General features: G+C 36.1%; 42 protein-coding genes and 4 tRNA genes (1 of these 46 only partly in view). 9 read left to right on the top strand and 37 right to left on the bottom strand.

Annotated elements, in window-relative coordinates; genetic code table 11:
• Positions 1-104: 104 nt before the first annotated feature.
• The 7 genes from DS745_RS11770 to DS745_RS11740 all read right to left on the bottom strand — a co-directional run bounded on the left by DS745_RS11770 (position 105) and on the right by DS745_RS11740 (position 4,666).
• Positions 105-190: transfer RNA gene (locus DS745_RS11770), tRNA-Leu, on the bottom strand.
• Positions 191-227: 37 nt separating this feature from the next.
• A tRNA-Phe gene (locus DS745_RS11765) sits at positions 228-303 on the bottom strand.
• Positions 304-470: 167 nt separating this feature from the next.
• A tRNA-Asp gene (locus DS745_RS11760) sits at positions 471-546 on the bottom strand.
• Between the two features lie 7 nt (positions 547-553).
• Positions 554-644: transfer RNA gene (locus DS745_RS11755), tRNA-Ser, on the bottom strand.
• 107 nt (positions 645-751) lie between these two features.
• Positions 752-943 carry an aspartyl-phosphate phosphatase Spo0E family protein gene (locus DS745_RS11750; RefSeq protein WP_241657798.1) on the bottom strand — a complete coding sequence of 64 codons (192 nt, stop codon included), beginning with the start codon at positions 941-943 and terminating at the stop codon, positions 752-754.
• Positions 944-1,033: 90 nt separating this feature from the next.
• Entirely contained in the window at positions 1,034-2,761 is a 1,728-nt protein-coding gene (locus DS745_RS11745; protein ID WP_129078429.1) for a phospho-sugar mutase, read from the bottom strand.
• Positions 2,762-2,881: 120 nt separating this feature from the next.
• The gene (locus DS745_RS11740) at positions 2,882-4,666 is read right to left on the bottom strand and encodes an ABC transporter substrate-binding protein (protein ID WP_129078428.1); all 1,785 of its coding nucleotides are present in this window, start codon (positions 4,664-4,666) and stop codon (positions 2,882-2,884) included.
• Positions 4,667-4,767: 101 nt separating this feature from the next.
• Between DS745_RS11740 and DS745_RS11735 the strand changes: the two genes are divergently transcribed.
• A complete protein-coding gene (locus DS745_RS11735; protein WP_129078427.1) occupies positions 4,768-6,027 on the top strand; it encodes an MDR family MFS transporter in 1,260 nt (419 codons plus the stop codon).
• A 20-nt stretch (positions 6,028-6,047) separates the two neighbouring features.
• Here the strand turns inward: DS745_RS11735 and DS745_RS11730 are convergent, their stop codons facing one another.
• The 10 genes from DS745_RS11730 to DS745_RS11685 all read right to left on the bottom strand — a co-directional run bounded on the left by DS745_RS11730 (position 6,048) and on the right by DS745_RS11685 (position 18,321).
• Positions 6,048-7,730: a glycerol-3-phosphate dehydrogenase/oxidase gene (locus DS745_RS11730; protein ID WP_129078426.1), complete on the bottom strand. Its 1,683-nt coding sequence runs from the start codon at positions 7,728-7,730 to the stop codon at positions 6,048-6,050.
• A gap of 349 nt (positions 7,731-8,079) precedes the next feature.
• Positions 8,080-9,579: a glycerol kinase GlpK gene (gene glpK / locus DS745_RS11725; protein WP_129078425.1), complete on the bottom strand. Its 1,500-nt coding sequence runs from the start codon at positions 9,577-9,579 to the stop codon at positions 8,080-8,082.
• A gap of 265 nt (positions 9,580-9,844) precedes the next feature.
• The gene (locus DS745_RS11720; RefSeq protein WP_129078424.1) at positions 9,845-10,390 is read right to left on the bottom strand and encodes a glycerol-3-phosphate responsive antiterminator; all 546 of its coding nucleotides are present in this window, start codon (positions 10,388-10,390) and stop codon (positions 9,845-9,847) included.
• A gap of 60 nt (positions 10,391-10,450) precedes the next feature.
• On the bottom strand, positions 10,451-10,867 hold the full coding sequence (locus DS745_RS11715) for a FixH family protein (RefSeq protein WP_161568245.1): 417 nt from the start codon (positions 10,865-10,867) through the stop codon (positions 10,451-10,453).
• A 93-nt stretch (positions 10,868-10,960) separates the two neighbouring features.
• On the bottom strand, positions 10,961-12,499 hold the full coding sequence (locus DS745_RS11710) for a bifunctional GNAT family N-acetyltransferase/carbon-nitrogen hydrolase family protein (protein ID WP_129078422.1): 1,539 nt from the start codon (positions 12,497-12,499) through the stop codon (positions 10,961-10,963).
• 193 nt (positions 12,500-12,692) lie between these two features.
• The gene (locus DS745_RS11705) at positions 12,693-13,157 is read right to left on the bottom strand and encodes a chemotaxis protein CheX (protein ID WP_129078421.1); all 465 of its coding nucleotides are present in this window, start codon (positions 13,155-13,157) and stop codon (positions 12,693-12,695) included.
• Positions 13,158-13,579: 422 nt separating this feature from the next.
• On the bottom strand, positions 13,580-14,542 hold the full coding sequence (locus DS745_RS11700; protein ID WP_129078420.1) for an ABC transporter permease: 963 nt from the start codon (positions 14,540-14,542) through the stop codon (positions 13,580-13,582).
• A complete protein-coding gene (locus DS745_RS11695) occupies positions 14,543-15,604 on the bottom strand; it encodes an ABC transporter permease (RefSeq protein WP_129078419.1) in 1,062 nt (353 codons plus the stop codon).
• Positions 15,601-17,130, bottom strand: a complete 1,530-nt coding sequence (locus DS745_RS11690) for an ABC transporter ATP-binding protein (RefSeq protein ID WP_129078418.1) — start codon at positions 17,128-17,130, stop codon at positions 15,601-15,603. Before DS745_RS11690 ends, DS745_RS11695 begins: the two co-directional genes overlap by 4 nt.
• 84 nt (positions 17,131-17,214) lie before the next feature.
• Positions 17,215-18,321 (bottom strand): BMP family lipoprotein, encoded by a 1,107-nt coding sequence (locus DS745_RS11685; RefSeq protein WP_129078417.1) that lies wholly within the window; start codon positions 18,319-18,321, stop codon positions 17,215-17,217.
• A 347-nt stretch (positions 18,322-18,668) separates the two neighbouring features.
• Here DS745_RS11685 and DS745_RS11680 point away from each other — a divergent pair, with 347 nt between their 5' ends.
• Complete coding sequence (locus DS745_RS11680; RefSeq protein ID WP_129078416.1) at positions 18,669-21,098, top strand: glycogen/starch/alpha-glucan phosphorylase; 2,430 nt, start codon at positions 18,669-18,671, stop codon at positions 21,096-21,098.
• Between the two features lie 215 nt (positions 21,099-21,313).
• On the opposite strand, the gene DS745_RS11675 is transcribed toward DS745_RS11680, so the two are convergent.
• The 3 genes from DS745_RS11675 to DS745_RS11665 all read right to left on the bottom strand — a co-directional run bounded on the left by DS745_RS11675 (position 21,314) and on the right by DS745_RS11665 (position 23,129).
• Entirely contained in the window at positions 21,314-21,571 is a 258-nt protein-coding gene (locus DS745_RS11675) for a hypothetical protein (protein ID WP_129078415.1), read from the bottom strand.
• A 485-nt stretch (positions 21,572-22,056) separates the two neighbouring features.
• On the bottom strand, positions 22,057-22,242 hold the full coding sequence (locus tag DS745_RS11670; RefSeq protein WP_129078414.1) for a hypothetical protein: 186 nt from the start codon (positions 22,240-22,242) through the stop codon (positions 22,057-22,059).
• Between the two features lie 116 nt (positions 22,243-22,358).
• A complete protein-coding gene (locus tag DS745_RS11665; protein WP_129078413.1) occupies positions 22,359-23,129 on the bottom strand; it encodes an inositol monophosphatase family protein in 771 nt (256 codons plus the stop codon).
• 144 nt (positions 23,130-23,273) lie between these two features.
• On the opposite strand from DS745_RS11665, the gene DS745_RS11660 reads away from it, so the two are divergent.
• Positions 23,274-24,275 (top strand): phosphotransferase enzyme family protein, encoded by a 1,002-nt coding sequence (locus tag DS745_RS11660; protein ID WP_161568244.1) that lies wholly within the window; start codon positions 23,274-23,276, stop codon positions 24,273-24,275.
• 28 nt (positions 24,276-24,303) lie between these two features.
• Here the strand turns inward: DS745_RS11660 and DS745_RS11655 are convergent, their stop codons facing one another.
• From DS745_RS11655 to DS745_RS11635, 5 genes are all read right to left on the bottom strand, one after another.
• On the bottom strand, positions 24,304-25,152 hold the full coding sequence (locus DS745_RS11655) for a DMT family transporter (RefSeq protein WP_206662930.1): 849 nt from the start codon (positions 25,150-25,152) through the stop codon (positions 24,304-24,306).
• Between the two features lie 66 nt (positions 25,153-25,218).
• A complete protein-coding gene (locus DS745_RS11650; RefSeq protein ID WP_129078410.1) occupies positions 25,219-25,761 on the bottom strand; it encodes a DUF3189 family protein in 543 nt (180 codons plus the stop codon).
• Between the two features lie 75 nt (positions 25,762-25,836).
• Entirely contained in the window at positions 25,837-26,319 is a 483-nt protein-coding gene (locus DS745_RS11645; protein WP_129078409.1) for a YqeG family HAD IIIA-type phosphatase, read from the bottom strand.
• 304 nt (positions 26,320-26,623) lie between these two features.
• Positions 26,624-27,613 carry an HD-GYP domain-containing protein gene (locus DS745_RS11640; RefSeq protein ID WP_241657802.1) on the bottom strand — a complete coding sequence of 330 codons (990 nt, stop codon included), beginning with the start codon at positions 27,611-27,613 and terminating at the stop codon, positions 26,624-26,626.
• A 54-nt stretch (positions 27,614-27,667) separates the two neighbouring features.
• The gene (locus tag DS745_RS11635) at positions 27,668-28,030 is read right to left on the bottom strand and encodes a response regulator (protein WP_277750919.1); all 363 of its coding nucleotides are present in this window, start codon (positions 28,028-28,030) and stop codon (positions 27,668-27,670) included.
• A 284-nt stretch (positions 28,031-28,314) separates the two neighbouring features.
• On the opposite strand from DS745_RS11635, the gene DS745_RS11630 reads away from it, so the two are divergent.
• The 3 genes from DS745_RS11630 to DS745_RS24580 all read left to right on the top strand — a co-directional run bounded on the left by DS745_RS11630 (position 28,315) and on the right by DS745_RS24580 (position 31,765).
• Positions 28,315-29,451, top strand: a complete 1,137-nt coding sequence (locus tag DS745_RS11630; protein WP_129078406.1) for an amidohydrolase — start codon at positions 28,315-28,317, stop codon at positions 29,449-29,451.
• A 419-nt stretch (positions 29,452-29,870) separates the two neighbouring features.
• On the top strand, positions 29,871-31,523 hold the full coding sequence (locus DS745_RS11625) for a M20/M25/M40 family metallo-hydrolase (RefSeq protein WP_129078405.1): 1,653 nt from the start codon (positions 29,871-29,873) through the stop codon (positions 31,521-31,523).
• A gap of 74 nt (positions 31,524-31,597) precedes the next feature.
• Positions 31,598-31,765, top strand: a complete 168-nt coding sequence (locus DS745_RS24580) for a hypothetical protein (protein ID WP_161568243.1) — start codon at positions 31,598-31,600, stop codon at positions 31,763-31,765.
• Positions 31,766-31,809: 44 nt separating this feature from the next.
• On the opposite strand, the gene DS745_RS11620 is transcribed toward DS745_RS24580, so the two are convergent.
• Together DS745_RS11620 and DS745_RS11615 are read right to left on the bottom strand one after the other, a co-directional pair.
• On the bottom strand, positions 31,810-33,066 hold the full coding sequence (locus tag DS745_RS11620) for an ATP-binding protein (RefSeq protein ID WP_161568242.1): 1,257 nt from the start codon (positions 33,064-33,066) through the stop codon (positions 31,810-31,812).
• Between the two features lie 161 nt (positions 33,067-33,227).
• Complete coding sequence (locus DS745_RS11615) at positions 33,228-34,916, bottom strand: methyl-accepting chemotaxis protein (protein ID WP_129078403.1); 1,689 nt, start codon at positions 34,914-34,916, stop codon at positions 33,228-33,230.
• Between the two features lie 398 nt (positions 34,917-35,314).
• On the opposite strand from DS745_RS11615, the gene DS745_RS11610 reads away from it, so the two are divergent.
• Complete coding sequence (locus DS745_RS11610; RefSeq protein ID WP_129078402.1) at positions 35,315-36,664, top strand: glycoside hydrolase family 18 protein; 1,350 nt, start codon at positions 35,315-35,317, stop codon at positions 36,662-36,664.
• 41 nt (positions 36,665-36,705) lie between these two features.
• On the opposite strand, the gene DS745_RS11605 is transcribed toward DS745_RS11610, so the two are convergent.
• Genes DS745_RS11605 through nikC form a run of 4 tightly spaced genes read right to left on the bottom strand, consistent with a single transcriptional unit; the run spans position 36,706 to position 40,588 of the window.
• Positions 36,706-37,719 (bottom strand): ABC transporter ATP-binding protein, encoded by a 1,014-nt coding sequence (locus DS745_RS11605; RefSeq protein WP_129078401.1) that lies wholly within the window; start codon positions 37,717-37,719, stop codon positions 36,706-36,708.
• Positions 37,712-38,734 carry an ABC transporter ATP-binding protein gene (locus tag DS745_RS11600; protein ID WP_129078400.1) on the bottom strand — a complete coding sequence of 341 codons (1,023 nt, stop codon included), beginning with the start codon at positions 38,732-38,734 and terminating at the stop codon, positions 37,712-37,714. Before DS745_RS11600 ends, DS745_RS11605 begins: the two co-directional genes overlap by 8 nt.
• Positions 38,735-38,749: 15 nt before the next feature.
• Positions 38,750-39,673 (bottom strand): ABC transporter permease, encoded by a 924-nt coding sequence (locus tag DS745_RS11595; RefSeq protein ID WP_129078399.1) that lies wholly within the window; start codon positions 39,671-39,673, stop codon positions 38,750-38,752.
• Between the two features lie 18 nt (positions 39,674-39,691).
• A complete protein-coding gene (gene nikC, locus DS745_RS11590) occupies positions 39,692-40,588 on the bottom strand; it encodes a nickel transporter permease (protein ID WP_129078398.1) in 897 nt (298 codons plus the stop codon).
• Between the two features lie 489 nt (positions 40,589-41,077).
• Between nikC and DS745_RS11585 the strand changes: the two genes are divergently transcribed.
• The gene (locus DS745_RS11585; RefSeq protein ID WP_129078397.1) at positions 41,078-42,673 is read left to right on the top strand and encodes a glutathione ABC transporter substrate-binding protein; all 1,596 of its coding nucleotides are present in this window, start codon (positions 41,078-41,080) and stop codon (positions 42,671-42,673) included.
• A 45-nt stretch (positions 42,674-42,718) separates the two neighbouring features.
• On the opposite strand, the gene DS745_RS11580 is transcribed toward DS745_RS11585, so the two are convergent.
• From DS745_RS11580 to DS745_RS11565, 4 genes are all read right to left on the bottom strand, one after another.
• Positions 42,719-43,921, bottom strand: coding sequence for a serine hydrolase domain-containing protein (locus DS745_RS11580; protein ID WP_161568241.1), 1,203 nt, complete (start codon positions 43,919-43,921; stop codon positions 42,719-42,721).
• A gap of 104 nt (positions 43,922-44,025) precedes the next feature.
• A complete protein-coding gene (locus tag DS745_RS11575) occupies positions 44,026-45,102 on the bottom strand; it encodes a cytochrome-c peroxidase (protein WP_241657797.1) in 1,077 nt (358 codons plus the stop codon).
• 126 nt (positions 45,103-45,228) lie between these two features.
• Complete coding sequence (locus tag DS745_RS11570; protein WP_129078395.1) at positions 45,229-45,552, bottom strand: hypothetical protein; 324 nt, start codon at positions 45,550-45,552, stop codon at positions 45,229-45,231.
• A 93-nt stretch (positions 45,553-45,645) separates the two neighbouring features.
• On the bottom strand, positions 45,646-47,430 hold the full coding sequence (locus DS745_RS11565) for a PAS domain S-box protein (protein WP_129078394.1): 1,785 nt from the start codon (positions 47,428-47,430) through the stop codon (positions 45,646-45,648).
• 210 nt (positions 47,431-47,640) lie between these two features.
• Between DS745_RS11565 and DS745_RS11560 the strand changes: the two genes are divergently transcribed.
• Positions 47,641-48,759, top strand: coding sequence for a histidine kinase N-terminal domain-containing protein (locus DS745_RS11560; protein ID WP_129078393.1), 1,119 nt, complete (start codon positions 47,641-47,643; stop codon positions 48,757-48,759).
• 52 nt (positions 48,760-48,811) lie between these two features.
• On the opposite strand, the gene DS745_RS11555 is transcribed toward DS745_RS11560, so the two are convergent.
• Positions 48,812-49,780 carry a peptidylprolyl isomerase gene (locus tag DS745_RS11555; RefSeq protein WP_129078392.1) on the bottom strand — a complete coding sequence of 323 codons (969 nt, stop codon included), beginning with the start codon at positions 49,778-49,780 and terminating at the stop codon, positions 48,812-48,814.
• Positions 49,781-49,931: 151 nt separating this feature from the next.
• Positions 49,932-50,429, bottom strand: partial view of a HAMP domain-containing sensor histidine kinase gene (locus DS745_RS11550; RefSeq protein ID WP_129078391.1) — the 3' portion only. 957 nt of this gene lie beyond the right edge of the window; only the last 498 of its 1,455 coding nucleotides appear in the window; its start codon lies beyond the right edge, outside the window — the gene reads right to left on this strand; it ends in the stop codon at positions 49,932-49,934.

Raw genomic sequence — 50,429 nt, 5'->3', positions numbered from 1 at the left:
AACTCGTAGTTATTCGAAGATGAGTTGCTCGTAGCTGAGCTAAGAGCGCATGTTTTTTATACTTAGAGGTTACAAAAACTTGGCTGCTGCCAAGTTAATTAGAGTACCGAGGGCCGGACTTGAACCGGCACGATAGTCACCTACCGCAGGATTTTAAGTCCTGTGTGTCTGCCAATTCCACCACCCCGGCATAATCAAAAACGGACTTCTAAGTATAATGTTAAAAATGGTGGCTCGGGACGGAATCGAACCGCCGACACGAGGATTTTCAGTCCTCTGCTCTACCGACTGAGCTACCGAGCCATTTTATCAGATTATCTTTATTTCATTATTACATATGAATCTGTGTCTCTTCCTCTACTAGTTATGCTCCGAAGCATGCTTCGTCGAGACAACTCGATGCTAATTCAAGGAAGTAATGCTCGTCGCTACCGAGCCATAATTCATAATTCGTAATTCATAATTGAAAATGGCGGACCCGACCGGGATCGAACCGGCGATCTCCTGCGTGACAGGCAGGCATGTTAACCGCTACACCACGGGTCCAAAAATATGGAGGAGGAAGAGGGATTCGAACCCCCGCGCCGCTTTCACGACCTATCGGTTTTCAAGACCGAACTCTTCAGCCACTTGAGTATTCCTCCGTGTTACTTAAAATATTTGTTTTTTAAAAATGTCAGTCACAAGAATATATACTACCAGCCTTCATGAAATTTGTCAACAAATGTTGAAAAAATAATTTAGATTTTTTTTATTTACTAGTTTCAACATACATTTCTTTGGGTTGTGTCATCATTCTGTAGTATTGGTTTAAAAGCTCGTCCAACTCTTGACTAATTTTAATTGTCACATTGGCACACAAGCCATAGCGATTGCTAGCTTCAATCATTTCCCTTCTTTTACTCTCTATATTACACCCTAACATCTGCCCTGTTGTAACCATCTCAGCTCACCTCTATTGTAGTGTCCAGGTTTTTTTAAGGGCGAGCACATAAATAAAATAATTTATGCGCTCGCAAAATTACAACTCAATCTAATTAATTTTCTCCATCACAGATGCTTTTAATTGATCTAAATGAGTTTCACTAGCTTCTAAAGAGTCACTAGTTGTTCCAAAGTAAAACTTAATCTTTGGTTCTGTTCCTGATGGTCGAACGCAGATCCATGATTGATCATCAAGAAGATATTTCAGAACATTTGACTTTGGAAGCGTAATTTCTTCTTTACTACCTGTTTCAATAAATATACGTTCCTGCAACAAATAATCCTCTACCGCAACTACTCGAGAACCAGCAAAATCGCTAGGCGGATTTTCTCTAAAAGAGGTAATGATTTCGTTCATTTTTTCGATGCCTGTTTTCCCTTTTAGTGTAATTGATTGTAGGCCTTCTAAGTAATAACCGTACTTTTCAAAAAGTTCCATTAATCCCTGATAAAGAGTTTTACCTTGAGATTTATAATAAGCAGTAAGTTCTGCCGCTAACAGAACGGCTTGTATAGCATCTTTGTCTCGCGCAAAGTCCTTTACTAGGTATCCATAGCTCTCTTCATAACCAAATAAGAAAGTCTTCTCACCTGACGTTTCGTATTCCCTAATTTTCTCACCGATAAACTTAAATCCTGTTAAGGTATCTAATGCTGATAAACCATATGCTTCAGCAATAATTCTACCAAGCTCCGAAGTTACAATTGTTTTAATTACAATACCATTGGCCGGAAGAGTCCCTGCCTTTTGCTGCTGCGAAAGCAAATATTCAACCATTAAGGCGCCTGTTTGATTTCCTGTAAGAACCACATATTCACCTTTGTCATCCTTTACTGCAACACCAACTCGGTCAGCATCTGGGTCTGTGGCAATAAGTACATCTGCATCAAACTCTAATCCGTATTTAATGGCCATTTCAAAAGCAGAATGCTCTTCGGGGTTAGGCGATGCAACTGTTGTAAATTTCGGGTCAGGAATAGCTTGTTCTTCAATAATTTGATAATTTGTAAAGCCAACAGCCTCAAATCCTCGTTGAACAGGTAATGTTGCTGTTCCGTGAAGTGGGGTAAAGACAATCTTCACCTCTTGACCAAACGTACTCACTAATTCTTTATTTACAATTACAGTCTTTAACTGTTCGACATAAGCGTCATCTATCTCTTCTTCAATCATCACAAGCAAACCGTTTTCTAGTAGTGCTTCTTTCTCAGCAACTTCTATTAACAACTCATTTTCAACCTCATTTACCTTGTCTACTAGTAACTCAGCTGCATCCGGAGTTAATTGAGCACCATCATCTCCGTAAACCTTAAAGCCATTATATTCTGGTGGATTGTGACTTGCAGTGATCACGATACCAGAAAACGCGTTTAAATAGCGAACCGCAAATGAAAGTTCTGGTGTAGGGCGTAATCTTTTAAAAAGGTAAGTTTTGATCCCAAGTTTCCCTAAAGTCAACGCCGATTCTAACGCGAATTCCTGCGATTTAAAACGGTTGTCATATGCTATGGCAACACCTCTTTGAATCGCGTCATCACCATGAGCAAGAATGAATTGAGCCAATCCTAGGGCTGCCTTACGAATAGTATATACGTTCATTCGATTTGTCCCAGGACCAATTTCACCTCTCATTCCACCCGTACCGAACTCTAAATTTTTATAGAAACAGTCTTCTAGCAACTGTTCATTTTCATTTATTTTTTGTAACTGTTCATGTAATTCCTGGTCAAGTTTTTCATAATTGACCCATGTTTCATATGTATTCTTCCAATCCATTTATGCACTCCCTCACTTCTATGTACTTTTTGCTACATCCTATATTTTATCAATAAAGTCCCTACAAGATGAAATAATTCCTTCGACAATAATGTTGGTTATTCAACATCTCCGCTCGAATTAAGGGATATATATGGAACATTTGAATACATCATTTTGGTCTTCTTTTTCCCGCTTAATCCATAGTTGTCGAAAATCGGGCATTCCAAACCCTGATAATTCAACTCCTTTTAACGACTTATGATACCTTTGTTCCTCTACTGTATGGTACGTTAAAATAACAATAGCCTCTCTTAAAAGCCACTCCTCAATGTTTAGCAGGTTATTTAGTCGTTCATTTGGTTCTATTGTTGACTGAACTTCTTTTAATAGTGCATCTATTCTATTACGAAGTTTTTGATTCAACCCAAACCGAAGCAGACTATTCTCACTCTTGAATAATAGATATAAACTCAACAGTTGATTTTCATCAAAGGTTTCTCCACAATAAAATGCGTCATACTTGCTCATTTCACTAGGGTTGTAAATAGTTTCTAATGGGATCTGGTGAATAGTAAGAGAAATCCCTATCCTCTCACAATTGGACTTTAGCCAATTCATGTCCTCAATAGCTTCCTTACTTTCAAATGTAGCTACTTCAATAGTCTCACCGTTGTAATTACTTAATTTTAGATTATCTAAAGCTTTCTCATTACTAGAAATAATGTCAGCGTCAAGTTCACTTTTATTTACAAGAAAGCTCTTTGCTACCATACCCCTCGGATAGCCTAACTGCTCAACAAGTTCAGATTGATTGAGAACCAGTTCAATAGCCTTCCGAAAATAAAGATTATGATGAATTCCAACCTTATTAAAGTTAAAGATCAGAAAATAGCTACCTAACTCGTTAAAAACTTTCGTTTCGTTATTTTCCTGATCTTTTGTAAGGAAGCTATCCGAAATTGTTTCTGGAACATAACAAATTTCTATTTGATCTAAAAATGGCCTGCCTAAAAAGTGATTGTGATTTGCCTCTAACACTAAAAAACAGTCATCACGTTTTGCAATACTGAACGGACCAGTACCTATTGATTTAAGCTCGATGTTTACGTCGTATGGAATAATCGAAGAATAAAAACAACTGAGTAAATCAAGGAATAGATGATTTTCGTACTTCAAGATAAATTGAATAGTTATTTCGTCAATAATCTCAACTTTTTCTATTACATCAAAAAGACCTGATGTTGGTATAGTTTTATCTGTCATTAAGCGATGAAATGTAAACTGAACATCTTCTGCAGTTAGCTTTCGTCCATGGTGAAAAAGGATACCCTTTCTCAAATAGAATGTCCATTCTATTCCATGTTTTTGCTCCCAAGCCATTGCAATTTTCGGCTGGAACGTTCCGCTTTTATTGTCTAGACATATCAGAGTGTCAAATACTTGGGAAACAATGTGCGCTTCATGAACGATAGCAACTTTTTGCGGATCTAGTGTAAATACCTTAGTATCTGTAGGGATCCTCAAGACATCTTGCCTCTTATTTTCCTTAAAGGTAGAAGTAAAGCCAAAATGATCCTGAAATAGGTTTAGAAGGACTGCTTTTATTTCAGATGGAAATTTGTACGTTGTTATAAATAAATATGCCTCTTCTATTTTGTTATCTAGAATTAGTCTGTTTACATTCATGACTGAAACTTCGTGTAACGATAAATGAAACAATAATGTCGATTGTTTCCCTCGCCCCTTTTTTGGATACCAGGTGATCCACCCATTCTCTGTCATTTTCTTTATAATAAAGTTCGTATTTCTCTCTGTACAAGCTAATTTATCCGCGATATATGGAATTGTTGTAAGTACTTCCTCATTTTCCTGTGTTGTAAGAAAAGTTAATCGCAAGGTAACAAAGTGTTCTAAAACGTTCATTGTTCTCTCCTTAAAATACGAAATTAATATCTTGTATTTTCAGTTTTTCTTCATGTTTTCCTTGATTATAATTTAAGGAGCAGAAAGAAGGTAGAGAAAAAATGAGTTTTAGAAACTTACAAACTACGATCAAAATTAGACTATTTACAGATTTTATTACTGATTTGTCACAGATGGCAATTTTTCCATTTATGGCCATCTACTTCTCCATCCAAGTGGGCCAGGGAATGGCTGGAATAATGCTAGCAGTTAACATCCTTTGTTCTATTGTAGCGGGTCTCTTTTCTGGTTATTTGGCTGATCAATTAGGACGAAAGAAAGTAATGATCTTTGCACTTATTATTCAGGTTGCAGCATTAGTTATCATGGCATTGGTTAATTCACCTTGGTTTGTTTCAGTTTGGATTACTTATCTTATGTTCCTAATTAGCAATGTAAGCTCAGGCATTATAAATCCTGCTGCAAGTGCCATGATTATCGATTGTAGTAAGGAAGAAGAACGTCCTTATATTTATGGATTACAGTATTGGTCAGGCAACATTGCTATTTCTATCGGAGTCATCATCGGAGCCATTTTCTTTGAGAGCAGTCGTTTCCTTTTGTTTTTTGCCTTTGCTTTAATTAGTTTATTTACCTTAATCATTATTGTTTTCTTTATTAATGAAACTATGAAACCAGTTACCTTAGTAAAAGACACTAGCAATCCGCCACTAAACAAAAATATTTTTACTAACTATTGGAGTGTAGTGAACGATTACCGATTTATGTTGTTTGTAATCGGAACGGTTTTTATCTTTTCCTTGGAATTTCAGTTAGATAAGTATATAGCCGTTCGTTTAAAAGAAGAGTTCCAAACCATGATATTCGGGTATGAAATTGGTGGTATCCAAATGTTTAGTTTTATTCTGCTAACAAATACTCTTATTGTAGTAGTTGCTACTCTTCACCTTACGAAATGGATTAGTAAATGGAATCACAAGCTCATCCTAACAATTGGCCTATTGATATATTCTTTAAGCTTCAGTACGCTAGCATTTAGTAACAGTCTAACTATTTTAATGTTAGCTGCATTACTATTTACCCTAGGTGAACTCATGTATTCACCGATAAGGCAAACACTGCTTGCCGGTATTATTCCTGAACAGTCCCGAGCTTCATATATGGCTGTGGATAATCTAGCACTTAATGTTGCTATGTTGTTAGGCAGTTTAGGTCTTACCCTTGGTGCCTATTTATCTTCTACTGGCATGGGCTTGGTATATTTAACATTGGGAATAGGAGGCCTATTTTGCTTTCGATTTGCTTTGGCAAAAAAGGAGCAATTAGCCGTAATAACTAACAAAGAAAGACACCTGGGTTAACAAAGGTGTCTTTCTTACATTTAGATAATCTGCTTCTTAAGCTCAACAACTTCATCAACTGGAATTGTTGCATGTTCAATCTCAGTTTCCAATTGTTTTCTATGGTAATTGGCTTCTTCAAGAGACCACTGAAAACACTGTTTCATATATTTAAGTACCGGTTCTTTCCAAGTTCTGACCCAAGCAATATTAAAGAATATTGCACTAGTACGGCGGTTAAAAAAGTCTACAGGTGTCGCCACCATCTCTTCTTCAATTCCATATCTTAGTGAGGCCAATAATGAGCTTGGTAAACCGTATCGATTGGCTTCTTCACCGATTGTGGAGATAATTTCATAAATCCTAGACACATTCGTCCCATAAAGTTTTGCTAATCTGTAAGCTTCTTCTTCTTCTAACCCTAGTTTCATCCCTTCCTTTGTCTTACCTTCTAGGAATGCCGGTAAATGAATTGAACCTCCCATATCCCCACCTGACAACGTGACCCTATCAGTTTGACAACGTTCTTTCACACCTAGATCACGACAGACTATATCTACAATTCTTTCTGCCATTTTACGGTACCCGGTCAATTTTCCACCAGCGATAGATATTAGACCGCTATCAGAAAAGAAAATTTCGTCTTTTCTTGAAATTTCTGAAGCACTTTTTCCTTCCTCATGAATTAACGGACGTAATCCTGTCCAGCAAGATTCAATATCTTTAACAGTAAGCTTCACCTCTGGAAACATATAATTGACTGCATCAATAATGTAATCGCGGTCGGCAACAGTCATTCTTGGATGAGTAATGTCATCTTTATAATACGTATCAGTCGTACCTACATACGTTTTTCCGTCTCTTGGAATCGCAAAGCACATTCTTCCATCGCTTTCTGTATCAAAATAAACGGCTTGCTTTAAAGGAAAACGAGTTCCGTCAATAACTATATGAACTCCTTTAGTTAAATATAAATACTTTCCTTTTTTCGAGTTATCTTGCTCCCTTAGCGTATCCACCCATGGCCCCGTTGCATTAACAATTTTCTTAGCCCTAATGATTGTTTGCTCTCTAGTTAATTGGTCAATAACTTTCACACCTATAACTTTTTTATTCTCGTCGTAAATGAAACCATCTACCTTAGCATAATTAACTGCTAAGGCACCTCGAACTACTGCTTCTTTCATCACTTCAAGTGTTAATCTAGCATCATCCGTTTTGTATTCAACATAAACACCACTACCTTTTAGCTTATCCTTTCGAAGTAATGGTTCTTTCTCTAAGGTGCGAGTTCTATTCAGCATATAGCGGCGTTCTGATCTTTTAACTCCTGCCAGAAAATCATAAACTTTTAATCCTAGCGAGGTTGTAAATCTTCCGAAAGTCCCACCCTCTATTAGGGGCAATAGCATCCATTCAGGGTTAGTGACATGGGGGGCATTCTCATAAACGATGGCACGTTCTTTTCCTACCTCTGCAACCAACTTCACTTCGAACTGCTTTAAATACCGTAACCCGCCGTGGACCAGTTTAGTAGATCGACTAGACGTTCCTGCCCCAAAGTCTTGCATCTCAATTAAACCCGTTTTTAAGCCCCGAACTTGGGAATCTAATGCAATACCGGCACCAGTTATCCCTCCACCGATAACGAGAAGATCTAATTGCTCAGTACTCATTTGTTGAAGATAACTACTGCGTTCTAAACTTGAAAACAACCTACCCATTTACCAACACTCCTTCTTTTTTAAAGGCTCTTTTCGTATACATTGTGGCTTTTCTATCCTAAAATTATCGGAAAAATACCCTAGATGAAGATATCAGCCAATAAATTATGTAAGAAAAGAGCATTACTTACTAAATTAGTGGTGAATTCTTAGTAATATGTGTAAAAATCCGGCTTTTGGGATTTTTACGAAAGTAACAATCTTTTCGAAAACAGCCTTTTTAAAAGAATACAAAAAGACCACAACAGCTCTATTGCTATTTACAATAGAGTGTTGTGGTCTCTCCGTTTCTCCGACCGATTGATTAACTTAGTAATAGTATATCATGATCACGGCATTATTGTTACTATTATTTAACTTTAAAAGTGATTGTTGCCTCTACAGCTTTTTTCCACTCACTATAAAGTCTTTCTTGTTCGTCTTTCTTCATTTCTACTTCAAACGTTCGATCAATTTTCCATTGATTTTCAATTTCATTCCGATTTTCCCAGAAATTAACGGCAAGACCAGCTAAGTAAGCTGCGCCTAAAGCAGTTGTTTCGTTTATTATTGGCCGTTGGACTGGTACTCCTAGCATGTCACTTTGGAACTGCATGAGGAAGTTATTTGCGACAGCGCCTCCATCAACTCGTAGTGTCTTTAACTGTATACCTGAGTCTGCTTCCATTGCTGTAAGGACATCTTTTGTTTGATAGGCTAGTGATTCTAGTGTAGCACGGATAAAGTGTTCTTTTTCTGTTCCACGAGTAAGTCCAAATATAGCTCCACGAACCTCACTTTCCCAATAAGGTGTTCCAAGACCAACGAAAGCAGGGACCATATAAACTCCATCAGTTGATGAAACGGCTTGCGCATACTTTTCACTATCTGCAGCAAATTTAATCATCCTTAAACCATCTCGGAGCCACTGTATAGCTGATCCAGCAACAAAAATACTTCCTTCCAGGGCATACTCGACCTTTCCGTCTATTCCCCATGCTATTGTAGTTAATAAACCATGCTCGGATTTCACAGCATTTGCTCCAGTATTCATGAGCATAAAACAACCTGTACCGTAGGTGTTTTTCGCCATTCCCTCTTGAAAGCATGCTTGACCGAATAATGCGGCTTGCTGATCACCAGCTACACCCGAAATTGGAACTTCCTCACCAAAGAAAAGCTCGGCAACAGTCTCCCCATAGACTTCTGAGGAAGGCCGTACATCTGGTAACATAACCTTTGGTATCGTAAGTATTTCGAGTAATTCTTCATCCCATTTTAAATCATAAATGTTATACATTAGTGTACGTGAAGCGTTTGAATAATCTGTTACATGGACCTTCCCACCTGTAAGCTTCCAAATTAGCCATGTATCAATTGTCCCAAACAATAGCTCTCCTTTTTCAGCTTTCTCACGAACCCCATCTACATTATCTAAAATCCATTTCACCTTTGTTCCTGAGAAGTAGGCATCAATTAGCAATCCCGTTTTGTTACGGAAAATTTCGTTATAACCTTTCTCTTTTAACTCTTCACAAATATCTAAAGTTTGACGAGACTGCCAGACAATCGCATGGTAGACGGGATGTCCTGTTTCTTTATCCCAGACAACAGTTGTTTCGCGTTGATTTGTTATACCAATGCTAGCAATTTCATTTGGCTTACTTTCAGACTTTGTCAAAAGCTCTGCTATAACGGCTAAAATTGAACCCCAGATTTCATTGGCATTATGCTCTACCCAACCAGGTCTAGGAAATATCTGAGTAAATTCCTTTTGAGCTGTTGCCACGATTTCGCCAGCTTTATTAAAAAGAATCGCTCTCGAACTAGTTGTACCTTGGTCTAATGAAAGAATATACTTTTTTTCCATTATAAACCTCCATATCATGTGATAAGAAAAAAGAGATCAAAAACGACCTATCTAGTTTTCTACTAGAAAAGCATTGGTTTCCGATCTCTTAAACGTTATACTACATATTTCCATTAAATCATCTAGTGAAAATCCAGTCAATGAAATTCATGCGTTGTTAGATACCAATGAAAGTTCACTTTCATCAACTGAGATGAAAATAGTTACTGAAGGATATCTATATAGAAAGTGAACTTTCCTGTTAGAGGCTTTTAAATGAAGATACCTAGCTCCATAACTCTGCTCGAGATGTCGTTACAGCAGTAGCCCCGGCTTGCAAAGCCTCTTTAACTTCACGTTTTTCCCTTATTAAACCACCAGCAACAATTGGAATACCTGTTTTTTCATAAACCTCACGAATAATGTGTGGCATGACACCGGGCAATACTTCGATAAAATCAGGCTGAGTCGTTTCAAGTAGTTTATAGCTTGATTCAAGTGCTATCGAATCTAATAGGAATAATCGCTGAATGGAGATTAGCTTATGCTTCTTTGCAGTTAATACAACACTTTTTCTCGTAGAGATTAATCCCGCTGGTCTAATGTCGTGACAGAGAAACTGAGCTGCATACTCATCATTTCGTAGTCCTTGAACTAAGTCAGCATGGAGTAATACCTTCTTACCATTGTTTTTAGCCAACTGGACAAGGCTTTTCAGTTGACCAATATGGCTATTTAACAACACTATGTAGGTAAATTCACTTTTGAACAAGCTTTCAATATCCTTTATGCTACGAACAGCTGGTAAAACACTTTGGCCGTTAAAATTCAACAAATCCACCGCCCTACACAAAACTTCCCCTTTACTTTAACATACCGGTACAAAAATACGTTACTTTTCTACAAGTAAATCAAAAGGTTTTGAAATTTTACTAAGGCCCTTCTTGAGCAAAATTGCTACTTCCCATTCCCCGTGATGAAAAAACTGCAAATCTGTTTCATACAAACCGTCTTCTATATGGACGAATTTACGATTTAATGTTTCTGTTTTATATAGTTTTGAAGTAAGTTTTATTTCGACTTTCACATTCTCAACAGGTGTATGATTTTTATCGTAAACAAGTACCTGAAAGATCGTTCGATCCCCTTGTTTTATTGGTGGATTTTTTGAATGAAGTTCAACTGTTAAGTCTTCTAAATGATCTATCTGAGAGGTGAAATAGTAGTTAGCCGCAGAAAGTATAAAAAATGCTGCAACAATTATTAGTATCGACTTTATTATGGTATTTTTTTCAACTATCACTTTCATTACGTTCAGCCCCTTGTCATCAACTACTAGCATGAACGTAAAATTTACGAGTTAAACCTTAAAAAACAGAAAAACTCGCAGAATTGCGAGTTTTTATTTATATTTATAATTAATTTCATATAAATCTCTACGACGATCTTTTAGTTGAGTAACATTTCCTGATTTACGATGTCTTCTGAGTATTTCTAAATCAACATCACCAACAACGACTGTTTCGATATTTGCTGGACACTCCCCTTCAATTCCATCTCTAGGGAACGTAAAATCAGAAGGCGTAAAGATTGCTGATTGCGCATATTGAATATCCATATTTTCCGCCTCAGATAAGTTTCCAACTGTCCCTGCAATCACCACGTAAACCTGATTTTCAATCGCCCGAGCTTGCGCACAATATTTTACCCGTAAAAACCCTTGGCGTTCATCCGTACAAAATGGCGTAAAGATAATATTTGCACCTTTATCTGTTGCAATACGACCTAATTCAGGGAATTCAATATCATAACAAATCTGGATGGCAATTTTGCCACAGTCTGTATCAAATACCTTTACTTCATCGCCACCAGTAATTCCCCAGTATTTCTTTTCGTTTGGTGTGATATGTATTTTATATTGTTTTTCTATTGTCCCATCTCTTCTAAATAAATAGGCAATATTATAAATTTTCCCTTCTTCTTCTACAAAGTGCGACCCACCAATAATATTGACATTATATTTTACAGCAAGACCTGTGAATAAAGAGATATATTGTTCCGTAAATGTTGTTAACTTACGAATTGATTGACTTGTTGATTTTTCCTCGATGAATGATAATAATTGGGTTGTAAAGATTTCCGGAAATACGGCAAAATCAGATTGATAGCTTGAAGCCACATCCACGTAAAACTCACACTGCTTTGCAAAGTCAGTAAACGCGTCTATTTTTTTCATCATATACTGAATAGCGCAAACACGGACGGGGAACGATGTTTTAAAATGACGTTTTGATTTCGGTTGATAATCAACATTGTTCCATTCCATTAAGGTGGCATATTTCATCGAAGCTGTGTCATCTTCTAAGTAATTTTTGTTTATTCTCTTTAGAGTAAATCCATTCATCACCTGAAACGTTAACACTGGATCATAGATATTATGATGGGTAACTTCTTCAACATATTGTCTAGGAGTTAATGTGTCTGAATGTTTATAATAATTAGGTATTCGACCACCAATAATGATACTCTTAAGATTTAAGTTTCTTGCTAAATCTTTTCTTGCCTCATACAATCTTTTGCCAATTTTCATTCTGCGAAACTCAGGATGAACCATTACTTCCATCCCATATAGATTATATCCCTCAGGATCATGGTTTGTGATATATCCATTGTCCGTAATTTCATCCCACGTGTGCTGATCATCATATTCGTCAAAATTTACGATTAAACTTGAGCATGAACCAATTATCTTCCCTTCGTATTCCACACAAAATTGACCTTCTGGAAAGATGTCTAAATGACTTTCAAGCTGATCGAGTTTCCAAGGATCCATATTTGGAAAACATATCTGTTGAAGCTGCAATATATCTTGGAAATCTGTTTTTGTTATATTACGAATTTCTATTTTTTTCTCGTACTTTGAAACATCTATTTCCTTCATCAGCAGAACTCCCTTCCGATTGATCTCAAAATTGTTCTTAGTAATAATGTAAACATAAAACATCAGTCTATCCAATTTATTACCCTTCTACTTTGTCCATTCAAACTCTTCATTTACAAAAATAAATTTCACCATAGTATATATTAAAAAAACGTATCGATTTTCATTCCGAAAATCAATACGTTTTTACATTTTATGCTGCTTCTTCTTTTACAGATATATGAACATCAATTAAACCAATTTTGGTTTCCAATGGAACAGTAATAAATAATTTATTTGATCTAAAACTTGAAGAGCCTTCGTTAATGATAGGTGGGGTAACATCAATAATCACATTTTCTTTGGAAAGTTCTGTTGCTGTAGTTCCAGCTACCCAGTTGCCAAATTCCTGAATCGCACTCCAGCCCATTTCGTCTAACTCTTCAATGATCATTCCACCCATCATGATGCCGACAATGTTTTTTGCGGTTTGTTCATCAATAGAGCATATGATTTGACCATTTAATTGTCCGTTAATACCTAATATTACAGATACCTGATTAGATGGTACAGCCGTTTGTTGTACTCGTGGTTTTAGTGGTTTAACTTCTACACCAAAATGATTAACAAGTATATTCTCAGTTGCTCGGCATATCGCATTAACATGTTTTGCATTCATAGTTATCCCTCACTTCTACACCACTAAATACCTTATTCGGAATTAATGATATTATGTTTTATTATATAGAAAAAAGCGAGAAATTTGTAGAAAAATATTTAAAAACTACTCAGATGCTTTTTTCTATACATCACTGTTCTTGAGACATTTCTATTAGTTTTCCCTCAAAAGAGCGTTTTTTATGGCTAGATACCATTTAAAATTTTTTTTACTAAGTCTAATTTGATTTTCAATTCTCTACCACAAAATTTAATACACCGAAGAAAATATCATGACTTTTGTAGCAGATTATTGTATATTTCTCATTTTACCTCTATTTAAATACTCACGCATAAGAAAATAGAACTATTCTTAGTGTCTAATCGACATTTTTTTTATTTTTGTTGAAAAACAAACAAAAAAACCGCCATTGGCGGCTTTTCTTATCTACTACCTTTTTCATATGGTTTACCAATTGCCTTTGGTGCTTCTGCTTTGCCTACAAAACCGGCTAAAGCCAATATTGTTAAAACATATGGAGCAATTAATAAATATACTTGTGGAACGTTTTGAAGAAACGGTATTGCTTGACCAGTAATACTAAGTGACTGTGCTAAACCAAAAAATAAAGCGGCACCTAGCGCACCTAGCGGGTGCCATTTACCAAAAATTAAGGCTGCTAATGCCATAAATCCTTGACCGGCTATCGTGTTCCCTGCAAAATTTCCTGCAGTGGTTAAGGCAAACACCGCACCACCTATCCCTGCAAATGCACCACTTAGCATTACACCGATATAACGCATCTTATTTACCTTAATTCCCATGGTATCAGCTGCCATTGGATGCTCTCCAACAGAACGAAGTCTCAATCCAAACGGTGTGTAAAAAACAACATACCATGCAACAATTGCTGCTGCAATAGCTAGAAATGAGGTATAGTAAACTCTCTGGAAAAACAGTGGACCTAACAACGGTAGATCTTGTAATAACGGAATGTTTTCTCGAGAAATCCGATACGTTACGTAATCAGTTTGACCTTTGCCAAATATATTTCGTACCATAAAGACAGTTAGACCAACTGCCAAAAAGTTTAGTGCCACCCCACTAACAATCTGATCTGCCTTAAGTGTAATAGAGGCAACAGCGTGAAAGAGAGAAAATAATGCACCAACCAATACGGCGGCAATGAGAGATAGCCAAGGTGACCAAGCCCCAAAGCCAAGACCTTCTAAATATAAAGTTGTTACAATTCCAGTAAATGCTCCAATAACCATTAGCCCTTCTAGGCCAATATTTACAACACCCGAGCGTTCACTAAATAACCCACCCAAAGCAGTAAAAATTAGTGGTGCTGCTAGAAAGACAGTTGCTGGAACTACTAAGGCTAAAATATCCATCCAACTCATTTATTTGCCCTCCTTTTGGAGCCGGTTAATAACGAGTCTTATTAAATAGCTAGAAGCTACGAAGAAGATAATTAACGCAATCACAATGCTCACTAGTTCAGGTGGAATACCTGCCTGAGATTGCATATTTGGAGCTCCTACAGTTAATCCACCAAATAATGCAGCAGCTAAAAAAACACCGATCGAAGTATTTGCCCCAAGTAAGGCAACCGCAATCCCATTAAACCCTACACCTGTGAATCCTGCTAAAATAGACATATATCCATACGTTCCTAACCCTTCCATCGCTCCAGCCAAGCCGGCAAACCCACCAGAAATAACCATTGCTAATATTACATTTCTATTTACATTCATGCCAGCATATTGAGACGCATGTTTATTGTAACCAACTGCACGTAACTCAAAGCCTAATGTTGTTTTCCATAAGATAAACCATAGGATTAGGCAAGCAAAAATTGCAATAAAAAATCCATAATGCAATCGCGAAAAGTCTGTAATTGATTGTAAAAACGGTGATGCAAGAGATGCTGATGATGAAATTCTCTCTGTTCTCTCACCAGGAGCTAATAGATAGGTTCGGATAAGGTAATTACTTACATATAGAGCCACGTAATTCATCATAATAGTTACAATGACTTCATGTACATAGAACCTAGCTTTTAAGAAACCTGGGATAAATCCCCATAAAGCACCCGCTAAGGCTCCTGCTAAAATTGCTAAAGGTAAATGTATAATGGCAGGTGCATCAACTAAAATACCGACTGCTACTGAAGCTAGCCATCCTACAATTAATTGTCCTTCAACACCAATGTTAAACAAACCAGTACGAAACGCGAAAGCTACTGCTAAACCGGCTAGAATGAGTGGGGTCATCATTCTCAACATTTCACCAAAGTAATAAACGTCACCAAAGACTCCGGATAGAAGAGCTGAATACCCTACAAATGGGTTTTGACCGATGAAAAGCATGATGATGGCCCCAACAATAATCCCTAAGAAAACCGAGATTAAAGGTATAAGTATATTTGTTACTTTTCCTTTGTTTAACCACTTATGGATCATTGAATTTCACCTACTCTCTCACTCTTCCCACCAGCCATAAGAAGACCTAATTCTTTCTCATCTGTTTGCTCTGGATCAACAATGGCTACAATTTTCCCTTCGTAAATTACCGCAATACGATCACTAACATTTAACACTTCATCTAATTCTAATGAGACTAGTAACACTGCTCGTCCTTTATCACGTTCTTCAATTAACTTCCGATGAATAAACTCGATAGCTCCAACATCTAATCCACGGGTAGGTTGTGCAGCAATTAGTAGTTCTGGTGAACGGTCTACTTCTCTTGCAATGATCGCTTTTTGCTGGTTTCCTCCAGATAACGCACGAGCTAAAGTTTGTTCACTAGGTGTTCGGACGTCATACTCTTCAATAAGCTTCTTTGACTTTTCTTGAATTGCCGGAAAATTTAGGATCTTACGTTTGGAGTATGGTTCTTGATAATAGGTTTGTAACACAATGTTTTCTGCAACTGAAAAATCTAGTACTAACCCATGCTTATGGCGATCTTGAGGAATATGGCCAACCCCTGCTTCAGTTACTTTTCTTGTTTTTAGTTTTGTTAAGTCTTTGCCATTAAGAGTGATTGAACCACTCTCAATTTTTCGTAGACCAGTAATCGCTTCAATTAATTCTGATTGACCATTTCCATCTACTCCGGCTATTCCTACTATTTCTCCAGCCTTAACTTCTAAATTTAATGAGTTAACAACCGGTACTTTACGAACATCACGAACAACTAGATCATTAACGGCGAGTACCGCATGTTTTGGCTGAGCCTTCACTCGTTCTACTGTAAAATTAACCTCACGTCCAACCATCATGGCTGCAAGAGCATCTGGATTCGTATCTTTCACTTCAACAGTACCAATCCCTTTTCCACGACGAATAACGGTACAGCGGTCACAAACAGACATAATTTCTTTTAATTTATGTGTAATAAGGATGATTGACTTTCCTTCTTTGACTAGGGCTTTCATTATTTGAATTAGTTCATTAATCTCTTGTGGTGTTAAGGCTGCTGTTGGTTCATCAAAAATCAAGATTTCCGCACCACGGTATAAAGTTTTTATGATTTCAACACGTTGTTGCATTCCTACCGAAATGTCTTCAATTTTAGACCTTGGATCTACCTTAAGACCATATTTTTCAGAGAGTTCTAAAACATCCTTCTCTGCTTTTTTTAAATTAATTCTTCCCGCTATTGTTGGTTCCATGCCTAAGATGATATTTTCAGCTACAGTAAAGTTTTCTACGAGCATAAAGTGCTGATGTACCATTCCTATCCCCAAACGATTCGCTACGTTTGGATCCGTGATAGCTACCTTTTCTCCACGGACTTTGATCTCACCTTGGTCAGGTTGGTACAGTCCAAATAAGATATTCATTAAAGTAGACTTCCCAGCCCCATTTTCTCCCAGAAGTGCGTGAATCTCACCTTGACGTAGCTGGAGTGTAATGTTATCGTTTGCAACAATTCCAGGAAACTCTTTCCGGATATTATTCATTTCTATTACGTAATCCAAAGGTAAACACTCCTAACGCAAAATACTTTATAGTAAGCAAAGGCTAGTTAGAAAACTAGCCTTTGAAGTTAGAGCCTATACGATTTATTGGTTAATAAAAGCTGCGTATTCTTCATCATTCATCGGAACTTTAATTTCACCACTTAGGATTTTACCCTTATACTCTTCAACTTTTTGTAATGCTTCTGCAGATACATTTTCTGTTGTAGGGGCAATTCCAACACCTTCTTGCTCTAGACCAAACTCAACAATTTGACCACCAGGGAAATCGCCGTTCATTGTTCTTTCAGATACAAGGTACACAGCTTGATCTACACGCTTAATCATTGAAGTTAAAGTTACATTTTCAGGGAGACCTTCAGCATGTTGGTCTTTATCAACACCAATTGCCCAAACATCTTCACCAGCTCTTTTGCGTTCTTTTGCTTCTGTAAATAATCCGTTTCCAGTACCTCCAGCAGCATGATAGATAATATCAGCGCCTTGAGCATAAATAGTTCCAGAGATTTGTTGGCCACGAGCAGCATCATTAAATGACTCCGCATATTGAACAATAATTTCAGCATCTGGATTTACTGCTTTTACACCAGCTTTGAAGCCATTTTCAAACTTCTTAATTAGGAAGCCTTCAACTCCGCCTAAGAAACCAACTTTGTTTGTCTTCGTTGTAAGACCTGCGATAACACCTACTAGGAATGAACCTTCGTGTTCACTAAACGTAATATTTGCCACATTATCCAAGAAATTTCCTGCATCATCAGTAACAACCATGTCTACGATTGCTAATCGTGCATCAGCTTGTTGCTCCGCAACCGCTTTAACATCATCACCCATTAAAAATCCAATTGCAAAAACAAGATCATTTCCTTCACGAACTAATCTGTTTAAGTTTGGTTGATAGTCTGCAGCGTCACCAGATTGTAAGTATCCTACTTCAGCTCCGAAGTCAGCTTCGAATTGTTGTAGACCTTCCCAAGCTGATTCATTGAACGATTTATCGTCAACTCCACCAACATCTGTAACCATTTTTACTGAGAAGTCAGTTGTTTCCTCAGTTGCTGCATCTCCACCACCTGTAGTTTCTGGTGCTGCAGGAGCTGGATCAGGAGTAGCTCCTTGTCCACAAGCAGACAATAATGTTCCCGTTGCCAATACTAACGACATAAGTATTGGAAATTTTTTCTTTTTCATTTTTTTATCCCCCTTTATTCTGAGTGATTAAATAAGTATCATGCTTACAATTTCCAATTTGCTTATTTTTTAAACAAAAAGAAAATATGTATGACGTCAGACTTCAACAAATATGTAAAATTTTTGCTCCTACTTCATATTTATGGCAAGCATCATACTCTTAATCAGCATAAATATACCACTTCCAATAAGCTTTTAAAAGAAGAATTTGTTTATTTTTTAGTATAACTTAATAATTTTTTTAAGTTCGCTTCTGAATTCATTTCTTTCACATAATTAATAATTGGAACGTTATTTCTCACATCGAAGTGTTACGATTTCCGAATTAAAATATGAGGAGTGAAGTTATGAGCTTTTCAAAGGAAGAATTCAAAATTGAATTTACCAATCGTCTAGAAAAACAGATCGGTAAGAATATTGCCGATGCGACTATACACGATGTTTATGTCACACTTGGACAATTTATCCGTGAATATGTATCGAGGGATTGGATTGAAACAACTACTAACTATAAAGATAATCATGAAAAACAAGTTTACTATTTTTCGATGGAATTTCTAATGGGACGATTGATGCAAACAAATATTATAAATTCTGGATTGGCTGAAATTATTAAAGAAGGATTAACAGAAATGGACTTTCAATTAGAAGATGTCTATAACGAAGAACATGATGCTGGTCTTGGTAATGGTGGTTTAGGACGCCTTGCTGCCTGCTTTCTTGATTCGTTAGCTTCCTTAGACTTTCCTGGTCATGGATGTGGCATTCGCTACAAATATGGGCTTTTTGAGCAAAAGATTATAAATGGTTACCAAGCAGAATTACCTGACTACTGGCTACAAGAAGACTATGTTTGGGAAGTTCGTCGTGCTGATCAGACAATTGGAGTACGTTTTGGTGGCTACGTAGAGATGAGGGAAGAAAACCAGAAGCTATCTTTCAATCACAAAAACTTTGATACAGTCTTAGCTGTACCATACGATGTTCCTGTTGTTGGGTACTTAAATTCCACAGTCAATACATTAAGGCTCTGGAGTGCAGAGTCCTGCCGAGAAGACTTTAATTTACTGACATCAAATAGAGTAGATTATGATAATTTTCTCGAATACAAAAGATCTATTGAAGATATTTCTGGTTTCCTTTATCCCGATGATTCTACGATAGAGGGAAAAATTCTCCGCCTTAAACAACAATACTTCCTTGTTTCTGCTGGGATGCAAAGTATCTTCAAACAATTTAAATTAGAGTATGGCAATAATTTATCCCTTTTATCAGAAAAAATTGCGATCCATATTAATGACACGCATCCGGTTTTGATTATTCCTGAATTAATGAGAATTTTAATTGACGATGAAAACCTCAGCTGGGAGGAAGCATGGAACATTACTCAGAAAACAGTTTCCTTTACAAATCATACAACATTAAGTGAGGCGCTGGAAAAATGGCCGGTCTCTATGGTAAAACAGTTATTACCTAGAATTTATATGATTATTGAGGAAATAAACGAACGTTATTGTCGTGAACTATGGAGTAGTTATCCATACCAATGGGATAAAATTTCTTCCTTAGCAATCGTTGGCAATGATGAAATTCGAATGGCTCACTTGGCTGTCGTAGCATCTTATTCTGTTAACGGTGTTGCAAAAATTCATACAGATATTTTAAAGAAGAAAGAAATGAAAGATTTCTACGTACTCTATCCCGAAAAGTTTAACAACAAAACTAATGGTATTACGCACCGTCGTTGGTTATTGAATGCAAATCCAAGATTAACCTCTACTATTAATGAGGCAATTGGGACTAGATGGATTAACAATCCAAAAGAATTGACTAGTTTAATAAAATATTCAAACGACGCAGCCTTTCAAGAAAAGATTGCTACTGTAAAGAAAGAAAATAAAGAAAGACTTGCAAACTATATATACGAAACGAATGGAATAAAAGTAAATCTAGACTCTATTTTTGATGTTCAAGTAAAACGATTGCACGCTTATAAACGACAACTGCTCAACGTGTTTCACATTATTCATTTATATCAAGTATTAACTGACAACCCAAATGTAAATATTACCCCAAGAACCTTTATCTTTGGTGGAAAGGCAGCCCCTGGGTACCATTATGCAAAGAAAATTATTAAACTAATCAATTCAGTAGCTACAGTCGTAAATAACGATCCAACCATTCAAGATAAGCTAAAAGTAGTTTTCTTAGAAAACTACAGTGTCTCATTAGCAGAAAAGATTATGCCAGCAGCTGATATTAGTGAACAAATTTCTACAGCAAGCAAAGAAGCCTCCGGAACAGGGAACATGAAATTCATGATGAATGGTGCCCTAACACTAGGAACACTCGATGGAGCAAACATAGAAATTTGTGATTTTGTTGGAAAAGAGAATATCTTTATTTTTGGATTAACTGCTGACGAAGTCTTGCAACTCTCTACTGAGAACTCCTATCGAGCCCGTGATATCTATAATAACGACTATCGGGTAAAGAATGTTTTAGATGAACTAATGAAAGATCGCCTTCCTGGGGGAGAAAGTGAGTTTAAAGATATATATTACTCAATCCTATCTAATAATGATGAGTACTTTGTTTTAAAAGATTTTGATGCTTATGCGGAAGCTCATGAACTTGTGGATCAAACCTACCGCGACCGTAAAAAATGGCTTAGCATGAGTGTTACGAATATTGCACACTCCGGTAAATTCTCTAGTGATCGTACGATTCAAGAATACGCTACAGACATCTGGAAAATAAGACCAAGGCTTAGCTAGCTAAATAAACAAAACCCCTGGCATAAAGCCAGGGGTTTACTCTCTTTAAGATAGGCTGTTTTCGCAAAGTTTGTTGCTTAAAAATACTAAGAATTCACAACTAAGTTAGTAAGTATTGCTCTTTTCTTACATAATTTATTGGCTGATATCTTCATCTAGGGTATTTTTCCGATTATTTTAGGGTAAAAAAGCCACAATGTTTACGAAAAAGAGCCTTAAGATAAGACCATTGTCTCATTAAGCTGATCAAAATCTAACTTTTTACCATCAAAAAGCCACTGATCGTTTTCAGTAATAAAAAATCTTATTCCATCTTTTTCTATAATATAAGCCTCTTCTTCTAGCATCTCTTTTTCTACCCCTAAAAAGAAACCTTCAGCACCGCGAACAAATAAGCGAACTGCTTCATGATCTCCTAACATAAATTCGTGTTTGTAAAAATTTGCAGCTGATTGACTAATCTCAAATAACATTTAAATTCCCCCTCTTTGGTTTTCAGTTATTTGTGAAGTAATTCACAAATTCTGATAAAAAAATTTAGCTCCCTAAATATCTTTTTTCTATTTAATTTCTTAACTTATAAACCTACTTTACTATTGTTTTATCTTTCTATCAATAGACTTCACAAAGGCTACACATTTATTTCTATAATGATAATTTCTTACTTCCCTTCATATATATTACAAACCGATATTTAGGAGGACAAAGATGAAATTTCGTTATAAAATTCCCTCTGATTGGAAGCTTGCTATAAGTTCCTCATACACAAAATTCCTTATTCGATGGTTTAGTTTTTGGAAGAATTGGCACTACGTGAAATTCTATTTTTATAACTCGCCAAGGCATTTACTGAAAACGAGAAAGTATCATCGGAAATTAAGACGACTGGACAAGGCCACTAGTTCCCAAGAAAAGAAGATAAATTCTTTCTTGCAATCAGAAGGGTAGAGGCTCACCTCTACTCTTCTAAGATATTTATGATAGCAGTGTAAGTACTATCGTCAATCTGGATCACTTGGTGGACCAATACTTTTGCGCGTTTATGTTGTTTCTTTTCCGTACTAATAATCTCCACTAATTCTCTTCCTAGCTCATCATCTTTTTCTAACTTAATATCATAAATGGATTGCTCTATAACATTCATAGTTTCCTCTCCTTCGTAAAGATTAGATCCTTAGATCATATCTACGTTACACATGTCCAATAATTGAAGAAGAAGTTTCGACAAATAAAGAGGATGACTTATTGTCATCCCCCCTTTTAACCACTTACTAGTGTATCTAACGCTTCATAGATTGACTCATTTCCAACAATTACAAAGATACCCTTTTCGCCATTTATCCTTTTAATACGTCCTTTTGCTTCACTAACGATCAAAAGTCCTGCCTCTATATCCCAAGGTTTTAGTTTTAACTCCCAGTATCCATCAAATCTACCTGAAGCAACTTGACATAAATCTATGGCCGCACTACCTGTACGTCTTATCCCAGCAACCTTGGTTACGACATTAACGAAGTTGTCTACATTATTTTGAGGATCAGACGCCCGGTCATATGGAAAACCTGTTGCTAGAACAGCAAGTTGTAATCTCTTAATTTGAGAGACTTGTATTGGTTCACCATTTAATTTAGCACCATAGCCTTTCATAGCTTCATATAGTTCACCAAGTTTTGGTACATAGACAACACCCAAAACTGTCTCATCATTATATTTAACTCCAATGGAAATACAAAATAAAGGAAATCCATGGGCAAAGTTTGTCGTTCCATCAATGGGATCAATGACCCATTCGTAATTTTCATTTCCATCATGAGCACCGCTTTCTTCTGTTAAGATACGATGTCCAGGATAATTTGTATGTATCTTATTTACGAGGAAGTTTTCTGTCCAAAGATCAACCTCTGTGACAATATCAATTTCAGCAGACTTATATTGTAAATTCATTGGCTGGTTAAAGCGTCTAATCTGTTCTTCTCCTGCTTCATAAACCCAAGATTTAATATCTGATAAGATTTGCTCCCATTCTCTCATACTTATCCCCCCAAATGAAAATTCTCATAATAGTATTATAGCTATAAATTGATGAGATAGCGAAAATTATTACTAAACAAATCAGAAGTTCAATGGTAATATTTACATAATAAAAATAACTTTAGAGAGGTTAGGGGATTTATTTTGGAAAAAGAAGTAGAAGTTCTTTTTAGTGATGATGTAATTAATTATGGCAAAATAATATTTGGTTTGGACAATGATAGCTTGGAAAAACTAGGAAGCTTCGAAAACTACGTATTCTCTGCAAGAAAAAACAACGAAGAGTGTATTCTTCGATTTACGCATAGTAGTCACAGAACAAAAGAGCAGGTTGAAGCAGAGTTAGCGTGGTTACAGTATCTACAGGCTAATAATGCACCTGTCTGTGGACCATTCCCATCAGAAAGCGGAAATTTGGTAGAAATAATTGAAGCAGAAGGAACACACTTTTTTGTTAGCCTTTTCGAAAAAGCAAAAGGTAAGGCAGTCAAGGTTAGTGATGCATGTTTTAATGAAAAATTATTCTTTGCATGGGGAAAAGCAACTGGGGTGTTACATCGATTAAGCGAAAATTATGTTGAAGCAGAAAAAATTGTAAAACGTCCCGATTTAGTAGAAGAATTTGATTTTCAATTTGCTCCTTCTATTCCTAGTGATGATTTACCTATTCAAGAGAAAGTCGAGAAAATATTGAATGACGTCAAGAGCATACCAAAGGATTCGGAACGTTATCGCTTAATACATTCCGATATTCACTCTGGAAACTTCTTTTTTGATGGTGAAACTATAACAATCTTTGATTTTGACGATGCTTCTTACCACCATATCATTAGTGATATTGCTATTCCAATCTATTACTCGGTTTGGTTTAATTCAAGCTTAACTGACAAAGAAACTTTCATTAATGAAACATTTCTGCCAGCTTTCATGAAAGGCTATTTAAGCGAGCATGCCATTGACTTGAATATCCTAAAAGATATCCCACTATTTTTAAAACTGAGAGATTGTGAGCTTTATGGTGTACTTCATAAGAAATGGGACTTGAGTACGTTAAATGATAAGCAAAAATCAGTCTTAAACGAATTAAGAGAGAGAATTATCTTTGAAACTCCTATTGTAAGTGTTCAAATTCCAGATTATTTTTAGAAAGTTAGGAAGCTGTTATTGCAGCTTCCTATTTATTTTTTATGGTCACATAGATAGCCATACTCAAAATAATAACAATCCCAAAAACCTCTTGAACTGTTGGAATTTCTGCTAAGAAAAAGATAGCCGCTATAATACCATATACAGGTTCAAGAACAGCAATAATACTAGCGGTTTGTACGTTTACTGATTTTAAGCCCTCAATGAATAAAACATGTGATACACCGGTGAAGATAACCCCTAAAATAATTAGTAGAAATATATTTTTACCTTCATAATGAAAGGGAACAAATAATAAAAATGGCACTAAAACAATAAATGCAAAACAATTTTGATAGAATCCAACAATAATACTAGAATAGCCTCTTACCAATTTACGATTTAATATTGATAAAATTGAAAATGTAACTGCTGATAAGAGTCCCCATATTACACCTATAAATAGGTGGTTTTTAAAATTGAATTCTTGAACAATTAACAGTACACCAATAGAGGTTATCAAAGCAAACATCAGATTTTTTCTATGAAATCGCTCTTTTAAAAGAATTGGTTCTAAAAAAACTGAGAAGACTGGAAACGTAGCAAATGTAATTAGGCCAATTGCCACTGTTGATACCTGAATGGAATAAAAGAAGCTAGACCAATGAATAGCTAGAACTAATCCTAGTAAAAAAAACAATATGAAGTCTTTTTTGTATGTAAGACTGAAAGAGAGCTTTATAGATTTCATAATAAAAAATAAAAATATTGCTGCAAAAAAGACTCTTCCAAGTACAATTAAAACGGCAGGATATGCTATAAATTTAGCAAAAAGACCAGAAAGACCAAATAAAACGACTGCAAAGTGAATAAATAATAGATGCCGATTCCCACTCAAGATATTTCTTCTCCTTTAAGAAAAAGCACACCTTTGTCTTGGTGCGCTTAGTGTTAACAACATATGTTAGTTATGGGAACTAGAGTCTCCGAACAGTTTGTTTGCTTCTAATTGTTTATTTTCTAAGATTTCCACTTGTTTAGAAGTTGTTCTTCCAGTTGACTTTGTTTTCTCAACCAATGAAACGATATTATGATACGTTTGGTGCGCCCCTTTAATCAGAAGGGGAATGCCAATGAAATCAATATGGAAACGTCTTGAAAATAAACCTCCAAAAGTCATAGCCATAGGAACTGTAGGAGATGCATTTGACAAGATTACCTTATCCGTTTGAGGGTGGTCATCGTTTACCAAGAAAAGAAGCTCTTTTAAGGCTGGAACCAATGCCTTTGACTTTCCTCTCCCTAACGTGTAAACCTTGTGACCCTCTTCATCTTTCCCATGAAATATAATTCTACCCATATCCTTAGTTGTAAGCTTATTAAAGATATCGATGTTTAATATCTCTTCTTTTGTTGGAAGTCGATCTTTAGGCAGCTTATTCAAATGGTATGCTGCTGCTAACGCAGATGAATGCGTTCCACCATAACAATTATAAATGTAGATCATATATCAACACCCTAACCGTTTTTTTTGCTCCATTAAATGGGACATTAAAAGGTAAATTGCATTAGTTAGTATACCTTACCACATTTTTTTTATGCTTGCCTCCAGACCCCTTTTCCAACGCACTGTCCATGGTTCATGTTCAATCCCTAAGGGTTTTACAAGGACTGTTTTCATCTTTAAAAGCTTACCACATAAGACATCAGTAAATAGTTGATCTCCTAAGAAGATACTATCTGTCTCTTTAACACCAATTTCCTTCATGATCGATCTTATTTTACTTGGGGCTGGTTTATTACATCTTCCATAGCCAGGAATATTGTAAGGTTTCGTAAAACGATCCACTCTCCCTTGACTGTTATTTGATACCACAATTAATTTAATTTGATTAGCTTCTAGCCTTTCATGCCAACGGGTAAATTGATCATCACCCAATTGATCATGAGCTGCTAACGTACTATCAAGATCAGAAAATATTGCATGGACATTGTTATCTTTTAGAAATTGTAAAGAAACATCCGTAAAGTGTTCAAATTCATAACTTGGTTTAAATATTTTCATTTATATCACTCCCTCTGTTTTATTTTACACATATTTATCTTAAAGAAACGTTCAATGAAATGGCTTGTACGTCTTCTCGTTGCAGTTGCCCAATTTCTTCTTTTAAAATAGTGAGAGTTCTTTTCTACAACATTCATTCTATTCTTGTTTCGATATTTTTAAAAGAAAAATGTCCAAAAATTATTATGTTTCCTTTAGCTTTAGACTTTCATAACATTCAATCCTTATACAAGCAAAACAAAAAAATAAGATTGACTAATAAAATAGAAGAGAAAATCTTCTATGTATTTATTAGTCAATCCTGTTATTGATCACTGATTATATCATTATAAACTTTCTCAATAAATAACGTAGATTGTTCGCTTAAATCGACTTCATCACTAATTCCTTCAACTTTTATTATCGGACGGTGTAAATGGCTCTCAATTCTGGTAACAATCCCAAATAACCCATTATTTAAACGTATATGAGTACCAGGTGGATAACTAATTATCCCGTTTGTAAAGCTAAGGACTACATGGTGACTATATTTCTTTTCAACTAAGGCCATAATTCTTTCAATTGCCTCATGCGGTTGTATGCCACTTTCTGATACCATGTTCTCATAATCATTGGCTACACTACAAATCTGCGCAAATTCTAAAATATCATTCCCTTTTAAACCTCTAGGGAAACCAGAGCCATCAAAGGCTTCGTGGTGCTGATAGGCAATGTGTGACACTAACAACGAAAGTTCTCGATTTGCTTTTAAATACTGAAAACCTTTATCAGGATGTTGAGAGTCTTCAGTTGTTAGAACCTTTCCAATGTCATGAAGAAGGCAACCAAGACCAAGACTATTAAGCTGAAGTTGATTTAGATTTAGTCTTCTCCCAATTTGCAATGATATAAGAGTAACATTCACAGCATGGGCATATTCTGATAATTTCTGATCAATCGACGATGTAGGGATCAAGATAATTGCTTTCCGTTGTGAAACTTCATTAATTAACTTTTTGACAGATTGTTGCAGTTCAGAAAGTACAATCTCCTTGCCTCTTCTTACCTGCTCATATGCTCTTTCGACTGTAGCTATCGCATCAATCCATGTAGGCATGTCGATCATTTCATCTAATGTAATCCCAACTGATTTTGCGTCTTCAATTATTAAACTTCTAATTCCAATTTCTCTTAATTTCTCCATATACTTAGGATGAATAGTTGAACCACCCGCGAGCAGAACTCGTTTACGATAATCAATAATTGGCTCCGCAAGCTGCATCGTTTTTCTATCATATTCCTCCATGCTAATCATACGCACTCTGTATTACCCCTTAAATCTTAATCATTTTTGTAGGAAGTTTGACTGTTATCTAGATAGAACCTTCCCAATTGATTCATTAATTCGTTCCGCATTAAATGGTTTCACGATAAAATCAGCCGCTCCTGATTGTATTGCTTCGATAACCATTCCCTGCTGTCCCATCGCTGAGCACATTAAGATCTTTGCTTTTGGATCAATTTTTTTTATTTCCTTTAATGCTTGAATCCCATCCATTTCAGGCATTGTGATATCCATCGTCACAAGCTCTGGTTGGGTTAATTTGTATGTTTCAACAGCCTCTAAACCGTTTGCAGCTTCACCAACAACTTCATGACCAGCTTGAGAAATAATATTTTTTAATGTCATTCTCATAAATGCGGCATCATCTACAATCATAATTCTTGCCAAACTATTTACCCCCATAACTATGTTGTATGTATTTACTCTAGATTGAATGGTACTAATGGTTTGTTTCTACCATAACCCAAATAAAACAACTCGTTAAGTACTATTTTTCTAGTAATATAGTACTATTAGCACTCACATATATCTATTTTACTTTTTATCACTTACTGTTTCAATGAATAACTACGAATTGTTAATTACTACTAACTAACAATTTTACAATTGCTAAATTCTGTTTTATGATTTATTTAGGGATTCGAATTAAATGCATTGAAGGAGGTTAAACAATGAGAGCTTACATTGGTGCGAAGATTATCGTCGGTACTGGAGAAGTCATTGATGATGGAGTATTACTGGTGAAAGACAAACAGATTTTTGATATTAATAAAAATATAGCAATTCCAGAGGGAGCAGAAGTAATTAGTCTAATCGGCAAAACCATTACCCCTGGAATTATAGATGTACATACACATTTAGGTGTTCACGAAGAGGGCGTCGGCCCAGCAGGTGCTGACTTCAATGAGATTACCTCTGCATCGACACCCTTTGTACGTGCCTTAGATGGTATTAATCCAATGGAAAAAGGTTTTGAAGTGGCACGACGTTCAGGCATTACTACTGTGCAAATACTTCCAGGAAGTGCAAACGTCATTGGTGGAGAAATTGTTGCAGTGAAAACAACCGGAAAAATCGTCGATGAAATGATCGTAAAAAGTCCTTCTGGAATGAAGGCTGCATTTGGGGAAAACCCTAAACGAGTTCACGGCGATAAAGTTGCTAAAACGAGAATGGGTGTAGCGGCTGTATTCCGCCAAGAATTTATCAAAGCTCAAAACTACTTAAACAAAATTGAACTGGGAGAAGATGTACCTCGTGATTTAGGTCTTGAAAATTTAACTAAAGTACTTAAGAAGGAAATACCACTCAGAGCTCATGCCCATCGAGCTGACGACATTATCACTGTGCTCCGACTAGCAAAAGAATTTAATATTGACGTAACCATCGAACATTGTACTGAGGGGCATCACATTGCAGAGTATATTAAGAAACATAATGTCATGGTTGCTGTTGGACCAACAATGTCATCAAGATCTAAGGTTGAAAATGCCGATAAGGGTTGGCATACGTTACTTGCCCTAGAGGAAGCAGACGTACCGTTTTCAATCACAACGGACCACCCAGTAGTTGGAATTGAATATTTAGTTACCTCGGTAGCTCAAGCGGTCAAACACGGTTTAAGAGAGGAAACAGCTTGGAAATCCGTAACTATCAATGCGGCAAAGCACATCGGAGTAGAAGATCGCCTAGGATCTCTCGAAAAAGGCAAAGATGCTGACTTTGTCATTTGGAGTGCTCATCCTTTCGATGTAACGGCAATTGTAGAGCAAACAGTTATTGATGGAAATGTTGTTTTTTCAGTTTAACTAAACAATGGAAGAGAGCGGACACCTCTTCCATTGTTTAGTTTTTATTTTGGAGGACATATATTCCGCTAATTTCGTATTTTTTGCCTATTTTGAACTTTAAAGGACATAGGATCTCTTATTCTAGTGAAAACTCTTGCTTTTCGTGTTTCTCGGTAATAGCGGATCCTGTGTCCTCCAAATTGGGAAATATGCCTTTTTGGGAGAAATAGCGGAACGTGTGACTGCGAATATCAGCGGTTGCAATTTTATCGGTCTTCGATCAACTCTGTTCTATATATGAGATAAATAACCATGGATATTAAGAGCCTTGCTACTAGTTTAATAGAAGAAAATTAATTTGTGATCGTTTATAATAGTAAGAGCAAGTCAAATCTAATCTTCAAGTTTCTTATCTTCTTATAAAGGAGTTTTATAACATGTTAAATTGCCGTGAAGAGATTTATTTCTTAACGAACCAACATGTAAACATTGAGAGTATCGTAAATACAGAAGGGGAAAAAGAAATTAGTCAAGCTATTCACACGCTAATTGCATCGTACCCTTATTTTCGCACGAATCCTGATTACTGTATAAGACAACAAACATTAAATGACGATCGTGAACGGTATAACGTAGTAGCATTCGTGAAAGGGACAAAAAATCAAAGTAACAAAACAGTAATCTTAATGGGACACTTAGATACCGTTGGAATTGACGATTTTAATCATCTGAAGGAGAAAGCCTGTTTCCCGGAAGAGCTTAGAGAAGCACTAAAAGAAGAACAACTACCAAATGTAGTAGCACAACACTTACAATCTGAACAATATATGTTTGGACGTGGAGTACTAGATATGAAAAGTGGGGTAGCGAGTCATTTATATCTATTAAAGTATTATGCAGAACACCCAGAGGAACTAGAAGGGAACCTAGTAGTTGTAGTTGAATGTGACGAAGAAGATAGTTCACACGGCATACTCTCCTCACTTCCTTTGTTAAAACAGTTAAAAGATGTCCATAAGTTTGAGTATGTTGGTGCGATTAACGCTGATTTCGTGTCACCACGTTATGAAGGCGATCCTAATCGTTATATTTATAAGGGGACTGTAGGAAAACTCCTTCCTTCCTTTTTTATTACTGGATCTGAAACACACGTAGGTTCTTGTTTTGAAGGATTAGATCCAAACTTTATTGCAGCAGAGCTGACTAAACAAATTAATTATAATCCTGAATTATGTAATGAAGCCTTCGGGGAAACAACGGTTCCGCCTGTCTCGCTAAAGCAAATGGATTTAAAGCCTTCATATACTGTACAAACAGCTCTTTCAGCTTACGTGTATTTTAACTTCTTTATTCATTCTTGGTCACCAAAAGAAGTATTAGAGAAATTAAAGGGGCAAGCAGAACTTGCGTTTTCCAATGCCCTAGAAGCATTTAAGGCGCGCTACAAACAGTTTAGTGAAATAAGTAATCAGCCGTATTTAGAAGTTGCTTGGCGTTCTCGTGTCATGACCTATGAGGAAATGGATCAGATGTTACTAGCCAAACATGGTGATGCTTATGTTGCGCACATGGCAAAATTTAAACAAGAATTACTTTTAGATACTAGCCTGGATACTAGAATGTTTTCCGCAAAGGTAGTAGAAGAAGCGTGGAAATGGATGGCTGATAAAAGCCCTGCAATTATTGTCTTTTATTCCTCTTTATATTCACCACGAATTGAGGTAACAGGTAAAGACGAGTTAGAAAGAAATTTAATTGCCTCTTTAGACTTTGCTGTAAGTAAAATTCAGCCGAGCTATGAGCATCCAATTGTGACGAGAAACTTCTTCCCATTTATCTCAGATATGAGCTTTGTTGCATTAAGTGATGATGAAGAAGGAATTAACGCAGTTTCAAGTAACACTCCGTGCTGGGGTTCCAAGCTATTTGTTAACTATCAAGATATTCGAGATATTAATGTCCCGGTTATTAATATTGGTCCTTACGGCTTTGATGCCCATAAACAATACGAACGCGTTGAGCTTTCCTATTCTTTTGAAGTCGTACCAAATTTAACAAATGAAGTTATCAAAAATTTATTGAAGTCATAGGGTTATTTTCTCCAATCTCCTCAGGATAATATTCATTACCAAGGGATAAATTAACATTGTCTGGAGGTGAGGTTGTGGCGAAGAAAAATCGAATTCAAAACAGTGATGTTGCCGCCCTTGGAAATGATGATGTAAGCTCTGAGGTTGAGGTACGCAGTGGCAAGATTACTAATGAGAATAATAGAAATCTTGAAGATGATCCAGATTTTGCAATTGGACAAAAGCCTGATGAAATTAAATAAGTAGTAAAAAGAGACTATTTCTAAAAAATAGTCTCTTTTTGCTACTAATGATTACGAACTTTAGGTAACTGTATTTCTACAGTTGTCCCGACTCCTTCTTCACTATGATACAAGATCTTCCCACCATGTTGCTCAACAATTTTGTGACTTACCGTTAATCCTAAACCAGTTCCTTTTTCTTTTGAAGAATAAAAAGGCTCTCCAATTCTCTTTAAGAATTCTTTAGAAATACCAGTCCCCTCGTCTTTAACGCTAACAGTCACATTTTCTGAACCATCTTCACTAATGTCAACCCAAACATTTCCTTTTTCATCTGAAGCCTCAATGGCATTTTTGATGATGTTTACGAATAGTTGTTTTAATAAGTTTTCCTCGCACTCAATAAATACTTCACTTTGAGGAGAAAAGTGGATAAGAACGTTGTTCATATTTGCTTGTGTTTCCAATAATGAAACAATATCAGTAACGATCTTCTTTAAATTATTTGTAGCAAATTTAATTTTTTGTGGCTTAGCTAAAAGGAGCAACTCTCCTGCAATATGATCTATTCGATTTAATTCGTTTGTCATAATTTCATAATATAATTTATTTTCTTGATCTTTTTCCTCAAGTAATTTTACAAACCCTTTAATAGACGTTAACGGATTACGAATTTCATGGCCGACACTAGCTGCTAGTTCACCAACAACTGATAACTTCTCGCTCTTCATCAACTGCTCTTCAGCAATCTTTTTATCTGTAATATCTCGTCCAATAACTACTAAGCCTTTGCGAGAGCCGTCCTCATTAAACAGTGGCACCTTAACGGTATCAAAGTATTTTTGAGAGCCATCTGGAATTGGAATTACTTCTTCGTACCGAGTAATTTTACCGTTTTTCCACGTCTCTTCATCTGATCTCCCACAATAGAGCAAAGCTTCTCGATAAAAGTCCGTATAATTGGCAAGTTCGGCATCCTTCTTTCCACGGTAATCAACATCCTCTAATTGAAATAATTTAAGGCCAAAATCGTTCGCTTCAATCCAACGGCCCTCTCCATCTTTAAAATTAACGAAATCTACCATGGAATTAATCAAGGTTGTCAATTTCTCTTCTTGTTCTTTTGAGGTGTTTAATGTTTCGATTTTAGTCAGTACAAAATACATTAACAGTGTAGTAAGTAAGACGTAAATAATCCCTTTAACTTGTTGAACAATTATCATGTATTCTACAGGAGTATATAATCCAGCAATATAATCAGTGACAAACATCCAGATGACACCAACAAATATATATCCAAATAAAAGCTTGCTTTTTTTCAAAACAATGGCTCCTTTTTCATTAAGGTAAGATGTTGCAACTTTTATTTTAACATATTTGAACATCTTTATATGTTGGTAATTATTTATGACATGTATTTATATTGTCTTTGCAACACCCAGAAAATTTAAATGCCACTACCTAGGTCGGTAGTGGCTACTTGTTATACTTTAAATTTCGAAACTAATTGTTGTAATTCAGTTGCCATCCCATTTAGCGTTTGAGCTGAAGAAGAAATTTCCTCCATGAGGGCAAGCTGTTCTTCTGATGATGATGCGACATTTTGAGAGTTCATAGAAGCTTCCTCAGCAATTAAGCTAGTTTGCTGAATAGATGCAGCAACTTGCTGAGAACTTGCAGACATCTCTTCTGACGTAGCAGAAATTTCTTGAATTTGCTCGGTAACCTTTTGAACCGCTGCTAAAATTCGGCCAAATACTTCTCCTGCCTGATTTACTAACATTAATCCAGTTTGTACTTCATCATTTACTTTGTCCATAGAGCTGATAGACATTGACGTATCTGACTGAATTTCTTCCACTAACTTTGAGATTTGATTGGCTGATCCAGCTGATTGTTCAGCCAACTTTCTTACTTCATCAGCTACAACCGCAAATCCCTTTCCATGGTCTCCAGCTCTGGCTGCTTCTATCGCTGCGTTAAGGGCTAGTAAATTAGTTTGTGAAGCAATGCTCGTGATTACCTCAATAATCTGGCTTATTTCCTTTGATCGATCACCAAGCTCACCGATCGCTGTAACAGATTGATTAACTGATGCATTGATTGTTTGCATTTGTCGAATTGCTGTATTTATGACCTCATTGCCTGACTCAGCTTCTTCTGTAGTACTTATTGACGATTCAGCAACTTCCGTAGATGCCTCTGCAATACGCTGTATACCTATCGCCATTTCTTCAACAGCACGAGTCGCGTCAGTAGCTCCTTGTAATTGCGTTTGTGTACCTACTGCAACATCTTGAATAGCAGTAGCTATCTCCTGGGCAGCTATTGTTGATTCGCTAGCACCAGCAGACAACTGTTCTGAAGCGATAGTTACCTGTTTGGTCGTTCCTGAAACATGAGCAATTAATCCTTGAATTGTTTCAATCATTGAATTAAATGCTAAGGAAAGCTGTCCAACCTCATCCTTGCCTTTCACCTCGAGACGAACAGTTAAATCCCCCTCACTGTTTGATAGCTCTTTTAACTTGTTTGAGACATTGTATAACGGCCTAGTAATAGCCCTTGAGATAAACCAAGCAATTAACACTCCAATAACAATACTAACACACAATAAAACAATATTTATAAGCGAGCGCATCTCTATATATTCATTGTTTTGTATAACTAGACTAGCGATGCGTTGGTTCTGAATTGCTTCAAATTCACTTAAATTCCTGCTAAAAACGTCACGAACCTTCGCATAATCTCCTTGGTATATATTTGTCATATGTACCCGATTTACACCAGCCAATTTTATCATTTCTGTTTCAAGATCCGCTAGTTGTTCGTTATATTCGCTTAATTCCGCAAATATTTCTTTGCCACGTTCTGTTACGAGTAAAGGGAGTACTTCTTCAAATGTTTGTTCTAATTGTAGAAGAAGCGCTTCATATTTTTCCCGTTCAACCTTATTTGTTGGCTCAAGCATAATTCCTTTTAAAGCATCTGTAACAGCTAGATCCTCATATCGAATTTGTTTCGATAAATTTAGTAAGTGCATATCTCGTTCAGTAAACGCTTGAAAATTATTCGATACTGATTTTAAGGACGAGAACATTATCAGGGCCATAACTGTGGTTAGTAATAAGACCAATCCAAATCCAAGTAACAGTTTATTTCTTATGCTCATGACTATAAACCTTCTTTCCTAAAAATTCTGACTTAATATCTTGTAATGGGGGAGTAGAGGGTATTATAGTAATTTTCACATGTAAGATAAAGATCAGCAATCACCTAAGTCTCCTATCTTTCTAGATGAACTAGGAATGTTTTCTTATATACTAGTTTTCTTTAGCGATTACCAAATATAATTGATGACTATTTACCTACACGATAAACCTATTATTTTAGTAAACGATATAAAAAGTACTAGAAACCTATACGGTTTTCGTATTTTTATCATAGGTCCTATGACTTATGAATTAACTTTCTCATAACCATACCCTTGTCCTATTAAAATACTTCCCGAACTAAGGTACTCTAGTATTACAAAGCTAGATTTACACAACTACTTAGGAGGAGATTAGAATGAAACAGAAATTACTCACAGCATTCCTCGTTACCTTGCTTTTCTTATTACCAATAACAATCGAAGTAGAGGCTAAAGGGCCTGGAAACAGCAGTCAAAACAGTAAACACAACCGAACTGTTGAGCCTATTGTAAGTCCTATTGTTGAACCTACTGTTGAAGAACCAGTAGTTACTCCAATCCCAGAAAACAATGACCCAATTGAGGAAGAGCCAAAACAAAGCTTATTCACCTACATCGTTCAATCTGGAGATACCCTTTGGAAACTATCAATGACATTTGGAACTACAGTTGAAGAAATCAAAACCATAAATAAACTAACATCTGATATGATTTTCGTTGGCCAAGTCCTTCTTATCCCAGGAGTAACTGAACAACCTGCGGAGCAACCTGTTATTCAATCAGATTTTCTTATCTTAGGTTACTACACAAAGTATTGGAGCACTGATTTAAATTCCTATCGCTCTTTAGAGTCTTATCACACACACTTAAACTCAATAGCTGTGACTACGTTTCAAGTAGATAATAAAGGAAATATTGAGTCAATGGCAGCCCCAGAAGCTTTAAAACTAGCAAAAGAAAAAAGTGTAAGAACATACGCAACGATCCAAAATCACTTTCAACCTGCACTTACTCATACCATCTTATCTAGCAGTGAGTTGCGTAAAACAACAATTACTAACATCTATGCTGTCGTTTTAGAAAATGATTTTCATGGTGTAAACATTGATTTTGAAAACATGTATGCTACTGATCGGCAATTATTCAATCAATTTATTAAAGAAGTATCAGAGTTTTTCAAACCAAAGGGTTATGATGTAATTGTTTCAGTTACAGCTAAAACAGCCGATAATCCAACATGGGCTTGGAGTGGTACGTTCGATTATGCCTTCTTGGGTCAGCATGCAAAGCTACAATTAATGACTTATGATAATTCAGGTACATGGTCAGCTCCAGGCGCAACATCGGGTGTTGATTGGGTAGAAAATGTTTTAAAGTATGCGACAGCATTAGTACCTTCTGAAAACTTACTTATTGGATTACCAGCTTACGGGTATGAATGGTACTCTGCTACAGGACAAGGCATTCGGGCCTTATCAATGCGACAAATTGAAACTATTCTTTCTCAAACAAAAGCGACTGTTCACTTTGATGAAAAGACACAAACACCATTTTTCAGTTATCGAGATGATCAAGGCACAGAGAGAGTCGTATGGTTTGAAGATGAAAGAAGTATTTCTGCAAAAATGAAGCTTGTATCTAAGTATAACCTTGGCGGAGTGTCCATGTGGAGAATGGGGCAAGAAACAGACCAATTCTGGCAAGCAGTTACTACTCATCTAAAATAATGATAGAAAAAACCACTTTCATATGAAAGTGGTTTTTTAGATTAATAGTTTGATGGTATTAAAGAGAAATCAACTGGGCCATCTTCAATTAAATGGCAGGCAGCTTGATGTCCTTTGCCAGGAACTGAGTGTAATTTCGGTTCCTCAGTTGCACAACGGTCAATTGCATACGGACAACGAGTATGAAAACGACAACCAGATGGTGGATTAATCGGTGAAGGTACATCACCTTTTAAAATAATACGTTCTCTCTTCTCAAAAATGTTCGTACTCGGAATGGCTGATAATAATGCCTTTGTGTATGGATGTTGCGGGTTCTCAAACAACGACTGTTTATCAGCAATCTCAACAATTTTACCAAGATACATAACAATAATGCGATCTGAGATATGGCGTACTACACCAAGGTCATGAGAAATAAATAAATACGTTAGTGAGAAATCACGTTGTAATTCCTTTAATAGATTTAATACTTGAGCCTGAATTGATACATCTAATGCTGAAACAGCCTCATCACAGATGATTAGTTTCGGATCTACGGAAAGAGCACGAGCAATCCCTACACGTTGTCTTTGACCACCACTAAATTCATGTGGAAACCGGTCTACTTGGTGTGCACCAATTCCTACTGTTTCTAGTAAATCCAGAATTTTTTGTCGTCTTTCTTTTCTAGGAACAACATTTTGGATTTCTAATGCCTCTTCTAAAATCTGGCTTACTGTTTGTCGTGGATTGAGTGACGCATATGGATCCTGAAAAATAATTTGCAGGTCTTTACGTCTCTTTCTCATTTGTGCTTTATTTAACGCAAGTAAGTCGTCGCCCTGGAAATTAATTTCTCCTGAGGTTGGCTCCTCAAGGCGAAGGATAGCTCTACCAGTTGTAGATTTTCCACACCCTGATTCACCTACGATACTAACCGTTTCACCTTCGAAAACTTCAAAACTGACATCGTCTACTGCTTTTACATGGTTGACTGTTCTGCCAAAAACGCCACCCTTAATCGGGAAGTATTGCTTTAAATTTTTAACTTCTAATAGCACCTTCTTACTCATGATCAGCAGCAACCTCCTCTTGTGAATCCCATTTATCAGTATAAATCCAGCATCGTACCTGGTCACCGTCTGAAGTAGTTTCTAGACTTGGCAAGTCTGTTAAACAAATACTTCTTGCATGCTCACAACGAGGTGCAAATCGGCAACCTTGTGGTAAATTAAACGGACTTGGCACGGACCCTTTAATTACAGCTAGATCTCCTTCATAATCCTGATCATGTTTAGGAACTGAATTTAAAAGTCCCACAGTATAAGGATGTTTCGGACTCGTAAATAATGTTTTCTTATCAGCATATTCTACTACTTTTCCACAGTACATAACTGCTACGTTATCGCACATCTCAGCAACAACACCAAGGTCATGTGTAATCATCATTAGTGAAGTTCCAAGTTCTTCTTGTAATTTCTTAATTAAATCAAGAATTTGTGCTTGGATTGTTACGTCAAGAGCAGTTGTTGGCTCATCAGCAATTAATAGCTGCGGATTACAAGCTAAAGCGATCGCAATCATTACACGTTGACGCATTCCGCCTGATAATTCAAACGGATACTGTTTTGCACGTTTTTCAGGAGAAGGAATACCGACTAAACCTAACATATCAACTGCCTTAGCCCAAGCTTCTTTTCGATTTAAGCCTTGGTGAATTCTTACGGATTCCGCGATTTGCTCACCACATGTCAGTGTTGGATTTAAAGATGTCATCGGCTCCTGGAAAATCATCGAAATGGAGTTTCCACGAATGTCTCTCATCTCTTTTTTCGACTTATTTAACAAGTCTTCACCTTTAAAGATAATCTCTCCACCTACAATTTTTCCAACTGGCTCTTGTAACAATCTAAGGATAGAAAGGGACGTTATACTTTTTCCTGATCCAGATTCTCCTACAATTCCGATTGTCTTACCTTTTTCTATGGAAAAATCTACGCCATCAACTGCCTTGACTTCACCTTCATCAGTAAAGAAAGATGTTCGTAAATTTTTAACTTCTAATATCTTTTCATTTGATAATGTCATAGTTTCTCACCGCCCTTAATTCAAATCAATACGCTTATTTACGATACGATAGGTAATATCTACAAGGAAGTTAACAAACACGAATAAAACCGCACAAACTAAAATCGTTCCTTGGACCATCGGGAAGTCGTACGCACGAATTGAGTCAATAATCAAACGACCAAGACCATTAATCGCAAATACTGTTTCCGTAATTACTGCTCCCCCTAAAAGTCCACCAAATTGTAAACCTACAACTGTTACAACTGGAATAAGGGCGTTACGAAGAGCATGCTTATAAATGACTAGCTTATCGCTTACACCTTTTGCATAAGCAGTTCGAATGTAGTCTTGGTTAATAACGTCTAGCATACTTGAACGGGTCATACGTGCAATAATTGCTGCTCCACCAGTCCCTAATGTAATGGCAGGTAAGATCATATGCTTCCAGGTTCCCCATCCTGCAACTGGAACCCAACCCAAATTTACTGAGAAGAAATAAATTAACATAATTCCTAACCAGAAGTTCGGCATCGAAAGTCCAAATAAGGCAACAATCATTATCGAAACGTCGGCGAAAGTATACTTTTTAGTTGCAGAAATAATCCCTGCTACTAATCCAATGATTACGGCTAAAGCTGTTCCGATTAGAGCTAACTCAACAGTTATCCAAAAACGTTTATCAAAGATTTCATTTGTAACAGAACGATTTGTTCGGATTGATGTTCCTAGATCACCCTGAACCGCATTTGTTACATAACGAATGTACTGAGTGTGAAGCGGATCATTTAAACCAAGCTTTTCCCGCATTGCCTCAACTTGTACTGGGTCTGCAGACTCACCTGCCATAATTTGAGCTGGGTCTCCAGGTAATAAGTGCATCATAAGAAAAACTGCTAATGTAACCCCGAACATAACAGGGATTGTCTGAAGTAACCTACGTAAAATATATATCAACATTTAGTTCACCTTCCTTTATTATTTCGATTTAGGATCAAGTGCATCACGTAATCCATCGCCAAACAAGTTAAACCCAATAACTACTAATAGTATGACAAGACCAGGAAATAGCGTTAAATGTGGTGCCTGAGCAATATATGAACGCCCCTGACTTAACATCATTCCCCATTCAGGTGTAGGTGGCTGTGTACCCATCCCAAGGAATGAAAGAGCACTAGCAGTAATAATTGCAGATGCAATATAAAGTGTTGCTTGAACGATAATTGGCGAAACAATATTAGGAAGAATATGTTTGAAAATAATTCTAAAATCACTTGAACCCATTGCTCTAATTGCATCAATATATTCTAACTTCTTTACACTTAGTGTAGAACCCCGAACAATCCGAGCAAACGATGGAATGGCGAAAAAGGCAACCGCTAAAATAACATTTATCGTACTTGCACCTAACACAGTGACAATAGCTAACGCTAGTAAGATACCAGGGAAAGCGAGTAGAACATCACAAACTCTCATAATAAATGAATCTATCCATCTACCGTAATATCCAGCAACAATACCTAGGATGACACCAACAAAAGCCCCAATAACTGTTGATACAATTCCTACTGTTAATGAAATTCTAGCTCCATAAAGAATACGGCTAAGAATATCGCGACCTTTATCATCAGTTCCGAGCCAGTGTTCAGCTGATGGAGTTTGTAATTTTTTTGCCATTTGAATATCAAGTGGATCATGCGGCGCAATAAAAGGAGCGAATACTGCTAACGCGATAAAAATAAAAACAATAAATGCTCCTGCCATTGCAGCTTTGTTTTTTGCAAGCTTCTTATATAGAGCTGACCAACGTGCTACTTTGGCATTGTGTACTTTAACAGGCACGCCTGTCGAAGGTTGTATAGATGGTTGATTCATAGCTTTCATCCTTTCGTCTTTTTGTAACATTTGTAATATTTCTAACAATTCTATTCTATAATAGCTAGAATATAGAATTATTACAATAGTTTTAATTATAGATTTTAATAGTTTTTATTATAAAATTTTTCACATTAAAGTGCTACAGGCAGGTTTTGTCAGTTTATTTCACAGTATAAATATAGAGATTTACGGATCGTTATGTTTTCCACTCTGTGTGAAGTAAAAAAAAATATTATTAAAATATAATTCTCGTAACCAATACTTTTTTGCAGACTATTTAATGATATAAAGAGCACTTTTTCTGCTGATATATGTTTGAAAATGTCATTTTTTGTTACTGATATATTACAAAGTTACAAAAATATTAATTTTTTTTAAAAAGGGACTTGTGAATTTTAAATTTTTAGACTAATATAAAAATTAATCGTGGTTAACACGAGCAAAACCGTGTTGCAAAACACATAAAAAAATAGGGGGTATTTATACATGAACTTAAAGAAGAATTTATTTCTTATGCTTGTTCTTGCACTAATGTTAGCATTAGCAGCATGCGGCAAAAATGATGCAACACCTTCAACTGAGCCAACGACTGATCCTGGCAAAACTGAAGAAACTCCGGCAACTGAAGAAGGTACTGCTGGTGGGCACTTTGTATTTGTAACAGGTGCAGATGCGCCAACTCTAGATCCACACGGTAAGAACGACACTGCTACATCTAATGCTACATCGCAAATTTTCGAGCGTTTAACTGATTATGCAGCAGATGGTTCTGTATATGGCTTATTAGCAACAGAGTTCAGTGCTCTTGATGAGTTAACTTGGGAATTCAAATTACGTCAAGGTGTTAAATTCCATGACGGTACTGATTTCACAGCTAACGATGTTAAAGCATCTATCGAGCGCTTAATCGATCCTGAACTTGCTTCTCCTCGTTCATTCATTTTGAACATGGTTTCAGAAGTAGTAGTGGTTGATGCACATACTGTTCACATTAAAACAAGCTTTCCGTTCGCTCCACTTCCTGCTCACTTAGCTCATAATGCTGGTTCAATTATCCCAGCAGCTTCAATTGAAGAAGAGAAAAACGGTGGTAAAACAATTGACGAGAACCCAATTGGTACTGGCCCATTCAAGTTAACTGCTTGGGATCGTGGTGCAGAAATTAAGATGGAAAGAAATGAAGACTACTGGGGTGAAAAAGCTCACCTTGATACAATTAGTTTTGTAGTTGTTCCAGAAGATGCTACTCGTATTGCAATGTTAGAAACTGGTGAAGCAAACGCTGTTCTTGTTGGTGCTCCTGACGTACAACGTGTAGAAGCAATGTCTCAACTTGATACAGTTCGTATTCACGGAACTCGTATGGACTACTTAGGATTTAACATGAACAAAGCTCCATATGATAACATTAAAGTTCGTCAAGCAATCGCTATGGCTGTTAACAAAGACGATATCGTTTATGGTATCTTAGATGGTCAAGGTGTTCCTGCAGTAGGTCCATTAGCTCCAACTGTTAATGGTAACTACCAAGGCTTAACTCCAATTCCTTATGATGTAGAAGCTGCTAAAGCATTATTAGCAGAAGCTGGTTTTGAAAATGGATTTAGCACAACTATCTTCGTAAACGAAGGTAACAAAGCTCGTGCGGATATCGCTGAGTTAGTACAACATCAATTAGCTCAAATCGGAATTACTGTTGAAATTAGAATCGTTGAGTGGGGTGCTTTCTTAGACCAAACTGCTGCTGGTGAGCATGAGTTATTCATCCTTGGATGGACTACTGTAACTGGTGACGCTGACTACGGTTTATATGCTTTATTCCACTCTTCACAACACGGTTCACCTGGTAACCGTTCATTCTACACTAATTCTCGTGTAGACGAGTTACTTGATTATGCTCGTAGTGAGTCTGATCAACCAAAACGTAACGAAGCATACAAAGAAATCTCTGAAATTCTTGTAGAAGAAGCTCCAATGGTTTACTTACAACACCCTGACTTCGTATATGGTTTAAACGGAGTTACTGGATTATTTGTAGACTTCGGTGGTACTCCATACTTTAAAGGTGTATCTTTCAAATAAGCACAAAAATAAAAAGGATGTCCTAACGGGCATCCTTTTTATTTGCTATTGAACATGTAATTGTTCTATTAAATTTCTGATTACATCTGGCCACCAGTCTACTTCACCATTGCCAAACCCGTTTCTAACGACCACTGTTTTGTATTTCTGAGAAACATAGATTATCTGGCTGTACTTCCCTAGAGCATAAACATCGTAATTCTCGTCATTTGAAACACTATACCACATGTAACCATAACCGGTATTTCGGTCTGCTAGAAAAGAATTCTGATACTCCTCATGGTTCAAAGGGGTCTCCACAATCGTTGATTTTTGTAGCCATTGTTTACTAATAATTTCTTCACCCTCCCAGACACCATCTTGGAGAATTAATGAGCCAACCTTTGCAAAATCAATTGCTCTTGCATTAATGCCACTTTCCATTTTTTCAAACCCTGTTTGTTCGCTATCTAAACTCCAGGATGCACCGTATTCCGTTCCAATCCTTTTCCACAATTTTTCTTCCATATAAGCGGCAACAGCTTTTCCTGTACTTCGTTCCAAAATAATCCCTAATAAGAGAGGATGGTAATTATTATAATGAAAATTGCCATCCGTACCCTCTGCTAACTTAGTTCGTTTCATTGCCAATTCTCTTAAATCAGGCATATAATACGTCTTTGCATCATCACCAAACCAAAATTTTCCCTCCTTATAGGAAATAGGCGATCGCATTAAAAGCAAATCTTCAATTGTTATGAGTTCAAAATCTGTACCAGCTAACTCAGTAATGTAATTCGTTATCGGTTCATGAACTGACTGTATAGATCCATCATCAATAGCCAAGCCAATTAATAGTGAAACAAATGATTTTGCTGCTGAAAAAGACGTGTTAATTGAATTTCTATCATAGTCGTTAAAATATCCCTCGTAGACTAACTGATCATTTGCTATGACAATGAACGCTGTTGTCCCACTTTTCTCAAGCAACGTATTAAGTGCCTCTACTTTTTCTTGATTGCCATACTGATAAGAGATAACAAATTCATCACCATTAATCTGTTCTGTTTTCCGATAATAAAATGGTTCTTCAGCCTTGTTAATTTTTCTAGCAGGAAAAATTCCATAATCATTGATATCTGAATTTCCATACTTAATTATTCTTAGCATATATTCCGGGGAAAACCTTAAAGCAGAATAGCCAATTAATACTATACAGCCAATACCAATAATTCCAAGTGCTACGAACAGTTTCTTTTTAATATTCAATCTAATCCCCCTTGAATGACTTACTAACTTCATACTAATTCTAGTACAAGTAGGATTTTTCCTTTTGCAAAGGGATTGGTTCATAAATATTTATTTAGAATGAGCTACTTGAATCCAGGCAGATCAGGCTGAACAAACATTGGAGGCTCACCACCAAGAACCTCTAGAAACGCTAGTAAATCTGCCTTTTCTTGTTCACTCAAATGAAGCTCTGACATAAACATTTTCATAAACATACTCTTATTTGAATGATCATCTCCACCACGGTTATAAAATTCAATCACTTCCTCAAGTGTGTCAATACTACCATCACGCATATATGGAGCTGTATGTGTAATTCCATATAGGCTAGGTGTTCTAACCCTACCTAAGTCTCTCTCTTCTCCTGTGACTGCAAACCGCCCTTTGTCATCACTTGTCAAACCTAGATTATAATATTCATTATCTGAGAGATTTTCACCATGATGGCAAGTGATACAGAATGCTTTCCCTGCAAACAAATCTAAACCACGAATTTCTTCAGGAGAAAGTGCATTTCTATCGCCCTTTAAAAATTGATCAAACCTGGTTTCATTTACAACAATTAATCTTTGAAAAGCAGCTAATGCTGTTGCAATATTCTCAAGTGTAATACCATCATCAAATGCCGTTAAAAATATCTCTTCATAGCCTTCAATTGCTTGTAACTTCTCAACAAGTTCATCCAATGGTTGATTCATTTCTCCCGGATCTTGAATTGGCCCTAGTGCCTGTTCTTCAAGTGAGGATGCTCGCCCGTCCCAAAACAATGTTGTATAATAGCCAGAATTAATTATGGTAGAACTATTACGTAACCCGTTCGTACCATCAATTCTTGTAAATGTTGGTTTTCCATCACCATAACCTAATTTTGGATCATGACAGGTTTGGCAACTCACCTCATTATTTCCAGATAGTCTCGGGTCAAAAAATAAGATCTTACCTAACTCTAGTACTTCAGGTGTCATCAGATTATCTTTTTGTATTGGAACTTCCCCAATGGGAACTAATAGTTTATTACTTAATAAGTTATCAATGATTTCCTCTAAGGTTCTGTGCTGGTCCTTTTCGTAACTATCTAGCACCAATTTCTCTTGCGAATTTGCACTTGAACATGCGACTAAACTCATGCTAAAAATAAGTAGCAATAAAGTTTTCCCCATATTAATGAACTCCCTCTTCTTGCTGCTGACTTTTCTATCTACTACCATTATAAGCTTTTCAATAGCAGATAAATGAACCATGATGTGAACAAAACAGTAAAAAAATAAATCCTCACTTCTGAGGATTTATTTTTGATTATTTTGTTGATAGATACTTTCCAAATCCCTCTTGGTTTTTTCTGTACCATACCTATAGACTATTTGGTATATTCGTTCTAGATTATTTAATGATTGTTTGTTATCATTATCGACGTCTTCGAAGCTAAAAGGATGGAGAATGACATTCTGTGGATCATAAAGTTCTTCACTATAGTGTTTAAGATAATTTTGTACTTCAGCCAATTCAGCTTCATTAACTTCTATTTCGTATTGAACTAATTGAGAATCATCTCTAATTTGGCCTATCCCTAATTCTTGAGGATTTAATGTAACATAATATTTTTGTTTCATTCCTTCAACTCCAGTTATTAGAAAGTAAGTATTAACCTTCCACAAAGTGTTCATTTTAATTCTTTTCTAACATAAAAAAGCAGCTGATAAATTTCAACTGCTTTTACAAGGATGTAATGGTAAAAGAATTTTAACGATTGTACCTTTGCCCTCTTCACTTTGAAAAAGGATAGAGCCTTTATGATTTTCGATAATCTTGTGGCTAACCATTAATCCTAATCCTGTACCTTTTTCCTTATTAGAATAAAAAGGTTCACCCAAACGAGATATACGATCTTTGGCTATTCCACAACCATTATCAATCACTGTAACTCCTACCATATCCACGTTTATTAGGTCGATCTGGACAGTAACTATACCTTTTGCTGGAGTTGCTTCAATCGCATTTTGGATTATGTTCACAAACACTTGCTTAAGCTGATTAGGATGACAGCTAATTAACGGAACCTTTGAAAACTTTGTTTTAATTTCAATATTCTTCATAATAGCTTGTGTTTCTTGTAAGGTAACTACTTGAGTTAAAAGAAGTTCAAGATCATGTTCGGAGAATACAAGTGTTTCACTTGGCTTCGCTAGAGTCAAAAATTCATAAATAATTGTTTCAACTCGCTCTAATTCTTGAAGCATAATTTCTACATATTCTTCTTTATATTCCTTTAAATTTTGAGTGAACTGAAGGAAACCCTTAATAGATGTCAATGGATTACGAACTTCATGGGCAACCCCGGCAGCCAATTCCCCAACAAGTGAAAGTTTTTCTGATTTACGTACATGTTGATCAAGGCGATTACGTTCAGTCACATCACGAGCAATACATTGAATTGATTTTTGCCCATTATAGGTAATAGTAGCACATGTAGCCTCTACCTCAACTATGCTACCGTCAGGTCGTAATAATTTTACAACGATTGGATTTTGGAACGGTGAATTCAATAGTATTGATCGGAACTTTTCCTTAAAGTCAGCTAAATCTTCCGGTAAAAAAAATTGATCCACTGGCAAACCGATCACTTCACTTTTATGATAAACTCCTAATAAATTTATACCAGCCTCGTTAATAAATACTAGTCTTTCATCACAACTACAAACAAGAATGGCATCTGCGGAAGACTCAACAAAGGTTCGATACCGTTCTTCACTATCGCGGAGTTCCTTTTCAATTTTTTTCCGTTCGGTAATATCAGAGAAATAAATACTCGCTCCATCATCGGATGGATAAATTCGGACCTCAATCCAGGTTTCTGTTAGCGCATAAACCTTTTCAAATTTCACTGGGGCCTTATTAATAAGCGCTCGATAAAATTGGTCATAGAAAATGCTGTTAATCTCATCAGGGAAAAACTCCCACATAACCTTCCCAATCATCTCTTCCCGGGGACAATTCAGAAATCTTTCTGCTTCTTTATTAATGTATGTATAACGACATTGATGATCAACTGCCAAGAAAGCATCTGAAATACTATCTAAAAAGTGATTTAGACGACTTTCGGTAATTCTTCGAATCTCTTCATTTTTAAGTTGCTTCGTTATATCCTGTATCTGAGATACGAAGAGAAATGGTTGTTGTTTTTCATTACGGACTAATGAAACATTTATTAATACGTTAATCATCTGTCCGTTTTTATGAAATAACCGTTTCTGAAATTGGCATTCATTTATATCCTCATTTAAAAATTTTCCAAGATAGTATGTATCTAAGTAAAGGTCGCCAGGATGAGTGATTGTGTCGGAAGAAAGCAAAAATAACTCTTTTTCCGTATAACCAACCATCTTACATAAAACATCATTAGCTTGGAGGATTTGCCCTTCTAAATTTAAAACAGCCATCCCTATTGGAGAATGGTGTAGTGTATGGTGAAATAAGAGTTGATCGTTCATTTGTCCACCTCTTTATAAACATATCTGAAACATTAGTTAATTTTAACTATTTAAATTTTACCGCAAAAAGATACAATATTCTATATTGTTCCTCTACAAACTACATTTTTCCTAAAACTAAAAAATATTTATAAAGGAACGTCTTACTTATTGTAGAATTAATACTATAGATAGGTTTTTTCTTATATTGAAAGTGGTGAAGCGAAAAAAATGAACTCTGTCTCAATCTATCATGATATTTTGCAATTTTTAAACAGAAGTGAAGCTGATTTTCTAGAAGAGTGGTGGCAGAGCATTACACTGCACCAAAATGATATACACAAGGACAAGGTTAAAGAAAATGGGCTTCAAATGTATCTATTAACAAAAAGTTCCTTGCAAAACCTTATAACAGAAGAAGAAATTATGCTGCTAGCTTATAAGGTTGCTAAAGAACGGGTTGAAGCGAATGTTAATATTAGTGACTTTGTTCATAACGTCAACTTAGGAAGATCAATTGTCACTAGGCATATCTTCTTATCAGGGAGCAAGCCCGAACATCTTCATGCGGCAATAGATGTTGTAAACAAAACGTTCGATCTATTTTGTTATCATGCTGTTAAGAAATATAGTGTTCTAAAGGAACTAGAAATTGAAGAGAAAAATATCCTCCTTAATGAAACACATAAAGTGAAGCTTACATTATTAGGACAAATGTCATCTAGCTTCGTTCATGAATTTCGAAACCCCCTTACAGCAGTAATTGGGTTTATTAAACTACTAAAAACAGATTATCCAAATTTAAAGTATTTAGATATTATTGATCATGAATTAGACCAATTAAAGTTTCGGATTACTCAATTTCTTCATACCTCGAAAAACGAAGGCGCTCAAGAACAGCGTAAAGAGGTTGTAGCTATTCGACAGTTATTGGAGGAAATTATCAAGTTCCTTTATCCAAGTATTGTTGATATAGATGTCAATGTAATAACTAGTTTTGGGCAAGAAGCTAAGACAGTTGCCAATAAGAATGAATTAAAGCAAGTCTTTTTAAATATTTTAATGAATTCTATTGATGCTATTACGAAAAAAGAGAAACCTAGAGAAATATACGTTGAAACCTTTACTGAAGGAAATTATGTTATTATTGAGATCTCGAATAATGGGCCAATAATTCCTGACGAAACTAGAGAAATTATTTTTGAACCATTCTACACAACCAAGGAATTAGGTACAGGAATTGGCTTATTTGTCTGTAGAAAAATTATTGAAAAACACCGAGGGGATATTTCTTGTCGCTCTAATGAGGAGTTAACAACCTTTGTTATCCGCTTGCCTCTTTTAGTGTAAAAATAAATACGTGAGATTTATATCCTAAATCTCACGCCTTTTTAGGGTTAATTTATAAATTTATTTCAATAATATACTCTGGCAGAACATCTAAATAGTAATCTACATATTTTTCATAGGTTAATTCTGCTAATAATACATCTTTAACTTCATTAAGAGGAGTTACGTGACGTTCTTCAACTCGAATTAGATGATATCCATAATCCGTCTTAACCGGTTCACTAACGATATTTTTCTCTAGGTCGAGTAAAGCTTGCTGAAATTCTGGAACCAAGCCAGAAATTGTAATATTTTCGTACCGCCCATTATTTTCACTACTACCTAAGTCATCGGAGTGTTCGATAGCAAGTGCACCTAAGTCTGCGCCTGCAATAATTTGAGAATATAACTCGTTCGCTATTTCAAAGGCTTCATCCGTTGAGCGCAGCTCAAATTCCTCGTTTGTCTCAACTTCATTAATAGCTATTAGAATATGAGAAAATGTCGCTGTTGTAAATTCCTCAATTACTTCTTCGTACAAATCATTCAACTCTTCTTCGGTAATTTGTTCGCGGAAATATGTTTCAATATTTAATAGTGCAACTAACGCTTCTTTTACCACGTCTTCATTAATACCCAATGTCTCATAGGCATTCATAATAGTCTCTTCATCATACTGTAGCAATATTTGATTCCAAACGATATCAAGTTGCTGATATGCCCACTCCGTATCCTTGACTTCATTAGCAGTGCTTTTTTCAACAATTAAGTCATTAATTATCTGTAAGCGATACTCTTCATCATTTATCGGGGCTGACGGGTTGATAAAAGCTTGTACTGCTAAGAAATTAGCAAATTCTCTCCCAGTAATCTCTCCACCTGTGAAAGTAGCCACAATTTTGTCATCTGGAAGATTGGTTCTATCAACAGGTTGAAACTCAAACGTCGCAAGATCAGCACTAGTATTTTCTTCTTCTGAACTACAGCCAGTAAAAACTAACATAATTAAAAGTGCCATTAGTATATTTTTCATTATCCTCATGTATTCTCAACCTTTCTGTAAAAAAGTGGTGGCCTACGTCATAACTCCTTTCCATATTAATAATCCATACCGTAATTATAGGTTGTCTATATGAATTTAACATGAATGGACCATGAATTTAAAAAGAGAAAACACTAGGTCAATGAAATCCCTAGTGTTCATTATTATTCGTAAAAATCATTGTAAATAAAACACCTTCAGGATCATTTTCGATGGAATAAATGACCTTATGCATGTCTAAAATTCGTTTTACAATATAGAGACCTAGCCCACTACCACCAGTCTTTCGGTTTCTCGATTTTTCAATTCGGTAAAAGGGCTCAAAGACTTTATTAAGCTGGTCTTCTTCGATAAATGCCCCACTGTTTAAAACCTTAAGAACAGTCTCATTACTTCTACTAAACAATTGGATATCTACGCATTCCCCTGTACTTGTATACTTAACGGCATTACTGAAGATGTTTGCGATTGCTTTTGCTATCAGTTTTTCATCTCCTATTATAGATACATTTGGTTCAACCGAAACACGAATTTTCAATTGCTTTTGTTCTAGGAAATATTGTGTTTGAATAACTGCGTTTTGAACTAAAGTAGATAAGTTTATTGTTTGTACATTCGGCGTAAAATAAGAGCTTTCTAATTGCGAAAC

Source organism: Anaerobacillus alkaliphilus, assembly GCF_004116265.1.
Taxonomy (GTDB): Bacteria; Bacillota; Bacilli; order Bacillales; family Anaerobacillaceae; genus Anaerobacillus; species Anaerobacillus alkaliphilus.
The sequence above is the reverse complement of the archived record's forward strand: the minus strand, read 5'-3'. Positions and strand labels throughout refer to the sequence as shown.

Coding starts and splice junctions, on each gene's coding strand:
- DS745_RS11750 (WP_241657798.1), bottom strand. CDS start 943: ATGGTTACAACAGGGCAGATGTTAGGGTGTAATATAGAGAGTAAAAGA.
- DS745_RS11745 (WP_129078429.1), bottom strand. CDS start 2,761: ATGGATTGGAAGAATACATATGAAACATGGGTCAATTATGAAAAACTT.
- DS745_RS11740 (WP_129078428.1), bottom strand. CDS start 4,666: ATGAACGTTTTAGAACACTTTGTTACCTTGCGATTAACTTTTCTTACA.
- DS745_RS11735 (WP_129078427.1), top strand. CDS start 4,768: ATGAGTTTTAGAAACTTACAAACTACGATCAAAATTAGACTATTTACA.
- DS745_RS11730 (WP_129078426.1), bottom strand. CDS start 7,730: ATGGGTAGGTTGTTTTCAAGTTTAGAACGCAGTAGTTATCTTCAACAA.
- glpK (WP_129078425.1), bottom strand. CDS start 9,579: ATGGAAAAAAAGTATATTCTTTCATTAGACCAAGGTACAACTAGTTCG.
- DS745_RS11715 (WP_161568245.1), bottom strand. CDS start 10,867: ATGAAAGTGATAGTTGAAAAAAATACCATAATAAAGTCGATACTAATA.
- DS745_RS11710 (WP_129078422.1), bottom strand. CDS start 12,499: ATGAAGGAAATAGATGTTTCAAAGTACGAGAAAAAAATAGAAATTCGT.
- DS745_RS11705 (WP_129078421.1), bottom strand. CDS start 13,157: ATGAATGCAAAACATGTTAATGCGATATGCCGAGCAACTGAGAATATA.
- DS745_RS11700 (WP_129078420.1), bottom strand. CDS start 14,542: ATGAGTTGGATGGATATTTTAGCCTTAGTAGTTCCAGCAACTGTCTTT.
- DS745_RS11695 (WP_129078419.1), bottom strand. CDS start 15,604: ATGATCCATAAGTGGTTAAACAAAGGAAAAGTAACAAATATACTTATA.
- DS745_RS11685 (WP_129078417.1), bottom strand. CDS start 18,321: ATGAAAAAGAAAAAATTTCCAATACTTATGTCGTTAGTATTGGCAACG.
- DS745_RS11680 (WP_129078416.1), top strand. CDS start 18,669: ATGAGCTTTTCAAAGGAAGAATTCAAAATTGAATTTACCAATCGTCTA.
- DS745_RS11675 (WP_129078415.1), bottom strand. CDS start 21,571: ATGTTATTTGAGATTAGTCAATCAGCTGCAAATTTTTACAAACACGAA.
- DS745_RS11670 (WP_129078414.1), bottom strand. CDS start 22,242: ATGAATGTTATAGAGCAATCCATTTATGATATTAAGTTAGAAAAAGAT.
- DS745_RS11665 (WP_129078413.1), bottom strand. CDS start 23,129: ATGAGAGAATGGGAGCAAATCTTATCAGATATTAAATCTTGGGTTTAT.
- DS745_RS11650 (WP_129078410.1), bottom strand. CDS start 25,761: ATGATCTACATTTATAATTGTTATGGTGGAACGCATTCATCTGCGTTA.
- DS745_RS11645 (WP_129078409.1), bottom strand. CDS start 26,319: ATGAAAATATTTAAACCAAGTTATGAATTTGAACACTTTACGGATGTT.
- DS745_RS11640 (WP_241657802.1), bottom strand. CDS start 27,613: ATGATTAGCATGGAGGAATATGATAGAAAAACGATGCAGCTTGCGGAG.
- DS745_RS11630 (WP_129078406.1), top strand. CDS start 28,315: ATGAGAGCTTACATTGGTGCGAAGATTATCGTCGGTACTGGAGAAGTC.
- DS745_RS11625 (WP_129078405.1), top strand. CDS start 29,871: ATGTTAAATTGCCGTGAAGAGATTTATTTCTTAACGAACCAACATGTA.
- DS745_RS11615 (WP_129078403.1), bottom strand. CDS start 34,916: ATGAGCATAAGAAATAAACTGTTACTTGGATTTGGATTGGTCTTATTA.
- DS745_RS11610 (WP_129078402.1), top strand. CDS start 35,315: ATGAAACAGAAATTACTCACAGCATTCCTCGTTACCTTGCTTTTCTTA.
- DS745_RS11605 (WP_129078401.1), bottom strand. CDS start 37,719: ATGAGTAAGAAGGTGCTATTAGAAGTTAAAAATTTAAAGCAATACTTC.
- DS745_RS11600 (WP_129078400.1), bottom strand. CDS start 38,734: ATGACATTATCAAATGAAAAGATATTAGAAGTTAAAAATTTACGAACA.
- DS745_RS11595 (WP_129078399.1), bottom strand. CDS start 39,673: ATGTTGATATATATTTTACGTAGGTTACTTCAGACAATCCCTGTTATG.
- nikC (WP_129078398.1), bottom strand. CDS start 40,588: ATGAATCAACCATCTATACAACCTTCGACAGGCGTGCCTGTTAAAGTA.
- DS745_RS11585 (WP_129078397.1), top strand. CDS start 41,078: ATGAACTTAAAGAAGAATTTATTTCTTATGCTTGTTCTTGCACTAATG.
- DS745_RS11575 (WP_241657797.1), bottom strand. CDS start 45,102: ATGGGGAAAACTTTATTGCTACTTATTTTTAGCATGAGTTTAGTCGCA.
- DS745_RS11570 (WP_129078395.1), bottom strand. CDS start 45,552: ATGAAACAAAAATATTATGTTACATTAAATCCTCAAGAATTAGGGATA.
- DS745_RS11565 (WP_129078394.1), bottom strand. CDS start 47,430: ATGAACGATCAACTCTTATTTCACCATACACTACACCATTCTCCAATA.
- DS745_RS11560 (WP_129078393.1), top strand. CDS start 47,641: ATGAACTCTGTCTCAATCTATCATGATATTTTGCAATTTTTAAACAGA.
- DS745_RS11555 (WP_129078392.1), bottom strand. CDS start 49,780: ATGAGGATAATGAAAAATATACTAATGGCACTTTTAATTATGTTAGTT.